This window comes from Burkholderia savannae, assembly GCF_001524445.2.
Lineage (GTDB): Bacteria > Pseudomonadota > Gammaproteobacteria > Burkholderiales > Burkholderiaceae > Burkholderia > Burkholderia savannae.
This window is the reverse complement of the sequence record NZ_CP013418.1, coordinates 2242256-2299225: the sequence shown is the minus strand read 5'-3', so window position 1 is coordinate 2299225 and position 56970 is coordinate 2242256. Positions and strand designations below refer to the sequence as shown.

The following is a 56970-nucleotide window of genomic DNA, read 5'->3' as shown; positions in this document are numbered from 1 at the left end:
CTCGCAACAGGAAGCACCACTGGCGCTGCAACTTTGATCAATTCTTCCGGGATGAAACCGCGCGCACGGCGGACCCGAAAAATATTGAATCCCGCTCAAAAGACGCCGGCCGCGTCAAATTCACCATTCATCATTTAATGATTTTTTTATATTTGGAATAGCCTAAGTTCCGTGAATCAAACTGAATCGTTAATTTTTGCAATCCGATCGAGCCGGCCGCGCGTTTTCTCGAAAATCATGCTTGTCGCATCGTCGATCGCCGTCGTCTCGGCGTTCGTGTCTCACGCTCGCGCAAGCGACTACAACGTCGCCATCGGAGACGGCTATCAAGGCCTGTCCCGTACGCCGACAGGCCCAGGATTCGGTTTTCTATTCGACGCAACGCGCAGCGGCGGCGCCTATTCAATCGGCCCGGGCCTGAGTTTCGAGGTTCCCCTGGGCGCCGTTTCGCTGACGGCCGCCGGCAAGGCCCTCTATGTCCGATCCGCCGATGGTCGAAGCGGGTTGGCGACTCCCGTCGGCGTCATCGCCCGCATTCGCACCACGCCGTCGCTGTCGCTCGTCGGGCGAGCGTTCTACACGCCTCGCTCGGCTTTCAACGCAGGGCTCGGCGCCTACACACAAGCCTCGGCAGGCGTTCGCTGGGCGTTCAAGCCGATCAATCTCGAGGCGGGATGGCGCTACGAGGAACTCAAGGGGCGCAACGGCGCGCAGAACACCCGTTTGACGAACGGCCCGTACATCGCGGCCGGGTTTTCATTTTGATGGGCACGCCCATCGAACGGATAGGCATGCGAAGCATCCCGCACGCCGGTCCCCGCTGGAAGCGGCATGCTGTTCGTCTTGTCGCCTCGTGTGCGGCGTAGGAAAGAGAGACGCGAGCGGCTCGAACAGTCGTCGACATTCCCGATTGAAGACGCCAACTGCGCTCTATGCTTCGTCGAAGATCGCCATCGGAATCACATCGTTTCCACTCGGAGGAACCGGACATGAAGAAGATTGTCGTTGCAATTTCCCTATCGACATTGTCGATCGTCTATTCGCACGCCGAGGCCGCGTCGATGGCCGTTCCGTGTCGAGCCGACGCGCATCGCGATTTAACCGACACGCTCGCGTGTTACAGACAAACGGTGGAAAGCCAGCCGTTGAACTATACGATGACGAGCATCGTGCAACTGCCCGGGGTCGAACAGCGAACGTACCGGCTTGTTTCGCAATCGTGGTCGCCGGAGCAGCTCGTGCAACCCGACGCGTGGCTGCACGATGTCACGCTGTACATCCCTCAGGACGCGCTGCCGCATCGCGCGCTCGTGGTCGCCAATAACGGTACGCGGCATTCCGGTGCCGGGAAAGAGCCCATCGCGCCAAACGATTTCCTGCCGGACACGCTGACGGATATCGCCAGGAACACGCGCGCGGTAGTCGTTTCGGTGAGCGATGTGCCCAATCAGCTTTTGACCTACACGGACGACGGCAAGCCGAGAGCGGAAGACGATAGCGTGGCGCACAGCTGGACTCTTTTCATGCAGTCGCCGCATACGCGCGCCGCCATGCCGTTACACGTGCCGATGGCGGCGTCCGTCTGGCGCGCGATGTCGCTCGCGGAACGCGAACTGACCGCGCTCGGCATTCGTCGCTTCATCGTCTCGGGCATTTCGAAATGTGCTTGGACCACCTGGCTCGCGCTCATCGGCGACAAACGCATCGATGCGATCGCCCCCTTCGCGATCGATCTGCTCTCGACGCGCGAAGCGCTCGACAACATGTATCGGTCATACGGCGGGAATTGGCCGCTGGCTTTCTATCCGTATTACACCGATGGTATCGACCAAACTCTCGACAGCCGGGCGTTCGGATCGCTGATGCAGATCGAAGATCCGCTGTCGTATCTAGGCACGCGGCACGGCTCGCGCCTGACCGTTCCGAAGTACATCGTCAACGCAAGCGGCGACGATTTTTTCGTGCCGGACAATTCGCGTCTCTATTTCGACAAGCTTCCCGGCACGAAGGCACTGCGCATGGTGCCAAATTCTTCGCACTCCGATATTCGCCGTGCCACGCGCGATTCGCTCATCCCCTTCGTTAAACGCATTCAGCACGGCAAGCCCCTGCCGCAAGTAGATGCGGTGCAGACCGAAATGAACGGTCAAACGATACTTCGGCTGCGCACGTCGGAACGACCCAGGCAGTTGCTGCTGTGGCAAGCGACGAATCCACAGGCGCGCGATTTTCGTTACGCGTGCGGCATCCGCTATACGTCGTCGCCCATCGCGACGGCCAGCGCCCCATCGCAGCAGTTGGTTCTCGCTCGGCCGACAAGCGGATGGCGCGCCTACTTCGTCGAAGCGACATTCGACGACGGATTCATCGCGACGAGCCAGACGTATATTCTCGGCGACGGCTACCCGGACGCGGCTCCTCCGCAAATCGGCGACGGCTGCCGAACGTTACCCGGTCGCGATACACACTCATGATTTCGGAGCCGAGCGGCGCAAGCAGAAGTCGATCGACATCTGCCTGCCGCTGCTCGCCCGGTGCTTCCTGGCGCGCTACCAGCTGTACGACGCGCCTGCGCCCCACGTCGTCGACGCCGCGCTGATGCCCGCCCCCAACCGAACCTTCAGATTCTGTCCGATGCGAGCCGACGCGCCGACTGCAACGGCCTGATATCCGAGATAGCCGCCCGTCCCGACGCCGATTGAAAACGTCTTGCCGGCGTCGACGTCCGGAATCATTGCAAGCGCGGTGGCAGCCGCGATGCCGCTGTACGCGTAACGGGCGACTTCGCGCAGCTGCCGGAAATTGACGGCATCGGTGTCGTGCCATCCATTCGCCACGTTGGTGATGTTGCGCTCACCGCCGTCCGAACCAACCGACACCGAGTTGTCGCGGTCCGCAATCGACCCCTGCCCCAGCGCGACCGAATTCGAGCCCGCCGCCTGCGAGCCGGCGCCTAACGCCATACTGTGCTCACCCGTCGCCGATGCATTGGCTCCGAGTGCGATGCTTTGATTGCCCTGCGCCGAAGCATTCCCGCCGATTGCGACACCTTGATCCCCCGAAGCATTTGCATTCCAGCCGGCCGCGACGCCTTGTGAGCCGATGGCCTGCGCGCCGGCACCCAGTGCGGTGCTTTGCTGACCGGTCGCCGCTGCGTTGGCGCCGTTCGCGGTGCTGTTGCTGCCGGTCGCTTGCGAACCTTGGCCGGTTGCCGTGCTCGATTCGCCCGATGCGGTGGCATCCTGGCCCGTTGCCGTGCTGTTGTCACCCGTCGCTTTCGAGCCTTGACCCGTCGCCGTGCTTGATTCACCCGATGCGGTGGCGTCCTGACCCGTTGCCGTACTGTTGTCACCCGTCGCTTGCGAGCCTTGCCCCGTCGCCGTGCTCGATTCGCCCGACGCCTTGGCATCCTGACCCGTTGCCGTACTGTTACCACCCGTCGCTTGCGAGCCCTGACCCGTTGCCGTGCTTGATTCACCCGACGCGGTGGCGTCCTGGCCCGTTGCCGTACTGTTGTCACCCGTCGCTTGCGAGCCTTGACCCGTCGCCGTGCTTGATTCGCCCGACGCCTTGGCGTCCTGACCCGTTGCCGTACTGCTGTCGCCCGTCGCTTGCGAGCCTTGACCCGTCGCCGTGCTCGATTCACCCGACGCGGTGGCGTCCTGACCCGTTGCCGTACTGTTGTCGCCCGTCGCTTGCGAGCCTTGACCCGTCGCCGTGCTTGATTCGCCCGACGCGGTCGCATCCTGGCCCGCTGCCGTACTGTTGTCACCCGTCGCTTGCGAGCCTTGACCCGTCGCCGTGCTCGATTCGCCCGACGCCTTGGCGTCCTGACCCGTTGCCGTACTGTTATCACCCGTCGCTTGCGAACCTTGGCCCGTTGCCGTGCTCGATTCGCCCGACGCGATGGCGTCCTGACCCGTCGCCGTGCTGTTGTCACCCGTCGCTTGCGAACCTTGACCCGTTGCCGTGCTCGATTCGCCCGACGCGGTCGCATCCTGGCCCGCTGCCGTACTGTTGTCACCCGTCGCTTGCGAGCCTTGGCCGGTCGCCGTGCTCGATTCGCCCGACGCCTTGGCGTCCTGACCCGTTGCCGTACTGTTGTCACCCGTCGCTTGCGAACCTTGGCCCGTTGCCGTGCTCGATTCGCCCGACGCGATGGCGTCCTGACCCGTCGCCGTGCTGTTGTCACCCGTCGCTTGCGAACCTTGACCCGTTGCCGTGCTCGATTCGCCCGACGCGGTGGCGTCCTGGCCCGTTGCCGTACTGTTGTCACCTGTCGCTTGCGAGCCTTGACCCGTCGCCGTGCTGTTACTACCCGATGCGTGCGAGCCTTGACCCGTCGCCGTACTACTACTGCCCGTCGCCTTCGAGCCCTGCCCCGTTGCCGCGCTTTGGCTGCCGGACGCCTGCGCATTGTTACCCAGCGCGGTGCTTTGCGAGCCCGATGCGTTCGACCCCGCCCCTACCTCGACACTCTGCGCGCCCGATCCAGGATGGGTCGACGTCTGTGCGACGCTCGGCGCGGACCATGCAGCGAGAAGAAGCGTGACGAGCGCCGCATGCTGCGTCATGACGGACCGCGAAGGCTTTCGCCTTCCTCGTCGGCTCGCCGTACTATTTCCGCGTCGATCAATCTTGTAGCTCACGATTCAATCCTTTAGTTTTACTGAATTAGTCATAGAGTCGATCTATCCAATTCCCCGTACTGCTTGATCGGGCAATCGAACGATCCGCATGTGCCGAGGCGTCACGAAACCCCGTCGTCATTCCACCGCAGTCGATCCGGCGCGACACATCATTTGCAAATCACGGGCATCGGGTGATGCAGGCGCCGGCGGCAACGAGCGTGGCGCGTGCGAAACGTCCCGTCACTACTGGCGCTTAATGGTTCCCACCATGAGTAAGGCGACTCGCCTCGATAAGTCACGCGGCCATACAATTTGCATAACTAAACTAAATGCAATTTCTCGCACCTCTCGATCGAGTGCCTGTCCATCTCGCAGAAAAAATCGGAACCTCATTCGCACGACACATGACGTACTGCCGACATTCCGACTTCTTCAATCAAACGAGTTAGAGCCGATCGATCGCATCATAACGACAGAAATTCGGCGAAGACATAAGACAAGTTCGGTTTTGGATCAGTGAAATCAGCCTCATTGGCCCCACTATTCATCCGGAATCCGCAACGCAACACGAATCGCGCACTTCTTCTTTTTATCGATTCCCTGCAGACGAGAAATACCCGTTCCCCATCGCGACGAACACCACCTTTCGAACCCGTCCGATCGCCTTACGCTGGAGGACGTGGGACACTTTTCATCCACCGACGGCGCGAGGCCGTTCGACACCTCGAATACAGACGGCCGTTGGCGTTGACCGACGAAACACGAATGGCCGGCATGAGCCCTGCATCATGAATACATCCATCTCGACGAATTCCCCAAAATCGAAATCGCTTGTTCACCGCCTGTCGGCGCGACTGCACGCTCTTATCACGGCACGGAAGTGCGACGACCTTCTCGCTTGGAAGACACGCAACGAATTGGAGCGCCTGCTGCCCCTCGGCACGCCGATGACGCATGTAGGTTGGCATCTCGGCCCGCCCCATCGGACTGTCGAGCATCCGGGAGGCTACGTCACCTGGGTTTTCCGGAGCAATGGGCAGTGGCTTCGCGAACCCGGTCGACTTCTGATGTGGAGCGCTCAAAGCCGCTCGCTGAGATTGACCTTCGATCGCGAGCAGTTCCTTGCCCAAATGCAGCTTGATTGAAGCGTCTGCGTGCGTCTGCGAAATTTCATCGAACAAACCGACGCCCACCCACTCTTCACTCGATAACGAAGCACCCACGCGATTCCGGGCACGGCGGTTTTTCGGACATACCGCGATCCGCGTGACGATCGAGTCCTGATGCATGCGCGGCTCGGCCTAAAACGATTCGCCGCATCAATTTCGTCAAGGAAGAATGCGTCACATCACGGCGCGACGCCGCGGGTTTCTGCCTGGCTTGTCGCCCCGGCGCCGACGCTCGCCGTCGCAATAGATCCACGGCCCGCCATTACCTCGGAGGACTTCGGCATCCATGTCGATACGTCAAACGCACATCTGGATTGTCGGCTTCGTGTTCGCGTTCATGCTTGCGATGTCGGGACCGCTCACGTATACGGTCCAGACGAGCGTCAGCGTCGACAAGAAAATGAATCCCGCACCTGAAGAAACGGCTGCATTCCACGCCAAGTCTGCGGAGACGCCGAGCGTGTCCGATGTCGACCGGACGCATATACATCGCCGCATCGATCCAGCCCGGCCTCCGGCAGATCGCCTTGATGAATTGCCGATGCATCTTGCCAGCATCGGCGACGACGAGCCATTGCCGAGCGGCCCGCTTCCTCCCGGCCCTCTACCCGATACGAGCTTCTCCCCTTTTCCATTTCAGCTGGGCGTCGAAGCGTCGAGCCACGTCGGGCTGCCGATATCAGCGCCGCCCTCGCCGATACAAGCACGTATCGAGGCGCGCACACTCGACGGCACGCCGTCCGATGCAGGCAGGCCGCGACTGAGCGAGTCCGTCGACACGCCGCCCTCCTTTTATGCGGATATGGTCGCGCAAGCGATGGACGAAGCAACGCACGATGCGATCGTGATCGTGAAACCACGCTGGGACGCCACGGCGCCGGCGAGCACGCCCGCAGAATCGCGTGACGCCTCCATCGATACGAATGCGCCGATTTTCTATGCCGACATGTTGACTGCTTCGATGTACTCGTCGATCGCATACGAACGCGCGCCATCGGCGCCGCGCCTATGGACGCGGCAGGCAGTGGACATCGCGTGGACGAACCTGTTCGCCCGCGAACTCCCTGCGACGTCGATGCAAACTGCTGCTGCGCCATACGTCGCCTCATTCGATGCAACGCTGCAAGCGGAGCCGTTCGATCTGGCGCAATGGAACGAGCCGGATGAGGCCCATGCCGATATGCCGCGATTCGAGCTGGATGGGCAAAACGATAGCGCGCCGCCACCCGCACCCACAGATGCGTTGTCTTCCGGCGCTCAATCGACAAAGACGGACTCCACGCCAGACTCGAACATCGAGCCAGCCGAATCGACGCTCGTCACTCACTTCGAATCGGCCGACGAGCACGTCGCGGCTGTCTGCAACCGGCCGCGCGGATTCGATGCGCCGCCCACGGATGCGCAAGCTATCGCCTTCGGTAGCTCCGGAATGGAAATGCTCGTCACGGAGCAGTTTGCGCGATCGGCGCGCACCGCGTACGACAACGCGCGCGAACGTGATCGTGATTGCCCGACCGCGTTCGTCAATCCGATCGCCTTGCCGCAAGCGTCGAATCACGTCGATTCGGACGAGGATTCAAGGCGGTTCACCCTTCTTCGCCGATTCGCGAGCGACCTGTTCCCCGGTGCATTTGCGACATCTGACGAGACGCGCATGCACTGAGAATCGTGCCGCGACGGCGGCATCCCGTCGGCGCAGCAGGATCGACCATCCGCGCGCCGCGACGCCTCATGCCGATGGCCGGCATCGGGCCGGCTCTCGCGGCGACAGAAGATCAAGCGCGCAATCGCAGCGGAATGGCAAGAGCAAAATCAGACCGATCTGATTGATCGGCGCTTCTCATTCACGCAAGATCAATTCCGGGCCACCTTCGGGTTGAGGTGGCCGCGCCAAGGGTAAGCGCTCGCCCTTGGCCGTTTCCATCCGTTTGCCCTCACGTCCGCTGGACGTGAGGGCTTTTTTTCCACGATTCGTTCCCGTCATGCATGGGACGTCACGCATGCGTCGCCATATCGTGCGAGTTGGAGATTTCGCGAACCCTCCATAAAGCATAGGAAGGCGAATAAATTGAACTCGTCCGATTTCCATGTCTCTCATTTTCGTGCAGAGTAAAACTCCGTGCACCACCTGGTCACGGCACACTCGTTGTCTCTAGCTTTCCCCGCGTCTCCGCAAGGGACGCGGGGCTTTTTCTTCGGTCATGCGGCCACGCCAGTCGTTCTGCGCACCATATCGACATCTCGCATGGCATCGCGGTCATTCGGTGTATGGATAATCCGTCTCCGCTACCTTCCGTCGGCACGACAATCATTTCCTTCATGCACCGCGCAGGCCGCACGCGGTCATGGCCTTCCGCTTTTTGCAGATGCGTCGAGCGCGCGAAATGAAATCGCCCGCCTTTTCCGGTGTGAGAGCGACCGAAGTCCGAATCGCGATTGAACGTCGCGCCACGCGCCAAATGCAATCCGCCGATACGCGGCGCATGCGGCGGCAACGCCCACCAGTCGCACGTCGACGCGCCGAATGGTCGATTCGCCGCGAACCGACGCGACACATGCGTGCTTCACCGCACGCCTTGCATCAAACTCGTCGCCGACAACCACTCGCCGCCGGGTCGACGGCTCCCGAGCGGCATTTCTCCCGAACGCTACCCGTCATCTGCTTCACGATTTTTCGCGTCATCTGCTGCTTGAGACGAAAAGCCGCGCGAATTAACCTCGGCTGATCGAAACAGAGGATTTGCCCGGCATCGGCTGCGCGTCGAATCAAGCGACGGCCAAGCGATCCATGACGCGTCGCGTGAAATCTCGTTCACGCCGCCGTGCCCGGCGGCTGGCCGAACACCACTCGCTTCGTCTTCACAAGACGCAACGCATCGTTCAGACCGATGACATGCGCGGCACGATGTTCAGTTGCCCATGGCAAGCGCGTCGGATATCGCGGTCGCGGCATGTCGTCGTCAGTTGGCGCGACGGCCTCGCCTGCCGGATTTTCGAGAACGAGACAAGGACACGATGAGCGAAATCTCCACGAACGTGACGGACGTCCACGACGCCGCGCATCACATACCGACCGGCTGGCGCCGCTGGCTGTTCGCGACGAATCACAAGGACATCGGCACGCTGTATCTGCTGTTTTCGGTCATCAACCTGATGATCGGCGGCGTGATGGCGCTCATGATCCGCGCGGAGCTGTTCGAACCCGGCCTGCAGCTGATGCGGCCGGAATTCTTCAATCAGCTGACGACGGAGCACGGATTCATCATGATCTTCGGCGCGATCATGCCCGCGTTCGTCGGCCTCGCGAACTGGATGATCCCGCTGCAGATCGGCGCGTCCGACATGGCATTCGCGCGAATGAACAATTTCAGCTTCTGGCTGCTGCCGGTGTCGAGCGCGCTCCTGATCGGCTCGTTCTTCGTGCCGGGCGGCGCGCCGGCCGCCGGCTGGACGATGTACGCGCCGCTCTCCACGCAGATGGGCCCGGGCATGGACTTGTCGATCTTCGCGATTCACATCGCCGGCGCGTCGTCGATCATGGGGGCGATCAACATCGTCGTGACCGTGGTCAACATGCGCGCGCCCGGCCTCACGCTGATGAAGATGCCGATGTTCGCGTGGACGTGGATCATCACGTCGTTCCTGCTGATCGCGATCATGCCGGTGCTCGCGGGCGCGGTGACGATGGTGCTGTTCGACCGGCATTTCGGCACGTCGTTCTTCAATGCGTCGGGCGGCGGCGATCCGGTTCTGTATCAGCACATCTTCTGGTACTTCGGCCATCCCGAGGTCTACGTGATGATCCTGCCCGGCTTCGGAATGATCTCGCAGGTGATTCCCGCGTTCGCGCGCAAGCCGCTCTTCGGCTATGCGTCGATGGTGTACGCGACCGCATCGATCGGCATCCTGTCGTTCATGGTCTGGGCGCACCACATGTTCGTGACCGGCATGCCGGTCGCCGGGCAATTGTTCTTCATGTATGCGACGATGACGATCGCGGTGCCGACGGGCGTGAAGGTGTTCAACTGGGTCGCGACGATGTGGCGCGGCTCGCTGACGTTCGAAACGCCGATGCTGTTCTCGATCGGATTCATCTTCGTATTCCTGATCGGCGGCCTGACCGGCGTCACGCTCGCGATGGCGCCGTTGAACGTCGCGCTGCACGGCACCTATTACATCATCGCGCACTTCCATTACGTGATGGTCGCCGCGTCGCTGTTCAGCATCTACGCGGGCTGGTATTTCTGGGTGCCGAAGTGGACCGGCTACTTCTACGACGAGCGGCGCGGCAAGATTCACTTCTGGGGATCGATGATCTCGTTCAACGTGACGTTCTTCCCGATGCACTTCCTCGGCCTCGCGGGCATGCCGCGCCGCTATGCGGACTATCCCGCGCAATTCACCGACTTCAACCAGATCGCGACGATCGGCGCATTCGCGTTCGGGCTGATGCAGGTGTACTTCCTGTTCTGGGTCGCGCTGCCGACGTACATGGGCAAGACGCGCCGCTGCACCGACGCGAAGCCGTGGGACGGCGCGCAAGGTCTCGAATGGACGCTGCCGAGCCCGGCGCCCTACCATTCGTTCGAAACGCCGCCCGTGGTGAAATGACCACCCGCTCATCGGCGTGGCGGCATCCGCGCGGCGATGCGAGCGCGCGGCGCGATCGGTCCGATCGCGGCCCTGCTCCGTGCTCCGACGCATTCGCGCATCCGCGACGCACGCCGCTCGAAGCCGAGCGCCGCCACGTCTGGATGCTGCGGCGCAACTGCGCGCTATCGCCGCGCCAGTCCTTGCTGTCGATCGGGCTCCTGGCCGCGCTCACGCTGGCGGTCGCGACGCCGTTCGCGATCTCCGGCGCATGGGCGGTGTTCGCGTGCGCGATCGCCGAGATCGTCGTGATCGGCGGCTGCTTCCTGCTGTATGCGCGCCATGCGGTCGATTACGATTGCATCGCGCTGACCGAGCACCGTCTCGAAGTGATTCAACGCTGCGGCGCCGAACTTCGACGTTACGAATCGAATCCGCTGTGGGCGACCGTGGAGCTCGACAACGAACGCGATCCCCGGATACGGATTCGGTACAGAGGCGAGGCGGCCTCCGTCGGACAGCACGTCACGCTCGCGCAACGGCGGTGCGTCGTGCGGGAGGTGAATCTGGCGCTTGCAGAGATGAAGCGGCGCATGCCGCGTGTCGACGCCGCGCGCCCTGAACGGCCGCCGCGCGATCCGGCTTGATTCGACGATCGCGCGGCTCGCAATGGCGAGTTCGACAATCGAATCAGTCCGTGTTCACCTGCAACGCTGCCGCGTACGCCGCTCAAAGCGGGTGCGCGGCGCCTGCCTGTTGCAGCAGCGACACGGCGACCGGATCGGGCATGCCGTTGGGGTCGATCGCGCCCGCACCCGCGAGCGCGCCGAGATCACCGTCGACGCCCGCTTGTCCGACGAAAAACGGCGTCGTCAGGAACGCCGGCGTCGCGAACGCAACCTCATAGCGCTGCTGGAGATTCGCGACGACTGCCGTTTGCGCGGCCAGCACGTCCGTCTGATTCTCCAGCACCTGCTGGAAGCGCGAGTTGTTCGGCAGATCCCCGATCAGGCGGGCCGTATTCGTGCCGAGCTGCGCAGCGAGGTAGACGAGCAGCAACTCGGTTTCGGGCGTCGTATTGAACGTCCCGCCGGCATAGGCGAGCGAGTGCAGGCTCGTGCCTCCGGAGGTCACGGTGATAGTGCAAGGAAGCGTCGCATCGAACGTGATGCTGTAGTGGCCGCCGCCGTCCGACAGCGTGGCGGCCGAGCCCTGCGTGCAGTCGACGTTGACCGCCGCGCTCGCGAGCGCCCGGCCGGTGGCGGCGGTGCCGGACAGCGTGACGGTCTGCACGCCGTTATTGTTGAAACACCCGTCGAAACCGAAACATGCCTCGCCGCCGCACGCGTGGAGCGTTGCAAGCGATGCGACGCAAAGTGCGCCCAGCGCCGGGCGAATGACGCGCGCGTTGTGAATGTTCATGGCCGCTGCAGTCGCTAGAAGGAGGAAAAGTCGACCGGTTTCGCGCCGGGAAGCGAGCGCTACGTCCAATTCTAGGTCCTGGGTCGAGAAAGCGCTCGCCGCGCCGATCTCGATCGTGACCGTATTTTGCGCTCGCTCCACGAGGCGCCCGTGCGGCCGGGCAATCGCAATGGCCGTGCTAGATTTGCCACGCGCGGCGCCAACGCGCCGCGACGCCGGATTCGTACTCCACGTTCGCCGTCGCATCGCGCGGAGCGGCCGCCGTATCGGCGATTTCCGTACGATGCGACGGCCGCAAGCAACCGCCGAAACGGCGAGCTCGGGTTCAACGGCAACGTATCGACGCCGCGTGCGCCTTTTCCGAGAACCAACGACTGCCGTAGGCTGTCGCAATAGCGTGGCGAGCCGTGGTTCTCCAGCGTCGGTCGACAAGACGCAAGTCGTACCTGACGTGCTCCGCGGGGCCGCTCCGGACAAGATGTCCTTGGCCGACTACATCGCTGGAATAGCCGCCTTTTGAACGGATGCGCGCCGCCGTCGATCAACTGTTCGGAGAGTTCGCCTCTTGCAGGACGGATTCGATTCGTCGCGGCTCGCGGCGGCAAGCCGAATTGCCCGACGCCATCGCACCCTTTTTCCGCTACAGTTTCCGCTACAGTAAAAGCACCGGCCTCGAATACGGCCACGACGCAGTGACGCTTTCATCAAGCACATGGAGCCATGATGAACCCTCCACAAGCCTATACCGCCGACGCGCCCACACGCCCGGAAGTCGACTCGCTCGCCGGAGCCACCGTCATCGAGTTCGGTGCGAACTGGTGCGGCATCTGCACGGGCGCACAGCCCGCGATTCGCGATGCGTTCTTGCCGCACCCCGATGTCCGCCACCTGAAAATCGAAGACGGCCCCGGCCGCCCGCTCGGCCGCTCGTTCGGCATCAAGCTCTGGCCGACGCTGGTGTTCCTGCGCGATGGCGTGGAGGTCGCGCGCGTCGTTCGCCCGGTCAGCGCCGAGCAAATCGAATCCCACGGCTTCGCCGCGCTGGAATGAGCCCACCGGCACCCAATCATCATGCAACAGTCGATTCAACACATCGCCGTCGAGGCGCGCGGGCGCGGCCTCGTCGAGTTCACGCCGCAGGCGCGCGCGTTCGTCGATCAGCAGTCGATCCGCACCGGCCTGCTCACCGTGTTCTGCCGGCACACGTCCGCTTCGCTGCTGATCCAGGAGAATGCGGACCCGTCGGTGCAGCGCGACCTGGAACGCTACTTCGCCGAACTCGCCCCCGAGGACGATTCGCGCTACGAACACGCAACCGAAGGCCCGGACGACATGCCCGCGCATCTACGCGCGGCGCTGACTCAGGTGCAGCTGTCGATTCCCGTCGAGCACGGGCGCATGGTGCTCGGCACGTGGCAAGGCATCTATCTGTTCGAGCATCGCCGCGACATCGTGCTGCATCTGATCGGCGAATGAACGTGCGTGCCGTGCGGCATCGCGGAAGCACCGCCGCGCATCGCGAAGCCGGCCGCGCGCGGTTGGGTGCGGCAACCTGCTGACTCCGGGCGCATGTCGGGGATGCATCGGCATCCGCTTGCCATCGAGACGCGGCCGGACACGCCGACCTTCAGGCCGAGGCCGGCTTTCCGCCGGGCCGGCCCTCAACAGGTTCGCGGCGACAGCCCAGCCGGCTCTTGCGCGGCAAGCGCCGTGAAGTCGGGGTCACGCGCCGAATGACGGCCAAATCTCGGCGCCGCTCACGGGCGACGAACCAACCCTGATCGACCCGTGAGTGGCGCGCCCGGCGCGGACCGACACATAAAAGTGCCGGCTTGCCTTGTCACGCAGACAGCGTCGGCAGCCGCGCCGCGTCGACAATCTCACCGGCGAAGTCGCGATGAATTCAGTTCGGCGCACGGTTCGCGCAGGCAAGGCCCGCGGCGCTGGTCGGCGGCCGGCCCGATCGGCCCGAGTTCACGTCACATTGCCCCTTGCAACGACGCGATCAGCGGGCACGACACGTTGCCCTCGTTCACATGGCAGGCCCCCACCAATTGCGCCAGGACCGCCTCCATGCGTGCGAGATCCGCGATTTTCGCCCGGATGTCGTCGAGCTTGCGCTCGGCCAGGCGGCTCGCTTCCGCGCAATACGGGCCGTCGTCGAGCTTCAGCAGTTCGGCCACCTCGTCCAGGCTGAACCCGAGCCGCTGGGCCGACTTCACGAACCGAACCCGCGCGACGTCGGCCGCGCCATAGCGGCGAATGCGGCCGTATGGCTTGTCGGGTTCATTCAGCAGCCCTTTGCGCTGGTAGAACCGGATCGTTTCGACGCTGACATCCGCCGCCGCGGCGAAAGCGCCGATCGTCAGATTCCCCGTTTCAGTCCCCATGCCCGTTGACTCCGTACTTAAGTACGGAACTAACCTTACACCATCGGAAGACAATTCGAATAAGAGTAGTCGCATGCCTCGGTCGCGGTCGCAGTCGCGGTCGCAGTCGCGGGGGCGCCGGCGTCCGGCGCAATCGCGGTCCTGCTCGCGTCGACGAGTGGCCTCGGCCCGCCGGCATCCGCGGCGCTGAACGTTCCAGGCGCGTGGCGCGACCGATGGGCCGCGATGATGTCGCATCGCCCGCTATTCGTCGACATGGCGCCGCATGTGTTGTCCCTCGCTTCGCGATGGATCTTCCGTGCGGCCCAGGCCCGCCGGTCTCCAGTCGAGCGACGTGTGCGCATCGCCGCGCGCGAAAGGCGGCGAAAGGCGACGAAACGTGCCGGCGATGAGAAAACCTCGATGGATCGTCGGTCCCGGCCGCGCCCATCGACACTCCGTCCCGGTCCGCGACGAAAGCCGTCATGCTGCCCGCGCCTCACGGAACATGGGCGGCATGCCCGAGCGTCATCGATCCCGCGCGCTTCGGCGCATCGTCTCGCCGACGGCACGCCGCGAAACTGGGAGCCTCGAGATTTCGGACCGACGTGGCTGATTGAAGCGGCGCGAACGTCCTTGCCCCTGATCGCAAGAAGAAGGAGGGTACGCATGATCCCAATGAAAAACGCGCTGCGCGTGGCCGTGATCGGCAGCGGCGCCGCCGCGACGGCCGCGGCGCTGAAGGCCGTCGAGCGCGGCGCTCGCGTGACGCTCGTCGAGCGCGGCACGATCGGCGGCACTTGCGTCAACGTGGGCTGCGTGCCGTCGAAAATCCTGATCCGCGCGGCACATATCGCGCAGTTGCGCCGCGAAAGCCCGTTCGACAGCGGCATCCTTCCAGGATCTCCGGCCATTCTGCGCGATCGGCTGCTGGCTCAGCAGCAGGCGCGCGTCGACGAACTGCGGCGCGCAAAATACGAGACCATTCTCGACGGTCATCCGGATATCACGGTGCTGCAAGGCGAAGCCCGATTCCTCGATGGAAACCGCCTGGCGGTCAGGCTGAATGCAGGCGGCGAGCGCGAAGTGCCGTTCGACCGCTGTCTGATCGCAACGGGCGCGCGCCCCGCGATTCCGGCCGTTCCCGGTCTGGCCGGCACGCCATACTGGACCTCGACGGATGCGCTCGCGAGCGACGCCATTCCGGCGCGGCTCGCTGTCATCGGCTCGTCGACGGCGGCCGTCGAACTTGCGCAAGCCTTCGCCCGGCTGGGCAGTCGCGTGTCGATCCTCGCGCGCCACACGCTGTTCTTTCGCGAAGATCCTGCGATCGGGCAAGCGTTGACGAATGCATTCCGCGCCGAAGGAATCGACGTGCGCGAGCACACGCATGTCGATCGCGTCGGCCATGCCAACGGCGAATTCGTGCTCGGCACGGAAAACGGCGAGCTGCGGGCCGACCGGTTGCTGATCGCAACCGGCCGCACGCCGAATACCGAAGAACTCGCGCCGGCAGCGGCCGGCATCGCCGTCGACGCACAAGGAGCCGTCGTGGTCGACGAGCGCATGCGCACTGGTGTCCCGCATATCTACGCGGCCGGCGATTGCACCAGCCAGCCGCGCTTTGTCTATGTCGCGGCGGCAGCCGGCACACGGGCGGCGATCAACATGACGGGAGGCGATGCGGCGCTCGATCTGGACATCTTGCCGGCTGCCGCGTTTACGGACCCGCAAGTGGCGACCGTCGGCTACGACGAAGCGCGCGCTCGCCGAGCCGGCATCGCGACCGACAGCCGCACGCTCTCGCTCGAGCACGTGCCGCGCGCGTTGGTCAACTTCGACACGCGCGGCTTCATCAAGCTCGTCGCCGAGGCCCGTACCGGCAGGCTGCTCGGCATGCAGGCGGTCGCGCCCGAAGCGGGCGAACTCATTCAGGCCGCGGCGCTCGTCATCCGGTCGCGGATGACCGTGCGGGAACTGGCCGATCAGCTGTTCCCCTACCTGACGATGGTGGAGGCCCTGAAGCTCGCGGCCCAGGCCTTCGCCAAGGACGTGGCGCGACTCTCGTGCTGCGCCGGATGACCGGGAGGCAATCGTGAATATTGATCGCTATGCGACTGACCTTATCGATCGCTTGACGCAGGCCGATCGGCCCGAAGGCTTCGGCCAGCTATTCGTCGCGCTCTTGCGCGAGCTGGCGAAGGGAAGTCCCGTATCGCCCGCCGCGCTTGCCGCGGCGCTCGCATGGCCTCGCGAGCGCGTCGCGGCGATGCTGGGTCACGCCGTCGATATGGAATGGGACGATGACGGCAACGTAGTCGGGTACGGGCTCACGCTGCGACAAACAGCGCACGCGCTCGATGTCGGCGGCCGGCGCCTGTACACGTGGTGCGCATTCGATGCGTTTTTTTTTCCCGATGTTGATCGGCCAAACGGCGCACGTCGTCTCGCGCTGTGCCGCAACCGGCGAGCCCGTCACACTGACCGTCGCCGCGAAGCAGGGTGGCTTGCTAAATGTCGAGCCGGCCGGCGCGGCCGTGTCGCTCGTGTCGCCGTGCGGCAGCGGCCCAATCCGAGCGGCGTTCTGCTGCCAGGTGCATTTCTTCGCCTCCGCCGAGATCGGACGAGCGTGGGCATCAACGCAACCGGGCGTCGACATCGTCGATGCTCGCATGGCATTCAACGTGGGATACGCGTGCGCGCAACACTTGCTGCAAGCCGTGCGAGGGCGGCAGCCCGGCGGCGGATGCCATGAGGCGTTCGAACGATCGTGAGTCGCGCGCCGGGCTGTGCGTACGGCTGCCTTGCCGCTCTGTTTGCGTCGCCCGCGGGAGCACCGTGACGTGAGACGGCGTCGGCGCGCAGATTCGTTCGACGTGAATGGAATAGGGCGAAGCTCGCGTCCGCCGCGGAAACCCCGTCTTCAGGCGGCAATGCCATCCGATCATCATCGGATGGGATAGTCCGCACCTGTAATGACCCGCCCCGTACTGGCAACCATTCCGCAAACTGTATCGGTACTGTACTGCCATCGTCCACTAAACTCGCTTCGTCATCCTTGCTTTGTCCCGGACGAAGAGAGCACCACCATGAACTACCTCACCGTCAGTGCGCTGCCCGCCGGCATGCTGTTCGCGCTCGTCACCTCGATCACCCCCGGCCCGAACAACACGATGCTGCTCGCGTCCGGCGTCAACTTCGGCTTTCGCCGCACGCTGCCGCACATGTTCGGCATCAGCGTGGGCGTCGCGATTCTGATGCTGTCGGTCGGCTTCGGCCTCGGCGAAGCGTTCAAGCGAATCCCCGTGCTCTATGCGCTCCTCGAAACCGCCAGCATCGTCTACCTGCTGTATCTCGCATGGCGCATCGGCACGTCAGGCGAAGTGCGCGCTCACCACGGCAAGTCGCGCCCGATGACGTTCGTCGAGGCGATCGCGTTCCAATGGGTCAATCCGAAAGCATGGATGATGGTGCTGACCGCCGCGACGACGATCCAGCTCTCCGCGGACTACGGCCGCAACGCCGTCTGGATGGCGCTCGTGTTCGTCTGCGTCGGCCTGCCGAGCATCAGCATCTGGGCCGCGTTCGGTCAGGGGCTGCGCGGCTTCCTGTCGAATCCGCGCTGGCTGCGCGCGTTCAACATCACGATGGCCGCGCTGCTCGTTCTGTCGCTTTATCCGATGCTCGCCAAGGTGGCCGGCCACTGAAGCCACTGAAACGCCTCGCCCGTTGTGATCCGATCCGGTAAAGCGTACGCTTTCCTTCCGGACGTCGGTTCGCTGCCCCGCGAACCCGTCCCGGCCGGGAGAACGCAGATGAAGCCACTGCTGAAAGCAGGCGATCGGATCGAAGGCCTGCATTGGGTCGCGGAGTATCGCCATCGCGTGCACCTGATTCGCGTGCTGCGCGAGCGCGTCGAAGTGGGCACTTACGGCGCGCCGTCCGCGCTGTTCGGCGACGAGGAAGAGATGGGCGCATCGACGCCCGCCGATCACCGCAGCCGCGAAGCTGCATTGCGCGCGTACCTTCGCCACTTCGCGAAGGTCCACGACGCCGAGGAATGACGGGGCGCGAACACGCCGCCCCGTCGATCTTCGCAGCGGCTCGCGCCGATCATGCCGAACGCGCCGGCGCGTCCGGCTCTACGTCGCGCAGCGCCGCTGCGCGCTTGACCATCAGCGCACCCGCCGCGATCAGCGCCGGCACGGCGAGCATCGAAAAAATCGTGCCGAATCCGAGCTGCGCCTGCAGCAGCAAGCCTCCCGAAAACGCTCCCAGAATCCCGCCGAAGCGCCCGACGCCTAGCATCCACGCTACGCCCGTCGCGCGTCCGCTCGTCGGATAGAACGCCGCCGCGAGCGCCGGCAGCGACGATTGCGCGCCGTTCATGCAAACGCCCGCGACGAACACGACGGTCGCCAGCAGCGCGAGATGCCCGGCCTGCAATCCGATCATCCATACGAACAGCGCCGTCAGCGCATACGTGAACGCGATCACGCGATGCGGCTCGAAGCGGTCCATCAGCCAGCCGGTCGCAATCGCGCCGATGCCGCCGCCGAGCGGAAACAGTGCGGTGACGAGCGCCGCGTCGCGCACGGTGAAGCCGGTGTCGCGAATCAGCGTCGGCAGCCAGCTCGTCAACAGGTAGTAGACGAGCAGCCCCATGAAGTAAGTGAGCCACAGCATCGCGGTGCCCGCGCGATAGCGCGGCGACAACACGACGGCCGCCCCCGAACGCCGCTGCTCGCCGCGTTCGTCGGGCAGCACGAAGCGCACGCCGTCGAACGTCGTGCCGGGCGCGATCCTGCGCAGCACCGCGGCGATCCGCTCGTGCGGCGCGCCGCGCAACACCATGAAGCGGATCGACTCCGGCAGCGCGATCAGCAGCGCGCCGAGCAGGAGCGGCGCAACGCCGCCGACGACGAACACGCTGCGCCAGCCGTGATCCGGAATCAGCGCGGCGGCGACGAGGCCGCCCGCCGACGAGCCGAGCGTGAAGCCGCAGAACATCGTGTTGACGAGGAACGAGCGTTTCGCGTGCGGCGCGTACTCGGCCATCAGCGTCGTCGCGTTCGGCATCGCGGCGCCGAGTCCGAGCCCCGTCAACAGCCGCAGCACCGCAAGCTCCGTCACCGATTGCGTGAATGCGCAGCCGATGCTGAAGAGTCCGAACAGCACGACCGAGCCGACCAGCACGCGCTTGCGGCCGATCCGGTCGGCGAGCGGCCCCGCCGTGAGCGCGCCGAGCGCGAGGCCGACGAGCGCCGCGCTCATCACCGGGCCGAGCGCGGCCTTCGCCACGTGCCATTCCTGGCCGAGGGCGGGCGCGACGAAGCCGATCGCGGCGGTGTCGAAGCCGTCCGCCGCGACGATCAAAAAGCACAGGATCAGAATCAGCCACTGATAGGGCGAAAAGCGCCGTTCGTCGATGAACTGCTGCACATCGAGCTGGCGCGCGAGGTGGGTCATTGCTGTCTCCGTTGGGTTTGTAATCGACGCGTTCGCGTCCCGCGCCGATGCGATGCCGGCGCATGTCGTCGCGCACGGGCGGCGGCCGTTCGGCGCGCCGCCCGTGCGGTGTGTCGTTTCTTGCTCGTGTCTCTTGTGCCTCTCGCGTCTCTTTTGTCGCTAGCGTCTCGCTTGTCTCTTGCACCGCGCGGCGTCAGGCCGCGTCGTCTTCGCTGAAGATGCGCTGCGCGAGGTGAAATGCCGAATTCGCTGCAGGCACGCCGCAGTAGATGGCGGTCTGCAGCAACACTTCCTTGATCTCGTCGCGCGTCACGCCGTTGTTCTTCGCTGCGCGCAGATGCAGCGCGAGCTCTTCGCCGCGATTGAGCGCAACCATCATCGCAATCGTCAGCAGGCTGCGCGTGTGGCGCGGCAGGCCTTCGCGCGTCCAGATCTCGCCCCATGCATAGCGCGTGATCAGGTTCTGGAACTCTTCGGTCAGCTCGGTGCGATTCGCGAGCGAGCGCTCGACGTGCGCATCGCCGAGCACCGCGCGGCGCACCTTCATGCCCGCTTCGTAACGTTGGTCGTCATTCATCTCGATGCCCTCGCGTCACGCCGTCAGGAAATCGGTCAGCGTGCGATTGAAGCCGTCCGCGCATTCGATGTTCGAGATGTGCGCGCAGTCGAATTCGACGTGCTCCGCCCCCGCGACCGCGGCGGCGAGCGCGCGGCCCTGGTCGGGCGGCGTCGACATGTCGTGCGCGCCCGTCACGACGAGCGTCGGCACGCGAATGCCCTTCACTTCGTCGCGCAGATCGGCGGCGTTCAGCGCGTCGCAATTCGCCGCGTAGCCTTCCTTGTCCGTGTGATTAAACGTGTCGCGAATCACATCGATGAGGCGCGGCTCGCGCTCGAAGAACGCGGCCGTGAACCAGCGCGGCAGCACCGCGTCGGCGAGCGCCACCATTCCTTCGGCGCGCGCCTGTTGCGCGCGCGGCCCCCACACTTGCGGCGAGCCGATTTTCGCGGACGTATTCGACAGCACCGCGCGATCGATGCGGCTCGCATGGCGCGCGGCGAGCGCCGCGCCCGTGAGGCCGCCCATCGAGATTCCGCAGAAATGCGCGCGCTCGATCCCGACGTGGTCGAGCAGGCCGATCACGTCGCCCGTCAGTTGCTCGATCGAATACGAGCCGGCCGGTGCGTCGGAGTGACCGTGACCGCGCGTGTCGTAGCGCAGCAGGTTGAAGTGCGCCGTCAGCGGGCCGATCTGCGGCGCCCACATCGACAGGTCCGCACCAAGCGAATTCGAGAACACGAGCCACGGTGCGCCGGCGCGCGTCGCGCGGTCGATCCGGTAATGCAGCCGCACTCCGTTGACTGATGCGAAAGGCATGGGAATCTCTCCTTAGTGGCGGCTCGCATGGAGCGCGAGCACGGCGTCGACGTAGGCATGCGCCTCGCCGACGTAATGAGCGGGATCGAGCAACTGGCGCAGCGCGTCGGGCGCGATGTGCGCCGCGACGTCCGGATCGGCGGCGAGCACGTCGTGCAGCGGGCGGCCGCTGCGCACGGCTTCCTTCGATGCGCGCTCGACGAGATGATGCGCGTCGAGCCGGCCGATCTTGTCGCCGAGCGCGAGCATCACCGCTTCGCCGAGCACGAGGCCGTGCGTCGCGTCGAGATTCGCGGCGAGACGCGCGACGTCGACGTTCAGGCCGGCGACGATCTGCGCGACCTGCGCGAGCGCGCCGCCCGCGAGCCGCGCGAGTTCGGGCAGCGCGTCCCATTCGGCCTGCCAGCCGCCGAGCGCACGCTCGTGCTCCTGAACCATGCCGGCGAACACGGTGGAGACGAGCCCCGGCGCGCGCACGGCCGCGGTCAGCACGGCCGCGCAGCCGACCGGGTTGCGCTTGTGCGGCATCGTCGACGAACCGCCCTTGCCGGCCGCGGCAGGCTCGGCGAGTTCGCCGATCTCGGTCTGCATCGACAGCGAAACGTCGCGCGCGATCTTGCCGAGCGTGCCGATCAGCATCCCGAAGCAAGCCGCCGTCTCGGCGATCCGGTCGCGCTGCGTGTGCCACGGCACGGCCGGCAGCGCGAGCCGCAAGTCGTCCGCGAGCGCGCGCGCAACCGCCGGCGCCGCGTCGCGCAGGCTCGCGAGCGTGCCCGCCGCCCCGCCGAACTGCAGCGCGAGCGTGCGCTCGCGCAACGCGGCGATACGCTCGCGATGACGAAGCAGCGCGTCGAGCCATTGCGCGAACTTCAATCCGAGCGTGATCGGCAGCGCCTGCTGCAGCCACGTGCGGCCGATCATCGGCGTCGCGCGATGCGCGGCGGCGAGCGTCGCGAGCGTCGCGCACGTGTCGCGCAGCAGCGGCTCGAGCCAGTCGAACGTGTCGCGCAGCTGCAGCACCGTCGCCGTGTCGATGATGTCCTGGCTCGTCGCGCCCCAGTGCACGAATTTCGCCGCTTCGGCGTCGCGCGCCTTCACGCGCGCGGTCAACTGCCTGACGAGCGGAATCGCGAGATTGCCGCCGAGCGCCGCGTCGCGCATCAGCGCCTGCGCGTCGAGCGCGTCGGCCGTGCACGTCGCCTCGATCGGCTGCACCGCGCTCGCCGGAATCACGCCGTGCGCGGCGAGCGCGCGGGCAAGCGCCGCTTCGACGTCGAGCATGCGCTGCAACGTCGCGCGCGGCGACCAGATCTGATTCAGCGATTCGCTCGCACAGATGAGGGAGGTCAGGCGGGCGCTGTCTTCGAGCATGGGATCGATCGGAAGAAAACGGATTGCGCTTATTGTCCACCGAAGCGCCGAACGGCGCGCGCTCGTCCGTTCGGCCAACCTCGGCGACACGCCAGGCGGCCGGGCGGGACGAACGCGTGCGGCGCCGCGCGCCGCCGCGTTATGCGGCGGCCTTCTGCGTCGCGTCGACGAGCGGCACGCCCGTGAGCTTCTGCAGCTCGTCGAACGAGATGCCGGCGAAGATCTCGCGCACGGCGAGCCCGTCGCTCGTCACGTCGAGCACCGCGAGATCGGTGTAAATGCGATCGACGCAGCGCACGCCCGTCACCGGATACGAGCATTGCGCGACGATCTTGCTTTCGCCCTGCTTCGTCAGGTGCTCCATCATCACGAACACCTGCTTCGCGCCGATCGCGAGATCCATCGCGCCGCCGACCGCGGGAATCGCATCGGGCGCGCCCGTATGCCAGTTCGCGAGATCGCCTTTCGCGGATACCTGGAACGCGCCGAGCACGCAATAGTCGAGATGGCCGCCGCGCATCATCGCGAACGAATCCGCGTGATGAAAGTACGCGCCGCCCGTGAGCAGCGTCACGTGCTGCTTGCCGGCGTTGATCAGTTCGTCGTCCTCTTCGCCCGCCGCGGGGGCCGGGCCCATGCCGAGCAGGCCGTTCTCGCTGTGCAGGAAGATTTCCTTGCGCGGATCGAGATGGTTCGCGACGAGCGTCGGCACGCCGATGCCGAGGTTCACGTACGCGCCTTCGGGAATGTCTTGCGCGACGCGCTTGGCCATGTCGTCGCGGGTCAGTCGTTTCATCGTGCTCTCCTCGGGGATTCAGGCGGCGCTCGCGGCGCGCTCGGCGGCCAGCTCGGCCGCATGCGCGGCCTGCGGCACTTCGACGATGCGCTGCACGAAGATGCCGGGCGTCACGACGTGCTCGGGATTCAGCGCGCCGAGCGGCACGACTTGCGACACCTGCACGATCGACGTTTTCGCGGCCATCGCCATCACCGGGCCGAAGTTGCGCGCGGTCTTCCGATAGACGAGATTGCCCCAGCGGTCGCCCTTGTACGCCTTCACGAGCGCGAAATCCGCGTGAATCGGCGTTTCGAACACGTAATGCTTGCCGTCGATCACGCGCGTTTCCTTGCCTTCGGCAAGCTTCGTGCCGTAGCCGGTCGGCGAGAAAAATCCGCCGATGCCGGCGCCCGCCGCGCGAATCCGCTCGGCGAGATTGCCTTGCGGCACCAGCTCGAGCTCGATCTCGCCCGCGCGATACAGCGCATCGAACACTTGCGAATCGGCCTGGCGCGGGAACGAGCAGATGATCTTGCGCACGCGCTTCGCCTTCAGCAGCGCGGCGAGGCCCGTCTCGCCGTTGCCGGCGTTGTTGTTGACGATCGTCAGCTCGCGCGCGCCGTGCGCGATCAGCGCGTCGATCAGCTCGGCGGGCATCCCGGCCGTGCCGAAGCCGCCGATCATGATCGTCGCGCCGTCGTGGACGTCGGCCACCGCCGACTGGAGGGAATCGAAAATCTTGTTGACCATGTCTCTTCCTGTGCGAATCCGCGCGCGCCGCCCGCTGCGGCACGCGTTCGCGCATGGCTGCGCGCTTCGCCAGGCGATCCGATTTGTTCGAATTACGAACTCAGATTCGATTAGCGAACGGTGTGCCGATCATAGAGGCGCGCGCGCAGAATTGTCAAGACGACGGCGCGCGGGCCTGCCTTGCGCGATTTCCGCGCGATGCGCTCACGCGGCGGCGGCCGCGCCGAAGGAAGGCGTGGTGCGCGACGCGTCGTCGAACGGCAAGCCGACGTAGTTTTCCGCGAGCGACTGCGCGGCCGCGCGCGAACGCGTGACGTACTCGAGCTCGGCGCGCCTGAGCCGATTGACGAACGGCGAATCGTCGGCGCACGGATGCAGCATGTTCGTCATGCAATACGAAAAATGCTCGGCGCGCCATACCCGTTCCAGACAGGTTGACGAGTACGCGTCGAGCAAGTCGTCGCGGCCGTCGCGGTAGCGCGCGCCGAGCGCGCGCGACAGCGCCCGGACGTCGGCGACCGCGAGGTTCATCCCCTTCGCGCCCGTCGGCGGCACGATGTGCGCGGCATCGCCCGCCAGGAACAGCCGCCCGTACTGCATCGTCTCGGACACGAAGCTGCGCATCGGCGTCACGCTCTTCTGCGTGATGCGGCCTTCGCTCGGCATCCAGCCGCTGTCGTTCTCGAAGCGCGTGCGCAGCTCTCCCCAGATCCGCTCGTCCGGCCATTCGGCCAGGTTCTCGTCGGGCCGGCATTGCAGGTACAGTCGGGTGACGGTCGGCGAGCGCATCGAGAACAGCGCGAAGCCGCGCGCATGATGTGCATAGACGAGCTCGTCGAGCGACGGCGCCGCCTCGGCGAGGATGCCGAGCCAAGCGTACGGATACACGCGCTCGAACGTGCGCAGCCGCTCGGCGGGAATCGTCCGGCGGGCGATGCCGTGAAAGCCGTCGCAGCCGGCGACGTAGTCGCAGTCGATGCGCTCGGTGCGCCCGTCCGCATGCGAGAACGTCACCGACGGCCGCCCGGTCGCCACGTCGTGCAGCGCGACGTCGCGCACGTCGAAATGGGTCGGCTGGCCGTGCTCGAGCGCGGCCGCGATCAGATCGCGCACGACCTCGTGCTGGCTGTAGACGGTGATCGCCCGGCCGGGTGTCAGGTCACCGAAGTCGATCCGGTGGCGGCGGCCGCCGAACAGCAGCTCGACGCCATGGTGAACGAGGCCCTCGCGCCGCATCCGCGCGCCCAGACCGGCTTCGTTCAGCGTGTCGACGGTGCCTTGCTCGAGCACGCCGGCGCGGATGCGGTTCTCGCAGTATTCGCGCGAACGCGTTTCGAGCACGACGGATTCGACGCCTTGCAGGCGAAGCAGATGGGAAAGAAGCAACCCGGACGGACCGGCGCCGATGATCGCGACTTGCGTGCGCATTGTTCGTCTCCTGTGTCGACCGGAGTCAGCGCTTCGGCGCTTGCACCGGCTGCATGAAATGTGAACATTGATTCGAATGGCGAACCGATTGTCGGCGCTATCCCGACTATGCGGCAACGCAATTCAGGAGATAAGTTGTATACGGATTTTCAATAGTAGCGACGCGATGCCCGAACTCGATCTGAACCTCATTCCGTACCTGGTCGCGCTCCACGAGACGCGCAACGTGAGCCGCGCAGGCGAGCTGCTCGGCGTCAGCCAGCCGCGCGTGAGCGCCGCGCTCGGGCGGTTGCGCGAGCACTTCGGCGATCCGCTCTTCGTGCGGACGTCGCGCGGCATGGAGCCTACGCCGCGCGCGCTCGCGCTGATCCCCGCCGCGCGCGACGCGCTCGCGAGCATCGAGCGCGGGCTCGTCGCGCCGCACGACTTCGATCCGGCGAAGAGCGCGCGCACGTTCGCGATCGCGTTGTCCGACGTCGGCGAGATCGTGTTCCTGCCGAGGCTGCTGCAAGCGCTGGCGGAACGCGCGCCGCAGGCGAACCTGCGTTCGGTTTCGCTGCCGCACGCGGAGGTCGGGCACGCGCTCGAGGACGGCCGCGTCGATCTCGCGATCGGCTACTTTCCGGATCTCGGCGGCACCAACTTCTTTCAGCAGCGGCTCTTCACGCACCGCTTCATCTGCCTGCTGCGGCGCGGCCATCCGCTTGCGGAGCGGCCGCTCACGCTCGAGCAGTTTCTCGCGTGCGGCCACGCGGTCGTGCACGCGGAGGGCCGCAGCCAGGAAGTGCTCGAGCGGCATCTGGCGAAGCGGCGGCTCGCGCGCCGGGCAGTGCTCGAAACGCCGCACTTCATGAGCCTGCCGTTCATCCTGAGCCGCACCGACCTGATCGCGACGGTCCCGCACGCGATCGGCTACGCGTACGCGACCGAGCACGCATCGATCACGCTCGTCGAGCCGCCGCTGCCGTTGCCGCGCTTCGACCTGAAGCAGCATTGGCATCGCAAGTTCCACAACGATCCGAGCATCGCGTGGCTGCGCGGCGTCGTCGCCGGGCTATTCAACGACGCGCTCGACGAATGGCCGAAATGACCGAAATGACCGCGCAGAGCCGCGCGTGCGGCAGCGCACGCCCGTCGTTCGCAAAAGCGAACCACAGCGCACGCACGCAGCGAAAGCATGAAACAATGATCGACCGGCCGCAGCATCGGCGGTCTTCACGGAGTTCAGAGGATATGGCTAAAGGAAAGACCGCGAGCAAGCGCGCGGCCCCGACCGTACGCAAGGCGGCGGCCAACAAGACGAACGAAACGGCGAGCAAGCAGACGGCCCGCAACGCGGCTCGCAAGCCCGCGACGCTTCCCCCGGCCACGCCCCGGCCGAGCCGCGACGAAGCCGAAGCGGCCGTTCGCGTGCTGCTTCGCTGGGCAGGCGACGATCCGGCGCGCGAGGGCCTCGCCGACACGCCGGCGCGCGTCGTGCGCGCGTACGAGGAATTTTTCTCCGGCTACGCGCTCGAACCGCGCGACATCCTCGCGCGCACGTTCAGCGAAGTCGACGGCTACGACGAGATGATCGTGCTGAAGGACATCCGCTTCGAAAGCTATTGCGAGCACCATATGGTGCCGATCATCGGCCGCGCGCATGTCGCGTATCTGCCGAACCATCGCGTCGTCGGCATCTCGAAGCTCGCGCGGCTCGTCGACGCATTCGCGAAACGCCTGCAGATCCAGGAAAAGATGACCGTGCAGATCGCCGACACGCTGTTCGACGTGCTGCAGCCGAAGGGCGTCGGCGTGATCCTCGAGGCCGCGCACCAGTGCATCTCGACGCGCGGCATCCACAAGCCCGGCGTCGAGATGGTGACGTCGCGCATGCTCGGCACGTTCCGCACCGATCCGACTACGCGCCGCGAATTCCTGTCGATCGTCGCGAATCCTTCCTCGGTCAACCTGACGAATACGTAATGCAGTCGAGCTTGAATCCAGCCACCGCACCCGTCGTGCTCGTGACGGGCGCCGCTCGCCGCGCGGGCCGCGCCTTCGCGCTGCGCTTCGCCGCGCGCGGTTATCGCGTCGCCGTGCACTACGACCGCTCGGCCGATGCCGCGCAGGCCGTCGCGCGCGAAATCGAATCGTCGGGCGGCGAGGCCGTCGCGCTGCAGGCGGACCTCGCGCACGCGGATGCGATCGCGTGTCTCGTCGATGCGGTCTACGCGCGCTTTGGCCGTCTCGACGTGCTCGTGAACAACGCGTCGGTGTTCTGGCAGGACCATCTGCCGAGCTTCGAACTCGCTGCGTTCGACAACGCGTGGGCGATCAACTGCCGCGCGCCGATCCTGCTCACGCGCGCGTACTACGAGCGCGCGAAGGCGGCGGGCGCGCAGGGCGTCGTGATCAACGTCGTCGATCAGAAGATCAAGGAAAACTTCCATCGCGACCATTTCAGCTACACGGTCGCGAAAGCGGCGCTCGGCAATCTCACGCAGATGCTCGCGCTGTCGGCGAGCCCGGTGCTGCGCGTGAACGCCGTGTTTCCGGGATTGATGCTGCCGAGCGACGACCAGACGCAGGCCGACTTCGAGCACGCGAGCCGCGCATCGACGCCGCTCGCGCGGATCGCCGGGCCGGACGACGTCGCGGACGCGATCCTGCTGCTAACCGGGCCGGCCTACAACGGCGCCGATTTCGTCGTCGACGCGGGACAGAACCTGATCCGTGTCGATCAGGACGTGCTGTACAAGCATCGTTCGCCGGCCGGTGAGCATTGATCCGGCAAGGGCGACTGCGGCAACCGGTTGCCGACGAGCCGCAAGCCGCAAGCCGCAAGCCGCAAGCCGCAAGCCGCAAGCCGCAAGCCGCAATCAGCGTGAGCGAGCGCGGCGGTGCCGTCAAGCGGCAACCGCGCCATCCGCTCAATCCTTCTCGATCTGCTCCTTGTCGCTCTCGCGGATCTTCCCTTGCGCGACGCTGCTGCCGGGCGGCACGCTGTGCGTGAGCCACACGTTGCCGCCGATCACCGAACCCTTGCCGATCGTCACGCGGCCGAGGATCGTCGCGCCCGCATAGATCACGACGTCGTCCTCGACGACCGGATGCCGCGCGTTGCCCTTGACGAGCACCCCGTCGCCGTCGGCGGGGAAGCTCTTCGCGCCGAGCGTGACCGCCTGATAGAGCCGCACCCGCTCGCCGATGATCGCTGTCTCGCCGATCACGACACCCGTGCCATGGTCGATGAAGAAGCTCGGGCCGATTTGCGCGCCCGGATGGATGTCGATGCCCGTCGCCGAATGCGCGATCTCGTTGATGAACCGCGCGAGCAGCGGCACGCCGAGCTGATACAGCGCGTGCGCGAGCCGGTGGTGCATCATCGCGAGCACGCCCGGATAGCAGAGCAGGATCTCGGTGATGTGCTGCGCGGCCGGATCGCCGGCGTACGCGGCCTGAATGTCGCTGACGAGCAGCGCGCGGATGCCGGGCAGTTGCGTGCCTAGCTCGCGCGCGATTCCGAACGCGCGTTCGGCGAGCGCGGCGGGCGGCGTGTCAGCGTGCTCGGGGAGGAACGGCAGCGCGCGGCGGATCTGTTCGGCGAGCAGGCGCAGCGTGCTTTCGAGCGTGTGGCCGACGTAGTAGTCGACGGTCTCGTCGGTCAGATCGGGCGCGCCGTAATGCGTCGGGAACATCGACGCGCGCAGGCCCGAGACGATCGTGCAGATCGCGTCGCGCGAAGGCAGTTCGCGAATGCCGCGCGGATGGCGCGTCCGGTGCAGCTTCTCGCGCGATTCGCGCAGCTCGGCGACGATGTGTTCGAGGTCCCAGTTTCGGGCGGATTTCGACATGGGCAAAAACGTACGGCCGCGCTTCGGCGCACGGCCGTCCAATAAAAGTGACGGGTTCCGCAAGATTACCGCGTTTTTGCCGCGTCAGCGGCGTGCACGCCGCCGCGCGCTTCGCCGCGCCGTCCTAAATCGTGAGACTGCTCGCGTCGATCCACCGGACGGCCCAATCGCGCGCATGCGCGATCGCCGCGTCTTCGTCGTTGAAATGCAGATCGGAGGGAAAGAAACGATTCGCGACCAGCTCGCCGTCGCTCGATCGGGAGATGACGACGTAAGGCTGAAACGAGCCGTCGCTTGAGCGCGCCGGCGCACAGTTCAGCAGGTACCCGCGATGCGTGAATGCCGTAGTCGTAGAGTGCATAAGTCCGCCCACCTTAAGTCCCCTTTACCTTCTTCTTCGCTACCCGTCCGTTAAGGATGCCGCGGCGCCCGATGCGGGCGAAAGCGGGTGCGCCAAATGTCGCGCACCGCTTTGTCGGAAAAGAATCATACTCTGTAGAAAACGCGTCTTCTAGCTGAAATAATTATTTGGAAAGCGTGACACGCGGCGCGACGGCGGCGCTCGCACGCGCGTCCTTTTCCGTCTTGCCCGGAACGGGTCTTGCAAGATCCGGGCGTCGCGCCGCGAGGATGATCGCGATGAATCCGTTCGAACGCAGGGCGCCCGCCGACGCCGGCCGCGCGCATCCGCGCAGCGTCGAGCTGTACAACGACGCGACGCACGACAGCACCGTCGACACCGACGGCAAGAACCGCGAGGCCGCCCGCATTGCAAGCGGCGGGCCGATTTCTCCTGACCAGATCACGACGAGCAACGCGTCGCTCGTCAATGCGATGCCCGAGACGCCCGACGGCTTCGCCGGCTTCGACAGCCGGCCCGCCGGCAATCATCCGCAGTTTGCGCTGCGCTCGGGCTATACCGTCGTCGACAAGGGGTTCGACGCCGCCGCGTCGCGCGATGCGCGCGCGGCCGACGAGTTTGCGCCGCCTTATCATCCGCCGCGCCGGCCGGGTCGCATCGTCGAGTTCGCGCCGATTCCGCGTTGATGTCGGTGTTGATGTCGACGTGCATGTCGGCGTTGTCGTTGCGTGCGTGCCGGCGCGTGCTGATGCGTGCCGCTGTTGCGTGCCGCCGATGCGGCATCGGCTCGCAAGCCGGGCGATCGTCACCGCCGCAGGACGGGCGCGCCGTTCGGCCGCGTTCGCATTCGTATGCCAAGAGACCAGCTCGACTGCGCATTCAATCGGGCCGATCGTTTGATTCGGGCGTTTGAATGTGCGCGCAGGCGCGACGCATAGCGTTTTCGCCGGTCGGCGCATGCCGAATCTTTTCGAGATAAGCCGACGCGCACGCAACGGAGTTGCGCTCGCGCGACTTGCAATGCGTAACGAACGGTAAACGTCGCCGATCGCCGCTGCCGCATCGCTTCACCACGCTTCACGAAACGCATGTGCTTCACCGCGAAACGCACATGCGCGCCCTCAGTTGCCGCGCGCGTCGATGCGGCGTCATCGGTTTTCGCGGCATCGGCGAAATCGGTACCGGTACCAGCGTCGATATCGATGTGCGGTTGCCCCGGAAAGCGGTGATAGCGTCGATCCGGATTTCGACAACGGCCGCCGCGCCGCCGGCTGCCGCGCTCGAGCCGACCTGCACGCGGTGCGCGTCGGCGCGGCGCAACCTACGGCGTTGCGACGCGACGCAACGCAACGCATGCGCAACGCCCGAACGCAGGAGGCCGAACCGCGCTGCCCCGCGACGCGAGCCACGCGCATCGCGACGCGCCCGCGCTCAACCGCCCGCCACCCCTTGCGCGTTCACGTACAGCGAATACAAGCCATGGCTCGCCGCCATGAACAGCCGGTTCCTGTGCCGTCCGCCGAAGCAGACGTTCGCGCAACGCTCGGGCAACGCGATGTGCCCGATCGCGTCGCCTTCCGGCGTGAACACGCGCACGCCGTCGAGCTCGTCGGCGCCCATCCCCCAGCCGCACCACAGGTTGCCGTGCGCGTCGACGCGAAAACCGTCGGGCGTCCCCTCCCCCGCATCGATCAGCACGCGTTCGTTGCGCACCGATTTGCCGTCGCTCGCAACATCGTAAGCGCGGATCGTGCGCGGCCGGCCCTTCGATTCGACGACGTAGAGTATCGATTCGTCCGGCGAAAATGCGAGGCCGTTCGGCCCCGGCACGCCGTCGACGACGGCTTCGAGCTCTCTCGTGTGCGGATCGATCCGATAAACGCGCTCGGGCAATTCCGGCTCCTGCTTCTCGCCTTCGTAAAAGCTCTGGATGCCGAAGTCCGGATCGCTGAACCAGATCGAGCCGTCGGACTTCACGATCACGTCGTTCGGCGAATTCAGGCGCCTGCCTTCGAAGCGTTCGGCGAGCACCGTGATCGAGCCGTCGTACTCGGTGCGCGTGACGCGGCGCGTCAGGTGCTCGCAGGTGACGAGCCGCCCCGCGCGATCGCGCGTGTTGCCGTTCGCGTTGTTCGACGGCTGGCGGAACACGCCGACCGCGCCGCTCTGCTCGTCCCAGCGCAGGAGCCGATTGTTCGGGATGTCGCTCCACAGCAAGTAACGCCCGTCGCCGAACCACACCGGCCCCTCGGCCCAGCGCGCGCCCTGAAACAGGCATTCGACGGACGCCGACCGGATGCGCAGCGCGTCGAAACGCGGATCGAGCACGCGCACGGCCGGATCGGGATAGCGCCTGGATTCGATTTCGCGCATCGCGTTCACTCCCTGCCGAGCTGGCCGTCGCGCAAGCGCCAGAGGCCGAGCGGATTCGCGTCGGCGAGCGCGGCCGGCAGCAGCGCCGCGGGCAGGTCCTGATAGCAGACGGGCCGCAGGAAGCGCTCGATCGCGAGCGCGCCGACCGACGTGCTGCGCGAATCCGAGGTCGCCGGGAACGGCCCGCCGTGCACCATCGCGTGCGCAACCTCGACGCCCGTCGGATACCCGTTCGCAACGATGCGGCCCGCCCTGCGCTCGAGCGTCGGCAACAGTTTGCGCGCCAGCTCGACATCGTCGTCTTCGAGATGCAGCGTCGCGCTCAACTGCCCTTCGATGTGCTCGGCGAGCGCGATCATCTCGCCGACGTCGCGACACACGACGACAAGCGACGTCGGCCCGAAGATCTCGGCTTCGAGCCGCGGGTCCTGGGCGAACTGCGTTTGCGTCGTCGTGAACAGCGCGGGCAGCGCGGCGTTGCGCGCGTCGCTGCGCACGCCCTGCGCGACTTCGCTCACGCCCGTCGCCGCACGGCGCGCGGCGACCGCGCTCTCGTACGACGACGCGATGCCCGAGGTCAGCATCGTCTGCGCGCCCTTTTGCGCGAGCGCCTGCGCGGCCGCGTCGACGAACGCCTTCAGGTCCGGCCCGTCGAGCGCGACGACGAGTCCGGGATTCGTGCAGAACTGTCCGACGCCGAGCGTCAGCGATTCGACGAAGCCTTGCGCGATCGTCGCGCCGCGCGCGCGCAACGCGCCGGGCAGCACGAAGAACGGATTGACGCTGCTCATTTCCGCGAAGACCGGAATCGGCTCGCGCCGCCGGGCGGCGACGCCCATCAGCGCGATGCCGCCTCCGCGCGAGCCGGTGAAGCCGACCGCCTTGATCGCCGGATGCGCGACGAGCGCCTCGCCGATCGCGTTGCCCGCGCCGACGACGAGCGAGAACACGCCTTCGTGCAGACCGCAATCGGCGACCGCCTGCCGGATCGCGCGCCCGACGAGCTCCGACGTGCCCAGATGCGCGGGATGCGCCTTCGCGACGACCGGGCAGCCGGCCGCGAACGCCGACGCGGTGTCGCCGCCCGCTACCGAGAACGCGAGCGGAAAATTGCTCGCGCCGAACACGGCGACGGGGCCGACCGGAATCTTCTGCAAGCGCAGATCGGCGCGCGGCAGCGGCTTGCGCTCGGGCTGCGCGGAATCGAGCGTCGCGCTCAGCCAGCGGCCTTCGCGCACCACCGACGCGAAGAACCGCAACTGGCCGACCGTGCGCGCGCGCTCGCCTTCGAGACGCGCGACGGGCAGCGCCGATTCCGCATGCGCGCGTTCGATCAACTGATCGCCGAGCCCGACGATGCGCTCGGCAACCGTTTCGAGAAAGCGCGCGCGCGTCTCGAGCGGCGCCTGGCGAAAGGAATCGAATGCGGCGCTCGCAAGGCGGCACGCGCGATCGACTTCGGCCGCGCCGCCCGCGCCGAACGCCGGCTCGAGCTCGACGTCGTGCGTCGGATCGAATGCGCGCATCGTGCCTTCGGTGCCGCGCACCGCGGTCGCGCCAATCAACATCTCCCCAGTGATCTGCATGCTTCCTCCGGATTGAAAAATCTGCCGAGGGCGGCGGGCGGCGCGATGCCGCGCGCGCCGCCCGCAGGCGAATCGGGTAAATCGGGTGAATCGGACGAGTCAGTGCGATCGGGCGGCTCGACGGGCCGCGCCGATCGGGTACACGCGAATCGCATTATCGTGCCAGACGGCGCGGCGCGCCGCTTCGCTCGAATCGGCGCGCGGACAGGCGGAGCGGGCTGGGCCGGCGGCGAACGAGTCCGGCATGCGAACGCGGGATAGGCCGCGCGCAACGATAAGGCGCGGCACGCCGCCATCGCGGCGAACAAGCGATGCAGCAGGTTCCCGGGGCCGACGTGGCGCGACGGATACGATCCGTTCACATGACGCGAACGGCATCTGCCACGGCGAATCGCGGACATGAGCGCATGCCGCGGAATACACGCGCGTTTTCGGAAATCAACGCTTTCCGGGATTCTCGGCGAACGAGAAGCCGGCCCGAACGAACGCCGACGATCGACGCTCGTCCGCCAAGCGCCGGCGTGAATCGATTTGCGGATACGTCCTGCGCCGGCGGCGCGCCGCCCATCGGCTGCGCGAGCGATAGCGACGGCGACGGCGACGGCGACGACATCCGCGCCGCCGCCGGCATCGCCCGCACCGGCCGGCGATCGGCCCGCTTCGCCGCGGCCGCCGCCCTACCAGCTCGGATTGTTCCTCCCGACTCTGCGCCCGGTACTCGGCCGCGCAAACTTGTAAGGCAGCTCCTGCCGATCGAGATATGCCTGAATCGTCGGCCACTGGGCGTCCGCGAGCAGCATCTCGCAGACATGCGGCACATCGGGCGAAGCGCCGCCCACGCCGATCAGGTCCGGCAGCGCGTACCGGTTGGCGTCTTCGGTCAACACCTCGAGTGCGACATACGGCATGTGTCCTCCTTTTCCGGTTGGACGAAACCGAACGAAACGGGCGGCGGGCGGGCGCGGCGGCCGCGCCCTTGCGCATGCGGCCTCGGCGCTCGCACGCGGCCTTCGTCGATCGTCGTAAGAAATGTCGGGAACGCTCTCGCCCGACGCGTTTCAAACCAGCATCGATTCGCGCCGCTCGGCGAACGTGCCCGGGGCTCGGCCAAGTCTATTACGGCGCCGCGACACGCGACGCGAACCGATCCGGCCGATACGCCGATCGCGCGCAAAAAATCCGCCGCGACCGACGGAATCCTGAAAAGTCCGGCGCCGCGTTTACTTCGCCGCGCCGGATCGCTGCGCATCGAGTTCGCTGCGCCCTGGTCAGTAATCGTTTACTTTGTAAAAAGACGTCGTCAAACCCAACCGGCCGAACGGCCGATCTTTTCTCAACCGCACCACGGAGACATCATGTATCAGCGCATTCTTGTCGCAGTCGACGGCAGCGAAACGGCACGCCACGCATTCGACGCGGCGCTCGGCATCGCCAGGACGAGCGGCGCGGAGCTGCAGCCCTTCTACGTCGTGGAGAACGCCGCGATCTACTACAACGTGCCCGGCTACGATCCGTCGATCCTGCGCACGCAACTGCTTCAGCAGGGCAACGATCTGGCGAAGGAATTCGCGCAGAAGATGCACGAAGCCGGCGTGAAGGGCGCGCTGAAGATCGGCGAGGCGACGTCGCTCGCCGACGTGCCGTCGCTCATCGTCGAAGGCGCGAAAGCGTTCGGCGCGGACTTGCTCGTGCTCGGCACGCATGGCCGCCGCGGTTTCAAGCGGCTCGTGCTCGGCAGCGTCGCCGAACAGTGCGTGCGGCACTCGGCGCTGCCCGTGCTGCTGATCCCGGCCGCCGCGCATCCGGAAGATCGGGAACACTGATCGAACGCAACGGCTGCGATGTTTCGCCGCAACCACGCGTTGCGGCCGAACAAGGAAATCGCACGGGGAGTCGCGGCGTTTTGTCGCTAAACAGGCTTAGCCCACGATGGGACAATGGCTTTACCGATTCAACCTCAGAGTCATCCATCATGCTTACGCCCGTCGCCCGACCCGCCGCCGCCGCGGCTCCCGTCCATGCCACCAGCACGTGGGCGCCGCGCCAGGCCGCACACTGCTCGACGTGCGCGATGCGCCACCTCTGCATGCCCCAGGGGCTCGCGCCCGAAGCGCTCGCGCGCCTCGAATCCGTGATCTGCAGCGCCCGCCCGGTTCGACGCGGCGAGACGCTGTTCCGCGAAGGCGACTCGTTCGACAACCTGTACGCGGTCCGCTCGGGATCGCTGAAAACCATCGCGACGCGCCATGACGGCCGCGAACAGGTCACCGGCCTGCACCTCGCGGGCGAAGCCCTCGGCCTCGACGGCATCTGCGACGACGCGCATCCGCGCACCGCGGTCGCGCTCGAGGACAGCTCGGTCTGCGTGATCCCGTACAGCGCGCTGAAGACGCTGTGCTCGGAAGCCGGCACGATGCAGTTGCGCATGCACAAGCTGATGAGCGAGCAGATCGTTCGCGAAACGTCGCAGACGATGGTGCTCGGCTCGCTGAACGCCGAGGAGCGCGTCGCGGCGTTCCTGCTCGACGTGTCGTCGCGCTACATGAAGCGCGGCTATTCGCCGAACGAATTCAACCTGCGGATGACGCGCGAGGACATCGGCAGCTATCTCGGCATGACGCTCGAGACGGTCAGCCGCACGCTGTCGAAGTTCCACAAGCGCGGCCTGATCGAGATGCAGGGCCGGACGGTGCGCATCGTCGATTTCGACGGCCTGCATCGCCTGTAATCCCGCGCCCGCCGTCGCGCCTTTCCTCGCGCCGAATCAATCCAGAAACTGCGCGGCGCTCGCCTTGAGCGCCGCGCTAAACTCGTCCAGCCAGCCGATCGACAATCGCCAGCTCTGCCAGTAGAGCTCGACGTCGATGCTTCTTCCCTCCGACAAATCGACGAGCTCGCCCGCGGCGATCTGACGCTCGACCATCCGCTCCGGACACATGCCCCAGCCGAGCCCCGCCTCGCACGCGCGCAGGTAGCCCGCGACGTGCGGAATCCAGTGCTGCGGCGGATCGAGATCCACGCGCGTCACGCGCCGGATGAAGCGCGCCTGCAGGCTGTCCTTCGGATTGAACATCACGCACGGCGCGTGCCGCAGCGCGTCGCGGTTGACGCCGTTGCCGAAATAGCGCGCGTGGAACGCGGGCGAGCACACCGCGTGATAGCGCATCCGGCCGAGGCGCGTCGAACGGCAGCCCTGGATCGGCTCGGCGAGCGCCGTCACCGCGCCCTGCACGCTGCCGTCGCGAATCCGCTCGGCGGTGTAGTCCTGATCGTCGATCACGAGATCGAGCAGCGTGCCGCTCTCCGCGCAAAACGGGCCGACCGCATCGACGAACCAGGTCGCGACGCTGTCGTCGTTGACGGCGACGCGCAGCGTCGGCCACGGCCCCGTTGCCGCGCCGGCGAATCCGGGCACGTGCGCCGACAATTCGGCTTCGAGCATGCGCACGCGCTCGGTGTGGCGGCACAGCAGCGCGCCCGACGTCGTCGCGACGCACGGCTGCCCGCGCTTGACGAGCACGCTGCCCACTCGCTCCTCCAGCAGCTTCACGCGCTGCGACACCGCGGAAGGCGACACATTGAGCGCTTTCGCCGCCCGCTCGAACGAGCCGTGGCGGATCACTTCGGCGAGCGCATCGAGCAACGCGTAGTCGATCATCAGTTTTCCTTAATCCGCATTAGATTATTTAGCTTTTCTAATTCCGGCGATCACCGCAGACTAGCGCCTCTCGTTCCATTAGTCCATCGCCTGAATCAGCAACGAACATGAACTGGATCGCTTTTTCCCACGGCGCGATGCTGTGCGCATCGCTCATCGTCACCATCGGCGCGCAGAACGCGTTCATCCTCCGGCAAGGAATCATGCGCTCGCACGTCGGCAAGATCGTGCTGCTCTGCACGCTGTCGGACATGCTCCTGATCGGCGCGGGCGTCGGCGGCGCATCGGTGCTCGTCGAGCGTTATCCGACCTTCGTTCACGCGGTGCTGTACGTCGGCCTCGCGTATCTTGCGTGGTTCGGCCTGAGCGCGCTGCGCCGCGCGTTCAAGCCCGGGCACGGGACGCTCGACGCAACGGGCGCGGCCGTCGCGCCGCCCGCGCAGCGCGCATGGCCGATCGTGCTGATGACGCTCGCGTTCACGTGGCTCAATCCGCACGTCTATCTCGACACGTTCCTCTTGATCGGCACGGCGGGCGCGCGCGAACCGGAAGGCGCGCGCAGCGCGTTCGCGATCGGCGCGATGGCGGTCAGCGCGATCTGGTTCGTCGCGCTCGGCTACGGCGCGCGATTGCTCGCGCCGTGGTTCAAGCGGGCGCTCGCATGGCGCGTGCTCGACGGCGCGATCGGCGGCATGGTGCTGTTTCTCGCCGCGGTGCAATTGAGGTGACGGCGCGGCTGCGCGCGCCGGGTCGCGCAATGCGCAGCGAGCGGCGCTCGCGCGCGAACGAAGCCGTGCGTGCCGTATTGGCCGCGCACGCGCCTCGTATCGGCTGAATATCGGCTGAATATCGGCTGAATCGAGAACTTCGACGCGCCAGGGCGTGACTTGCGCCGCGGCGCGCATCCGTCAGGCATGCGATGTCTCGCGCCGAATGCAATACACGACATGCCGGCGCAGCGAATGTCCTTCGGGAAGCGCGGGATGGTCGAAATCGCGCGAGGCCGCGCGCTGCATGCCGATCCAGGTCATGACGCGTTGCGATCGAAGATTCGTGGCGGCTGCCCATGCGAATGCTTCGGCCAGCCGATGATCGCCGAACGCATCCGCGAGCGCCGCGCGGGCGGCCTCCGTCATGTATCCGCGCCCCCACGCAAGGCGCGCTTGCCGCCACGCGATTTCCACGCACGGCGCCATCGGATGCCCGCCCTCGAGCACGCGACGAAGCCCGCAAAGGCCGATCAACGCACCGTCGGCCCGCGTTTCGACGGCCCACGGGCCGAAGCCGTACGCATCGAAATGCGCGTCGAAGCGGCCGATGTCGTCGCGCGCGTCGGCGAGCGTCATCGGCGCGCGCCGCCCGAGCCACGCGATGACTTCGGCGTCCGAATTCAACGCCGCCCACGCGCGCGCATCGTCATCGCGCCAACGGCGCAGAATCAGACGGTTCGTCTCGATATTCGCCGGTTGACTCATCCTTCGATCCGAATCGGGCGGCGGCCGCGCGATCGGCGGCGGCGCGGCACGCTCGATGAGCGATGCAGCCCGGCGCGTTCGCGACCGAAAGATCGCGACGTCGCAGGCCGAGCGGCGGCGCATGCGGCCGAATCGCATGCGACGCGGCATTGTGCCGAATTCCGACGATCGAATCGCGATCGCGGCGGCAGTGTGAGAATCGACACGGCACGACACGACACGGCACGCAGCGCCGCGAGCCGTCGCATTCCGCCATGCCGCACGCATCATGTGCGACGTAACGGCGGATGCGACCGTGCAGCCCGCCGTGCCCCGGCGCGCTCAGCGCTTGCGGATCAGCACGTCGGGCGTGAGCTCGCCGCAGCCGTTCACCCCCAGCATCGCCATGTTGCGGTCCACTTCCTCGCGCAGCAGGCGGATCGCATGCGCGACGCCGGCCTCGCCCGCCACGGCCGCCGCATAGTTGAACGGCCGCCCGACGAACACCATGCGCGCGCCCAGCGCCAGCGCCTTCAGCACGTCCGATCCCCGGCGAAAGCCGCTGTCGATCATCACCGGGTAATCGTCGCCGACGGCCTGCACGACGTCGCGCAAGATCCGCAGCGGCGACGCTGCGCCATCGAGCTGCCGGCCGCCATGGTTCGACAGGATCACGCCGTCGGCGCCCGCGTCGCGCGCGATCAGCGCATCCTCGACGCTGAGAATGCCCTTGATCACCAGGTCGCCCTGCCATTGCTCGCGGATTTGCCGCACGTGCGCCCAACTGAGGTGATCGCGCGCGGAGAAATCGCGCAGCACGTTGGCGGAAAGGATCGGCGCGCCGCGCGTCGCAAAGGAATTCTCGAAGTGCGGCATTCCGTGCGCGAGCAGCGTGCGCGCGAACGTGCGCAGCAGCCAGCGCGGCCGCGTCAGCCCGTCCCAGAGCAGGCGCGCGCCGGGGCGCAGCGGCGTCGAAAAGCCCGTGCGCACGTTGTTTTCGCGATTCGCGGACACGGGAATGTCGACGGTGACCACGAGCGTTCGGTAGCCTGCGCGCGCCACGCGTTCGAGCAGTGCGCGAATGCGCTCGGCGTCTCCCGGAAGGTACGCCTGGAACCACGTACCCGGCGCGGCGGCGGCCACATCCTCCAGCGGAATCAGCGACGAGCCGCTCATGATCGACGCAATCCCCGCGCGCTGCGCGGCGCGCGCCAGCACGACGTCGCCGCGATAGGCCGACAGCGCGCAGATGCCCATCGGCGCAATGCCGAACGGCGACGCATAGCGCCGCCCGAACAATTCCACCGCCTGCTGCCGCCGGGAAACGTCGCACAGCACGCGCGTGACGAAACCGTATTCGTCGAACACGTCGCGGTTGTCGTCGCGGGTGCGGTTGTCTTCCGCCGCGCCGCTGACGTAGCCGAAGATCGGGCGCGGCAGCGCGCGGCGCGCCTTGGCCTCGAAGTCTTGCAGGCTCAGCACGTCGTGCAGGACGCGCGGCGGCTTGCCGGTGCTGGCCGCAGGCCGGCCGTCTTCCGCGATGGGAGAGGTAAGGGTGCTCATCTATGGGCTTTCCTGATGCGACGCTGCCATTCTATGCAGCCGATGTATCGATAAAAAGCGATAATCTTCAAACGAAATCGTTCGATAAAAGCGAAGAACCATGGCAACTCCGACGCTCAAGCAACTGGACGCCTTCTATTGGGCGGCGACCTGCGCCAATTTCTCGACGGCGGCGCAGCGGCTTCACCTGTCGATCTCTTCGTTGTCCAAGCGGATCAACGAACTGGAGCAGGCCGTGGGACGCACGCTGTTCGACCGCAGCGGCCACCGCGCCGTGCTGACCGAGGACGGCGAAACGCTGCTGCCGGCCGCCGTTCGCGTTCTGGAAGCCGTCGCGGCGTTGCAGGACGCGTTCGCGGAAGACAAGGGATTGACGGGCCGCCTGCGCTTCGGCGTCGGCGAGCTGTCGGCGCTGACCTGGCTGCCTCGCTTCGTCGCGGCCGTTCAGAAACTGCATCCGCAGTTGATCCTCGAGCCGTATGTCGACGTCGGCGCGGCGCTCGAAGAGAAAGTGGATGCGGGAGAACTCGATTTCGCGGTGGTCGCGGGCCGTTCGTCGCGCGGCAGCATCCTGTCGCAGCCGGTGGCGGAAGCGCGGTTCGCGTGGATGGCCGCGGAGAAATTGGTCGACGGCGAACGCACGTTGACGCCCGAGCTGATCGCGCGCCATGCGCTCGTCATTCTGCCTTCCGGCTCGGGCGTCACGCGCATCCTCGACGAATGGCTGCTCGCCTGCGGCATCGACCATCCGCGACGCATCACCTGCAACAACTGGAGCGCGGTGGCGGGCATGCTGCGCGAAGGCGTCGGCATCGGCTTCCTGCCCGCCGATTGGGCCGATGCGCGAACGGGCGGCGGCCTCGTGCAATTGACGAGCGAGCCGCCGCTGTCGCCGCTCAACTATGCGTTCCAGTGGCGGCGCGGCGACATGCGCGGGCTGATTCCGTCGATGCTGGCGCTGGTGCGGCGGCATGCGGATTTTCGCTGAGCGGGCGCACGGCGGCTCGCGTCAGGAAATCTCGCGCCCTTTCGTCTCGGGCAGCAGCAGCGCCGCCATCAGCACGATCACATAGGCGCCGCCCGCGAACATGCCGATGGCCGTGCCGAGGCCGCCCGTTTTCGCGAGATAGCCGACCAGGCTCGGAAACAGCGCGCCGATGCCGCGTCCGAAGTTGTACGCGAACCCTTGCCCGTTCGCGCGCACCGCGGACGGGAAAAGCTCGGTCAGATACGCGCCCATGCCGCTGAAGATCCCCGACGCCGAGAAGCCGAGCGGAAATCCGAGGAGCAGCATTTGCTGGTTCGACAGGTGAAGCTGCGTATAGACGAACACGCACGCGCCCGACAGCACGGAGAACACGAGAAGATTCGCGCGGCGGCCGAGACGGTCGGTCAGATGGGCGCCCGTCAGGTATCCGGCGAACGAGCCCGCGATGATGACGAGCAGATAGCCGCCGGTGCCGATCACCGACAGGTGGCGCTCCGTCTTCAGGAACGTCGGCAGCCATGTCGTGACCGCGTAGTAGCCGCCCTGGACGCCCGTGCAGAGCAGCGCGCTCAGGGCCGTCGTCCGGACGAGAGCGGGAGAAAAGATCGCCCAGGCCGGCATCGGATTCGCGCTTGCCGCTTCGCGCTTGCGCGTGCGCTGGAACAGCTCCGGCTCCGGCACCTTCCTGCGGATGAACACGACGAGCAGCGCCGGCGCGACGCCCGCCCAGAACAGCGCGCGCCACGCGTAATTTTCCGGCAGCATGGAAAACGACAGCGTGTACAGGATCGCCGCGACCGCCCAGCCGATCGCCCAGCCGCTTTGCACCGTGCCGACCGCGCGACCGCGATATTCGGTGCGCACGATCTCGCCCATCAGCACCGAGCCGACCGCCCATTCGCCGCCGAAGCCGAGCCCCTGAAGCGCCCGCAACACAACAATCTGCTCGAAGTTTTGTGCAAAGCCGATCAGCACCGTGCACGCGGAAAACCACAGGATCGTGAACTGCAGAATGCGGACGCGGCCGAAGCGGTCGGCGAGGATGCCGGCCAGCCAGCCGCCGATCGCCGAGAACAGCAGCGTGATCGTCGCCAGCATGCCGGCCTGGGCCTTGTCGATGTGAAATACGTCGATCAACGTCGCGATGACGAACGTGAACACCATGAAATCGAGCGCATCGAGCGCCCAGCCGCCGAACGCGGCGACGAACGTCCGCTTCTCGACCACTGTCATCCGTGCGAACCAGCGTTCTTCGCCGGCCGCCGACACCTGGCTGTTGCCGTTCATGTGTTGTCTCCTCCTCATTGGCGATTGGCGCATGAAAAGCGCCCGGTGGCCTCACGGCCCCATTGCCTCACTGAATCATTGGCCCGTCGGCCCACTGCCCCATTTGCTCCACTGCCCCATTGCCCCATTTGCTCCATGGCTCCATTGGCTCCATGGCTCCATGCCCCCGTTATCGGGCGCTCTTACGCGAAGCCGTACAGACGGGCCGGATTGCTCACCAGAATCTTGTGGCGGGCGGTCTCGTCGGGCGCCCAATCGGCAACGAGATTGAGCAGGCCGCCGGTGTTCGGCATGCGCTCCGGCGCGAGCGACACATGCGGCCAGTCGCTGCCCCACACCATGCGCTCGGGCGCATCGTCGATCAGCGTTCGCGCGAAAGGCGCCGCGTCGTCGAAGGTCGGGAATCGCTCGCTGATGCGATACGCGCCGGAGAGCTTGACCCAGTAACCGTGCTCGGTCACCAGATGGCGCAACGCGACGAAGCCCCGCGCCGACAGACCGTCGGCCACGGGCGTATGGCCCATGTGATCGATGACGCCCGTCACCGGCAGCTTCATCATGCGCGGCATGAGTTCGGGCAGCGCCTTGACGTCCATGAGGAATTGCAGATGCCAGCCGAGATCCTTCACGCGATGCGCGAGCGTCTCCATCGCCGCGAAGCCGATGCCGCCGCCGAACAGCACGTTGATGCGCAGGCCGCGCACGCCGGCCGCATGCATCGCCTCCAGTTCGCGGTCGGACACGTCGGGCGCGACCACCGCGACGCCGCGCAATCGCCGCGGATGCCGGCCGAGCACCTCGAGCATGTAGCGGTTGTCGGTGCCGTACACGCTGATCTGCACCAGCACCCCGTACGTCATCCCGGTTGCGTCGAGCATCGCGAGATACTTCTCTTCCGGCGCGGGCGGCGGCGTGTAGCTGCGATCGCCGACCATCCGGTAGGCGGGGTCGGCCGAGACGACATGCGCATGCGTGTCGACCGCGCCGCGCGGCATTGCAAAGCGCGGCGGCTCGATATCCGGCAGCGGCGCCGCGCACGCAGATGCGGTGGAAAAGCGGGAAAGTCCGGTCATCGCTACGTCCTCGTTGCGTGAGAAAAACCCTGCGCAAGCTGGGCGGAACCCGTCGCGCGTGCGCGTCGGCTGGCCGAGTCGCCGGGCGCGCCCGTTGCCCGCCGCGCCGCTTCACGGTCGCCGACTCGGGTGAGCCCGCCGCGATCGCCCTCGCGGCGCATCGAAACCGCGTGATGCGCGAGCGGCGAAATCCGGTGCGGACATTCGTCGCGCTCGCGCCTTCACATGCGCCGCGGCCCGATTCAGTCCTGATCGATGCGCGACACCTGCTTGGGATCGGGCATCCACAGATAACACAGCAGCGACGCCAGCACGCACGCGGACACATACCAGAAGAACCAGGTTTCGTGCCCGATGCTCTTGGTCCACAGCGCGATGTATTCGGCGGTCCCGCCGAACAGCGACACCGTGATCGCGTAAGGCAAGCCCACGCCCAGCGCGCGAATCCCGACCGGAAAAAGCTCGGCCTTGGCGACCGCGCTGACGGACGAATACAGGCTGACGATGAAGAGCGCGGCCGAGATCAGCATGAGCGCGCCGCCCATGGTCGAGACCGTCGTCAGCGCGTTGAAGATCGGCACCGTGCACACCGAGCCGAGCACGCCGAAGGCGATCAGCAGCGGACGGCGGCCGACCCGATCCGACAGGCTGCCGAACACCGGTTGCATCAGCACGAACGCGATCAGGCTGATGACGGACACCATCGACGCGTCCGCCTTGCTCATCCCCGCGCTGTTGACCAGGAATTTCTGCATGTACGTGGTGTACGCGTAGAACGCGACCGTGCCGCCGAGCGTCAGGCCCGCGACGATCAGGCATTCGCGCTTGTGCCTGAACAGCTCCGCGACCGGCGTGCGGCTGCGCTTGCCCAGCCGATGCTGTTCGAACGATTCCGTTTCTTCCATGTTGCGGCGCAGGAAGATCGCGACGCCCGCCGCCAGAGATCCGATCAGGAACGGAATGCGCCAGCCCCAGCTTTCCAGTTGCGCGGCGCTCAGAAAAAACTGCTGCAGCGCGACAAGCACCGCCATCGCAAGCAGCTGGCCGAGCGACAGCGTCGCGAACAGGAAGCTCGAATAGAAGCCGCGGTTCGTCTTGTCGGCCATTTCGCTCAGGTAAGTGGCCGAGCTCGCGTATTCGCCGCCGAGGCTCAACCCCTGCAGCAGCCGCGCGAGAACCAGCAGAACCGGGGCCGCGATGCCGATAGTGGCATAGCCGGGCGTCAAGCCGATGATCAGCGAACCCACGCACATCGCGAGCACCGAGATCAGCAGCGCGGCCTTGCGCCCCTTGCGATCCGCGTACAGGCCGACCAGCCAGCCGCCGATCGGCCGCATGACGAAACCGACCGCGAAGATGGCCGCCGTGTTGAGGAGCTGCACGGTCTGGCTGCCGGCCGGGAAGAAGACCTTGGCGAAGTACAGCGAAAACGCCGAATACACGTACCAGTCGTAGTACTCGATCAGGTTGCCGACCGAGCCGCTGAAGATGGAGCGAAGGCGGGCGAAGGTCCCGGCCGGCCGGGCATAGGGGGCAGTTGCAAGGGGGCGGGCTTGCGACACGTGATGTCTCCGGTTTCGATTGTCATCTCGATTGCGCGTGCGAATGCCGGCGGCGGGCGACGGCGCGCAATCGGGTACGGCAAGGGTAAGAGGAGCAAGCCGACGCAGAAAGCGAAATAATCGGAACAAGTTTGTTCGCTTTTGTGGAAAGTCTTGTGCGAGGCGGAGGCCGGTGCGCGTGGCCGGCTTCGCGCTGCGCGTTCTCGACGGGGCGGGTCGAGATCGGCGCGGGTTCATCGCGCCGCCAGCGTTTGGCCGTCTCGCGCTCCGCGAGCCGCCGGCTCTTCATGCAGCGCCGGGAGAATCGTCGATGCGCGATCCGCGATCCGACGCATCCATGCTCATGCTCATGCGAAGCCGCGCGTCGCCCCGAGCGATGCGCGGCGCGCGGCAACGTCGGCACATGGCGCGGCCGGGGAGCGGCCGGGTTGCCGTCGAGCATCGCAAAAGCCCGGACAGGGCCCCCGCGACTCGATCGAGCGCCGTTCCGGCGGCGGCGCACGCCGTCAGTCGCTTCCGTCGCCCGCCGCGCGAGACCGGTAGCGCAGCAGATGATCGGTGCCGGATTCGGACAACCAGACCTCTCCCCGACGGCCCATCATCTGGCGCACGTTCGCGTGCGGCCGCGGCAGCGTCAACACGTCGAAACGCTCGGCGCGCGGGTCGAAGCGCACCAGCGCGTTCGCGCTCCATTCGCTGAGCCAGACGATGTCGCGGTCGTCGACGAATATCGCGTACGCATGCGGATGCTCACCGGGCAGCCGCCATTCCCGCCATCGGTGCGTCGCGGGATCGAACACGCCCACTTTTCCGGCGTTCCACTCGCTGATCCACACGCGCCCCGTCGAATCGGCCCACGCGCGGCGCGCGCCCTGATTCGGCGTGGGCGGCTCGATCACCTGCGCCGCGCCGCTCGCCGGATCGATGCGGCCGAGATAGTTGCCGGCCAGCGACGCGAAATACACGCTGCCGTCAGGCGTCGCGCAGATGCCGTACGGCCCGGCCCCGCGCGGCGCATCGAACACGCGCATGCGGGCGCTCGCCGGATCGAGCTCGCCGTAGATGCCGCTTTGCCCGGTAAACCACAGATGCCCGCGCGTGTCGAAGACGGCCGTGTTCAGATTGGCGTTCGCCCGCTCCTTCGGCAACGGAAAGCGCGTGACGGCGAGCGTCTTCGAGTCGACGCGGACGATCGCGTTCAGGCCGCCGTCCGTGATCCATGCCGCCCGATCCGGGCCGACGATCACGCCGTGCGGCGCGGCTCCCTCGCCGAGCGGAACCCAGTCGGACTTGCCGCCGCGCGGATCGAGGCGGCCCACCGCGCCGCGCGCCTGCGCGGTGTACCACACGGCGCCGTCGGGCGCGGGCGCGACATCGTGCGGCGCGCTGCCGGCCGGGACGGCGTACGAATCGAACGACGGCGGCTGCGCCCGCGCCGCCCCCACGGCGAGCATCGCGCTCGCCAGGCACGCCGCGAGCGACGCGGCCGGCCCGCTGCCGAGCACCCTGCGCGCCGCCGCGACGAAACGCTCTCTCGCAATCCTCGGCATGTTCGCCTCCCTGCCCGATGAACGGGTATCAAAGCGCGCCGGCGGTTCGATCGCCGCCCCTTTATCGACGCTGGACGGCGACGCGCCTCAGTCGGAAAACGCGCCGTGCCGCCCCTGCCCGGCGCCGAAGCGCGCGGCGCCGGCCACGCCTTCCGCCAGCACGACCGGGACGCCCCTCGCCCCTTCCCGGCGCAGCGCTTGCGCGAGCGGCAAATCCCACTGCTCGTAGGCGGAACGCCGGTCCGCCAACATGCATTGCCGGGGAAATTGCGCGATCTGCCGGGCAAGGCGCGTCGCGTGAGCCAGCCCTTCGCCGTTCGGCACGACATAGTTGGCGAGCCCCATCTCCCTGGCTTCCGACGCATCGACGGGACGTCCGGTCAGAATCATGTCCATCGCACGCCCCATGCCGACGACGCGAGGCAATCTGACCGTGCCGCCGTCGATCAGCGGGATACCCCAACGCCGGCAAAAAACGCCGAAGACGGCGCCCTCCTCCGCGACGCGAATGTCGGCCAGCAGCGCGAGCTCCAGCCCGCCCGCGACCGCGTAGCCGGACACCGCCGCGACGAGCGGCTTCGACAGCGCCATGCGGCTCGGCCCCATCGGCCCCGGCCCGCCGCCCGTTGCGTCGAGCGCGTTGCGCCGCGCGGGATCGCCGGCGGCCTTCAGGTCGGCGCCCGCGCAGAAGTTGCCGCCCGCGCCAGTCAGAACGGCCACCGCAAGTGCGGCGTCGGCCTCGAACCGGGCGAACGCGTCGCTCAGCTGCGAAGCGGTCGGGCCGTCGACGGCGTTGCGGCGCTCCGGCCGGTTGAGGGTGATCGTGCACACCGCGCCATCCGTTGCGAAAAGGACTTCGTCCATCGTCTCCCTCCCGGAGAGCAGACACCACCATTCGTTATACGTCAGATGGCGTCGAGCGAAACGAATTCGGCGCGAGCGTCGCGAAGGGGCGTCGATATCGGAGGGCGGCCGGGGCGGCGCGAATGGGCGTGACGTCGATCGGACTCGACGCCGATGCCGGCGCCTACGCCGCCACCAGCGCCAATGTCGATATCGACATCGACGAAACGGTCGAAGCCGGGCGTCGCGGCGCTGCCGGCGTCCGGGCCGACGCGCCGCGCATCGAACGCAGGCCGGCGTCCATCGATCGTCGCGCGCAACGGATGATCGACATCGATGTCGACGAACGACGGCAACCATGGCCGTTCACCGGCGATCGGCAACGTCGCCGGCGCGAGTCCGCCCGACGCGGCGGCCGCCGATGCCGGGCACGCGCATCGTTCCGTCGCCGATCGGACCGATCGGACCGATCTGACCGATCGGCCGCCCGCGCCGTCCAACGCCCATCACGCGAAATCGCGTGCGCGTTCCGGACGGCGCTCCCTCGCGATGCCTGAAAGCGAAGCCGGCCTGACGCAGCGCCATCCGTGCCGGCGACGAGCCGCCGTCGAAACGCGAAACAGGCGCGCCGAGAAGCAAAGCAAGCGGTCGGGCCGAGCATCGAGGTTCGATGCGGCAGCGGCAAGGTTTCCGTCCGTTTCGACCTAGAATCCGTTATTGATGCGTTGACGATTCATGTGCGCAATCCGGCGTCGAATCGGCCGGCGGCGTGCGGCATCCGTCGCGGCGCGAACGCGCGGGCGGCGCGCCTCACGTCAGGCCGCACCGAACGCCAGTTGGACATAGGCGGCCAAGCCGACCCTCGGCGGCATTTCGTCGGGAATGCAGATAAATCGCGCGGCGGCGGCAACGAAACATTCGTTGCCTCGGCCCGCGCATTCGAGCGATGTCCGCGGCAATCCCGCCGCCGCGCTTCGCGGCGACGAACGGCCGGCGACGGCGGCCACGCCGGCCGTTGCGGCCTGCGCGCAACGGCACGGCGATCCGCGAGAAATCGACGCAGCGACACGGACAAGACGATCGTAACGAGCTCAGCGGCTCGACGCCGGGCGATCACCCGAGGAGACGAATCATGCTGATTGGCGTGCCGAAGGAAATCAAGGTCTACGAATATCGCGTCGGCCTCACGCCGGCGGGCGCGCGCGAGCTTGCGCTGCACGGCCATCAGGTGCTTGTGCAGCGCAGCGCGGGCGCGGCGATCGGCCTGCGGGACGAGGATTACGCGGCGGCCGGCGCGATGCTCGCCGACGACGCGGCCGACGTCTATGCGCGCGCCGACATGATCGTCAAGGTCAAGGAGCCGCAGCCGGCCGAATGCGCGATGCTGCGGCGCGGGCAAATCCTGTACGCCTACCTGCATCTCGCGCCCGATCCCGCGCAGGCCGCCGCGCTCGTGAAGTCGCGCGCGGTCTGCATCGCGTACGAAACCGTCACCGCGCCCGGCGGCGGCCTGCCGCTGCTCGCGCCGATGAGCGAGGTGGCCGGACGCATGTCGATTCAGGTCGCCGCAGCGCACCTCGAAAGCCCCGGCGGCGGGATGGGCCTGCTGATGGCGGGCGTGCCCGGCGTGCCGGCCGCGCACGTCGTCGTGCTCGGCGCGGGCGTCGCCGGCACTTGCGCGCTGCAGATGGCGGTCGGGCTCGGCGCGCGCGTGACCGTGCTCGACACCAGCGTCGATCGCCTGCGCCAGCTCGACCTGATCTTCGGCAACCGAATCGCGACGCTCCATTCGAACGCGCATGCGATCGACGATGCGGTGCGCAACGCGGACGTCGTGATCGGCGCGGTGCTGGTGCCCGGTGCGTCCGCGCCGCGGCTCGTCACGCGCGAGATGGTCTCGAAGATGCGCGCCGGCGCGGTCGTCGTCGACATCGCGATCGATCAGGGCGGCTGCTTCGAAACGTCCCGCGCGACGACGCACGCGCAGCCCACCTACGTCGTCGACGGCGTCGTTCATTACTGCGTCGCGAACATGCCCGGCGCGGTCGCGCGCACGTCGACGTTCGCGCTCGGCAACGCGACGATTCGCCATGCGATCGCGCTCGCGAACAAAGGCTGGAAGCGCGCGCTCGCCGATGATCCGTATCTGCGCGCCGGACTGAACGTCTGCGACGGCCACGTCACGCACGAAGCGGTCGCCCGCGCGCTCGGCCGCGCCTATATGCATGCGGACGAAATGCTCGACTGACTCGTCGCGCAGCGGTCCGAACGAATGAGATGCCCGACGACGGCCGCCGCCGCCGTTCGCGCGGCCTCGCACTCGGCTCGACCGCCGATTCGGCGCGCCGCCCGAGCACGCACACGACGCGCATCGCACGGTCCCGGCCGATGCCCTGCCCCGAGGCAAGCGCCTTGCTCGCGAACGCCGCGTTCGAGCGGGCATCGCCCGCCCGCCGCTCTTCGCGCGCATTCGTCCCGCGTCGCAAGCGTTGCGGCGCACGGCAGGCCGCACGACGCGGATTGCGACCGACGATGCAGCCCGTCTGCGGGCAACGCGCCGAACCCACCCGATGCGCGCGCACGCGCGGCCGTGGCGGCCGATTGACGCACGTCAATCGGCGCTTTGTCGGAATGCATACCCTGAAACCGTGAGCGGCATCGCGGGATGCGCGCGCATTCACGGATCGGAGGCCATCATGCGGACCGGACATCATTTCTTTCCCGAACTCCGGCATGCGACGGTGCCGACCTATTTCGTCTCCTACCTGTTCCCGCTGCTTCTCGCGGGCTACGAAGCGTACCGCGTCGCATACTGGGTCAGCCGGCACGGCTGGCATTTCAGCGAGCTGTCGCAGGCGGGCTACGAATTCACGCTGATGCTGATCGTGTTCGCGCTGCAAGTCGTCCTCGACGGGCTGTTCTTCATCATCGCGTGGATCGGCCGGCATCCGGACGTCGAGCATCGGCTATCGAATCTCACGCTCGGCATCATCTGCTCGGCGCTCGTGCTCGCGTTCGACGTCGTGCTGCAGGTTGCGTTCTGAATCGCCGGCGCGTGGCGCACGCGCCGCGCTTGCCGTATCGCCACCGATCGGGTGCGCAGAACTTGCGCGCTTGATCGGCTCGCCGCATGGCGCCGTGCCGGCGCAATCGACGATCGCCGTGACGAATCTCGGCGGCGGGGTCGGCACGGAAGCGCCCGGCGTCGTCCGTCGCTCGTCGCGCGCACGCGCGGGACCCGGGCGCATCGTCACGACGCGAAGCATATCGATCGGGCTCGATTCGCTTGCCTGCCTCCATCCGCCGGGTCGGTCGGGCAAGTGCAAGCACGCCGGCCGCCTCCGGCGAAACCGTGCGCGGCCGAACCCATGCAATGCAATTCGCCGATTCTCGCCGCGCATGTCCGACACGTGTTCGAGTGTCGGCGAATCCTCTCGCCGATGTCGGATATTTCCGACATCTCGCGCACTCATCGGACAACGATCTCCGACCAGGATGATTGAGACGCGCCGCCGCGCCGCCAATACTGAAACCGTGACAGCAAGCGAAGCGTTCGGCGCTCACGCGGCGTCGGGCTGACGTTCCGGCCGCCGCGTCGGCCGCGACGAACGGCTTCGCGATCGTCAGGAGCGCGCGATGAGCCAGCACATTCGACCGAAATCCGCAGGCGGCGCGGCCGAACTCGGTCTTCCGAGCGGCGCGCATCTGGTGACGAAACGCGTCGGCTATGCGCACCACGGCATCTATATCGGAAACGGCGACGTGGTTCACTACGCCGGCCTTTCCGGCAAACTCCGCGGCGGCCCCGTCGAGATCGTGTCGATCGAGCAATTCGCGGCGGGCTTCGGCGTCGAAGTCGTGTCGCATCCATCGGCGGCCTATGCCGGCCCGGATGTCGTCGATCGTGCGACGTCGCGCCTCGGGGAGCGCGATTACCGGCTGCTCTCCAACAATTGCGAGCACTTCTGTTTGTGGTGCGTGTTCGGGCAAAGCCGAAGCGAACAGGTCGACGCGTGCATTCGCAATCCCGCGCGCGCGCTGGCCGTGCTCTTCCTGATGATCGCTTGCCGGCTCGCACATGGATGGCGCGCCGCCGCGGACGGCCTCGCCGCCGAAGCCCGCGTGGCCGCGGCGCACGCTTGACGAAGAGCGGCGAAAGCGGCCTCGACGGCGCGCGCCGCGCATCGACATCATTCGCCGTCGACTTCCGGTGAAAGTCGCCTCAAGTCCGGATCGCCGTCGCGTGTCGCGCACATCGCGTGTACAGGAAGGCAGGAATCAACTGCCGCATCGGTCGCTTGACGCGCGAGTCGCGCGCCGATTTCGCTGCTCTTTCGGCATGCGCGGAATGCGCCGGCCATGCGCTCCTGCAACTGCGTCGTCACGCCGCCAGCGGCGGCATCACCCCTATCGGGCGGCGTGATTCAACGTGTTCGCCGGCGGCGGCTCCGAGATCTGCATCGTGCATCAGGCCGCGTGTACGCGCGGATTCAAGACGCGTCTTGCCCATCGGTACCGCTGCACCGCAATTCAAATTGCGTTCGATCCTTGCCGCGAATCCACGTTGGCTCACGCCCTGCTCCCGACCATGTCGCTCCACTGACGGGGTCATAATATCTGGCCCGAATCTTTCGCCTGCCACGTTGCCCGTCAGCGGAAAATATGTCGTCCGGGGAAAAACCAAACTCGCCGACACAAGACCTTATCTCCGCGAGAACAGCCTCTCTAGCCGCCGCTCGCTCCTCGGCCAAACGTGCCTCGAGCTCGATTTTCAGCTCTTTAAATCGTTGATACGCGTTCATTTCGTCACACTCTGATTTTTCAAACCCCGCCTTGTTTTCCATAACCCGATGACAATCCATCTCCCACGAGATTTCATCTCGGCGGCAAGATAATTGGTTCGCGTCATACGGTGGCGAGATGTCGCATGTCGTCAAACGCAGCGCCAAACTCGCACCATTTGCCCGGCGGTGCGCTCGCATGCCGCGCCTTCCCGGTTCGAAGCAAGATGGATGGTCGAGATGAAGCCCGGAAGAGTTTTGCCGATTGCGGTCGTACGGCGCGTAGCCGCCGCCTGACGATCGCGACCTGGACGACGTGAACCCAGCCTAGGTTATTCAAATGTAAGAAATTCGAGAATCGAAGTATTTCGAAAAAGTCGGTTCGCTTGCCCGAAGATTGACGGTATGCGTTCCTCATGACGAAGGCTCCGCGCGACCGGGCTGCACGCCCCAAGGAACGCTCAAAAAAGGTACGCAGCAACTGTCAACTTCGTTCGCTCGCTGCGCCCGACGCATCGTGATTCGGCACGTTGGGGGGGCCGCGCCGTGTGGCGCGGCGAGCTCCATGCGAAACGGTAGCGCGGCGATCGAGAAAAGCGCGACGGCACCAACCCTCGGCTTGCCGAGCGCGAACATCACCATCGCGACGCAGGTCGATAGCGACAGGGCGTCAATCGCCTCGGCATGCGCGGAAATGACGCTCGGATTCATCGCGCCGAGTCTCTTGTGCATTCAGGTGGCGGAAGCGCCGGGCGGCTCGCCCGTGCAGGACGGCCGCCGCATGACCGCGCGCGATCAGGGAATGGTCGCGGGTTCCAGTTCGAGGTCGACCACCCGTCGCTGCATGTCCTCGAATTCCGGGTCCGGCTCCGTCGATGCGATCGCGTTCGGAGCTTTCGCGCGCCGTGTCGCGTCGGGCCGAACGCCGATCACGCGCGCCGGTGTGGCAATCGCATCGTCGATGCGGGCAAGCAGATAGGAAAAGAACGGATTCGACGAAATCCTGAACATGGAATCGAGGCTGATCGTCAACACGCCCCGCTCGCCGCGCGGCACGAGCGCACCGAGCGAAACGCCGTATCGCGGGTTGTCCGCATTCGCCGGTTGCGAGCCGTAAAGCGCGTCATCGGGCGGAAACGGCAGCGCCACGTGCGACAGCGAGAAAATCTGCGGCGGATAGGGGAGCCCCAGATCACGGAAGTGCGTGCCCGCATCTCCCGCATCTCCCATATCGCCCGGCTCGACGGTGCGCTCGACCACGCCCCCATGCGCCGCCTCCGGTTTGTCCGCGGCGTTGCCGATCGTCGTGAGCCGGTAGTTCACCGGCAACGTCGGCAGTATCCTGGACAGTTCCCGTGTCGATGCCGGATCGATCAGCGCGCCGAATTTCGCGCGCCGATTGACGTCGAACACCACCAGTTCGCTGCCGTTGTCGGGAAGCATCGCATAGAGCCGCCTGACAATCGCCCGGGTGCTGACCGTGAAATCAAGCACCGACTGGAAAGTCAGTACGGGAGGAAGTCCGTCCAGCCTGCCCGCGCGCGCGAGGCGCGCGATCTGTTGCTGCAGCGCGCTGGTGAGGCGATGCGACTGGCGCGCCCCGTTGACCGGAAACGAGTTGTACTTGAACGGATTGAACTCCGGCACGATGCCGAGCCACGCGGCCCTCTCAAATGGCGGCAGCAGCGCGGGAAGCGCCGCGAGACCGGCAAACCTCGCATAGCGAGTGATGCCGACCATCGGCGAAACCAGGATGATGCGCGCGGGACGGGCAAGACGACTGTCCTCGAGGCTGTCGAGCGCATATTTCATCGCCAGCGCGCCGCCATTGGAAAAGCCGACGAGATGAATCGGGTTGCCGGGGCCGGCGCGGCGCTGCGCCTCGCGCACGGCAAGCCGAGTCGCCGCCATCCACGTTTCCCAATCGACGTTCGACAGGCCCGCGGGAACCGTGCCGTGACCCGGAAGCCGGATGCCCACCGCCACGAAACCGCGCTCGACATAATGCCGCGCGATGTGGCGCAGGCTATATGGCGAATCCGTCAGGCCGTGCAGCAACACGACCGCGCCGACAGGCTTGCCGGCCGGCAGCATTTCGTAAGAACGGTTCCAATCGTGCTCGAAGTGCGGCGGATAGATCGGACTGCCTTCGAAATAACGATTCGAAGGCACGCGCGCCTCCGGCGGCAAGCGCTCGCTCACTTGCGTTTTGACTTGTTCGAACAGAGCGTCCTCGCGACGCAAATAGCCGTCCCAACCGCTCCGGTCGAGTTGCTCGACGTCGAGTTCGTCCGGCACGAAGGTATGCCAGGGTTCGAGCGCGGGCCCGTTGCGAACATCGTAGGCGCGCAGCGCGAGGAGCAGGGCGGCCAGCAGGGCGAGAGCAAGCAGCACGAAGCGCGCGGCTCGAGCCATTCGGAATCGACGCATCATGTTCGATGAATGGGACATAGGCTTCGCAGAGCGAATTGATGCATGAATCACGGTCCAATTACGGAATCGGATCGTGCGCGCACCCGGCGCTTCGCACCCGGACAATGCGAAAGCCGAGCTGGAGTCGGTCCCAAATTGTAATGTTCGGTACAGGCGAATACAAATCCGATCCTCCCTGGCGAACCTTGCCGTCAAGCCTGCCGCTCATTGCACGGCCGTACCGCTTCGCGCCCGGATGGGCGGATGGGCGGATGCCATGCGTTCTCGTCTTGTCCGGCATGACGGGGAAACGAGGGATGACCGGTTCTTCTCCGAAAGCAGCCCAAATGCGAAAGAAGCTCACGCGGCGGCGATGTGATTACGCGCGCTCCGTCGCGTCGAAAACGCGGCCTGGCTATCGCCGCCGCGGCTATCCGACCACGTCGCCGGATAGCGCGGTGAAGGGCGTGGAGGCTACATGTAGCTGATGGTGTAAGTCGCCGTGGCGTTGGCGGGGCCGGGCGTGATGGTGTCGGCGGTTTGGTAATAGCGCGCCGAAAACGGAAGCTGGATTCGTCCGTCCGATTGCCATCGCGAGGTGACGTCCCAGGCAGAACCGAACTGCACGGCCGTCTGAGAGCCGGAATCGCCTTTCAGCACCTGCACGCCGACGCCGGTCGCCGCGCCCGCCTGCGCCGACAGCGCCAGCACACCGGCGCTGTCATAGCCTGATGCGGTCTGGCCGTCCAACGTCAGCGCGACCGAAAACGCGCCAGTATTGCCCTGCTTGCAGTCGAGCTCCAGCATGAAATCCCGCGACGGCGATGTCGAACCGATGCCGGAGCCGAGGCCCGAGCGGCCATTGGCCGCGAACGTGCCGAGATTGACGACGGGATTGGCGTCTCCGACAACCGAGCACGTGCTCTTGGTAAACACCACGACATCTTGCAGTCCTCTGATGAAGTACATCGCGTTGCCGCCCTGGGCCAGCAAGTTCTGGTTCGGGTCCGCCACGCTGAGCACGTGCACGTAGTTGCTCGGCAGCTTGGTGTCGGAGCTCGTGGGCGTCTCCCCGATCTTCACGAGTTCGATGTCCACCGTGAACGGCACCGAAACGCTCTTGACCGCCGAGTCGACCAGCACGTCGGTCTTCCAGTTGGCCGCGGAATTGCCGCGGTCGCCGTTGTAGGTCACGTAGATCGCGAGGCCGCTGCCGATCCTGTTGCTGGTGGTCAGATCGGGACGACGCACGTACGCGTACTCGCTCGTCAACGGATACGTGACGTTCAGCATGCATTGAGCCGTACGGCTGACGCCGTGGGCGCTCATCAGCACGGTGCCGATCGGCGCGTCTTCCGGCACCAGGATTTTCTGGGTCAAATCGAGCAGCACGACGCTTTCGCCGCTGCCTACCGAACAGTTCTGCGTCGCGTGCGCCGCGCCGGCGCAGAGCAGGCTCAGCGCCACCCACGGCAGCAGGCGCCGCATCGACGTGCGCCCAAGCTTCAGTGTGTATTCCTTGATCACAATCGTCCTTTCATCATCGTGAGAAAACGCCATGCGCGCGGCAATCTCCGCCGCGGGAGCGCACGGTCAACCCGATGTCCGCGTCGCCGCGCGCGGGTGCATCGATGCGGCCTGATCGGCGTCCGTCGAGAACGGCTGACACACCGCGTCGAAACGCTGCAGATGTTTCAGCGGACCGGTCTTGCCGTCGGGCGCGTCGGGCGCCTGCTCGGGCAATGCAAGCGTGCAGGCATTGCGGTCTCGCTCGCCCCATCTGACGACGAGCTTCTCGAGCCCGTCGGCGAGGCGCGCGTACAACCGCCCGCTCTGACCGACGGTGCCGACCACGTTGCCGTCCGGATCGGCCACGGACGCGCCGAACGGCAGCACGCTGCCGCCAGGCAGCGTTCCCCGGATCAGGACCGGCCGGCCGACCACGGTGCCGTAGCGAACCTTGACGATCGCGCCGTTCCGGGGCGCAACCTGCTGCCGCGTCGTGAGCAGTTCGACGTCGTCGGGCAGCCCATTGGGATCGATGGACACTTCGTTGAGCCGGTACGGATTCAGGTACGGCACCACCGCATGGCCGTTGCGATCGAGCACGATGGCCGAATACCCGAGCACGCGCGCGCCGGCCGCCGCGGGCGCTTCCACGATCGCGATCGACTGCGCGTTGTACGGCGAGGCCGTGACGCCGCCGCCATCGGCAACGAGCATGCCGCTCGCGCCGGCGGACATCGCGCGGTAGCGATCGGCCACATCGAAGCTGCCCTGCAATGCGC

The 56970-nt window shown here is 66.5% G+C and carries 53 protein-coding genes and 2 pseudogenes (2 of these 55 only partly in view); 26 read left to right on the top strand and 29 right to left on the bottom strand.

All coding sequences use genetic code 11. The features are described 5' to 3' along the window. The 3 genes from WS78_RS36660 to WS78_RS31220 all read left to right on the top strand — a co-directional run. Positions 1-161, top strand: partial view of a hypothetical protein gene (locus WS78_RS36660; RefSeq protein ID WP_156437374.1) — the 3' portion only. Its footprint begins 175 nt before the window's first position; the window shows 161 of its 336 coding nt (coding positions 176-336); its start codon lies beyond the left edge, outside the window; it ends in the stop codon at positions 159-161. A gap of 10 nt (positions 162-171) precedes the next feature. Next, the gene (locus tag WS78_RS31225; protein ID WP_226377266.1) at positions 172-765 is read left to right on the top strand and encodes a YfaZ family outer membrane protein; all 594 of its coding nucleotides are present in this window, start codon (positions 172-174) and stop codon (positions 763-765) included. A gap of 224 nt (positions 766-989) precedes the next feature. After that, on the top strand, positions 990-2474 hold the full coding sequence (locus tag WS78_RS31220) for a PhoPQ-activated pathogenicity-related family protein (RefSeq protein WP_059576875.1): 1485 nt from the start codon (positions 990-992) through the stop codon (positions 2472-2474). 75 nt (positions 2475-2549) lie between these two features. On the opposite strand, the gene WS78_RS31215 is transcribed toward WS78_RS31220, so the two are convergent. After that, complete coding sequence (locus WS78_RS31215; protein WP_059576878.1) at positions 2550-4574, bottom strand: YadA family autotransporter adhesin; 2025 nt, start codon at positions 4572-4574, stop codon at positions 2550-2552. Positions 4575-5419: 845 nt separating this feature from the next. Between WS78_RS31215 and WS78_RS36655 the strand changes: the two genes are divergently transcribed. From WS78_RS36655 to WS78_RS31190, 4 genes are all read left to right on the top strand, one after another. Then, positions 5420-5776 carry a hypothetical protein gene (locus WS78_RS36655; RefSeq protein ID WP_156437375.1) on the top strand — a complete coding sequence of 119 codons (357 nt, stop codon included), beginning with the start codon at positions 5420-5422 and terminating at the stop codon, positions 5774-5776. Positions 5777-6086: 310 nt separating this feature from the next. Beyond that, on the top strand, positions 6087-7463 hold the full coding sequence (locus WS78_RS31205; RefSeq protein WP_226377265.1) for a hypothetical protein: 1377 nt from the start codon (positions 6087-6089) through the stop codon (positions 7461-7463). Positions 7464-8815: 1352 nt separating this feature from the next. Then, positions 8816-10411: a cytochrome c oxidase subunit I gene (gene ctaD / locus WS78_RS31195; RefSeq protein ID WP_038747552.1), complete on the top strand. Its 1596-nt coding sequence runs from the start codon at positions 8816-8818 to the stop codon at positions 10409-10411. Continuing rightward, on the top strand, positions 10408-11037 hold the full coding sequence (locus WS78_RS31190) for a DUF2244 domain-containing protein (protein ID WP_052145061.1): 630 nt from the start codon (positions 10408-10410) through the stop codon (positions 11035-11037). Before ctaD ends, WS78_RS31190 begins: the two co-directional genes overlap by 4 nt. Positions 11038-11119: 82 nt before the next feature. Here the strand turns inward: WS78_RS31190 and WS78_RS31185 are convergent, their stop codons facing one another. After that, a complete protein-coding gene (locus WS78_RS31185; RefSeq protein WP_059576880.1) occupies positions 11120-11812 on the bottom strand; it encodes a hypothetical protein in 693 nt (230 codons plus the stop codon). Positions 11813-12535: 723 nt separating this feature from the next. On the opposite strand from WS78_RS31185, the gene WS78_RS31180 reads away from it, so the two are divergent. Both WS78_RS31180 and WS78_RS31175 read left to right on the top strand, forming a co-directional pair. Then, positions 12536-12862: a thioredoxin family protein gene (locus WS78_RS31180; RefSeq protein WP_038747585.1), complete on the top strand. Its 327-nt coding sequence runs from the start codon at positions 12536-12538 to the stop codon at positions 12860-12862. A 21-nt stretch (positions 12863-12883) separates the two neighbouring features. Then, positions 12884-13288 (top strand): secondary thiamine-phosphate synthase enzyme YjbQ, encoded by a 405-nt coding sequence (locus WS78_RS31175; protein WP_059576883.1) that lies wholly within the window; start codon positions 12884-12886, stop codon positions 13286-13288. A 503-nt stretch (positions 13289-13791) separates the two neighbouring features. On the opposite strand, the gene merR is transcribed toward WS78_RS31175, so the two are convergent. Beyond that, the gene (merR, locus tag WS78_RS31170) at positions 13792-14202 is read right to left on the bottom strand and encodes an Hg(II)-responsive transcriptional regulator (RefSeq protein ID WP_059576885.1); all 411 of its coding nucleotides are present in this window, start codon (positions 14200-14202) and stop codon (positions 13792-13794) included. Positions 14203-14871: 669 nt separating this feature from the next. Between merR and merA the strand changes: the two are divergent. The 5 genes and pseudogenes from merA to WS78_RS31145 form a co-directional block, all read left to right on the top strand. After that, positions 14872-16263: pseudogene (merA, locus tag WS78_RS31160) on the top strand (mercury(II) reductase); the annotation flags it as partial. A 13-nt stretch (positions 16264-16276) separates the two neighbouring features. After that, a pseudogene (locus WS78_RS38425) lies at positions 16277-16450 on the top strand (organomercurial lyase MerB); the annotation flags it as partial. 91 nt (positions 16451-16541) lie between these two features. Further along, positions 16542-16955 (top strand): organomercurial lyase, encoded by a 414-nt coding sequence (gene merB, locus WS78_RS38420; RefSeq protein ID WP_394335890.1) that lies wholly within the window; start codon positions 16542-16544, stop codon positions 16953-16955. A gap of 315 nt (positions 16956-17270) precedes the next feature. Further along, positions 17271-17888: a LysE family translocator gene (locus tag WS78_RS31150; protein ID WP_038747538.1), complete on the top strand. Its 618-nt coding sequence runs from the start codon at positions 17271-17273 to the stop codon at positions 17886-17888. Positions 17889-17996: 108 nt separating this feature from the next. Next, entirely contained in the window at positions 17997-18245 is a 249-nt protein-coding gene (locus tag WS78_RS31145; protein ID WP_059576888.1) for a hypothetical protein, read from the top strand. Between the two features lie 49 nt (positions 18246-18294). On the opposite strand, the gene WS78_RS31140 is transcribed toward WS78_RS31145, so the two are convergent. The 7 genes from WS78_RS31140 to WS78_RS31110 form a co-directional block, all read right to left on the bottom strand. Further along, the gene (locus tag WS78_RS31140; RefSeq protein WP_038747535.1) at positions 18295-19650 is read right to left on the bottom strand and encodes an MFS transporter; all 1356 of its coding nucleotides are present in this window, start codon (positions 19648-19650) and stop codon (positions 18295-18297) included. Between the two features lie 193 nt (positions 19651-19843). Then, a complete protein-coding gene (gene pcaC / locus WS78_RS31135) occupies positions 19844-20227 on the bottom strand; it encodes a 4-carboxymuconolactone decarboxylase (RefSeq protein ID WP_038747531.1) in 384 nt (127 codons plus the stop codon). Between the two features lie 15 nt (positions 20228-20242). Next, a complete protein-coding gene (gene pcaD / locus WS78_RS31130; protein WP_059576891.1) occupies positions 20243-21028 on the bottom strand; it encodes a 3-oxoadipate enol-lactonase in 786 nt (261 codons plus the stop codon). A 12-nt stretch (positions 21029-21040) separates the two neighbouring features. Next, positions 21041-22399, bottom strand: a complete 1359-nt coding sequence (locus tag WS78_RS31125) for a 3-carboxy-cis,cis-muconate cycloisomerase (protein WP_059576893.1) — start codon at positions 22397-22399, stop codon at positions 21041-21043. Positions 22400-22538: 139 nt separating this feature from the next. Then, the gene (locus tag WS78_RS31120) at positions 22539-23195 is read right to left on the bottom strand and encodes a CoA transferase subunit B (RefSeq protein WP_038747523.1); all 657 of its coding nucleotides are present in this window, start codon (positions 23193-23195) and stop codon (positions 22539-22541) included. Between the two features lie 18 nt (positions 23196-23213). Continuing rightward, positions 23214-23927 (bottom strand): 3-oxoacid CoA-transferase subunit A, encoded by a 714-nt coding sequence (locus tag WS78_RS31115; protein ID WP_059576896.1) that lies wholly within the window; start codon positions 23925-23927, stop codon positions 23214-23216. Between the two features lie 204 nt (positions 23928-24131). After that, a complete protein-coding gene (locus WS78_RS31110; RefSeq protein ID WP_059576900.1) occupies positions 24132-25355 on the bottom strand; it encodes a 4-hydroxybenzoate 3-monooxygenase in 1224 nt (407 codons plus the stop codon). Positions 25356-25521: 166 nt separating this feature from the next. On the opposite strand from WS78_RS31110, the gene WS78_RS31105 reads away from it, so the two are divergent. The 3 genes from WS78_RS31105 (at position 25522) to WS78_RS31095 (ending at position 28123) form a co-directional block, all read left to right on the top strand. Beyond that, entirely contained in the window at positions 25522-26445 is a 924-nt protein-coding gene (locus tag WS78_RS31105; RefSeq protein ID WP_038747514.1) for a LysR family transcriptional regulator, read from the top strand. 143 nt (positions 26446-26588) lie between these two features. Then, complete coding sequence (folE, locus tag WS78_RS31100; RefSeq protein WP_081989521.1) at positions 26589-27320, top strand: GTP cyclohydrolase I FolE; 732 nt, start codon at positions 26589-26591, stop codon at positions 27318-27320. Further along, positions 27320-28123: an SDR family oxidoreductase gene (locus tag WS78_RS31095; protein ID WP_059576906.1), complete on the top strand. Its 804-nt coding sequence runs from the start codon at positions 27320-27322 to the stop codon at positions 28121-28123. The genes folE and WS78_RS31095 overlap by 1 nt, the downstream gene beginning before the upstream one ends. A 144-nt stretch (positions 28124-28267) precedes the next feature. Here WS78_RS31095 and epsC read toward each other — a convergent pair whose 3' ends face one another. Together epsC and WS78_RS31085 are read right to left on the bottom strand one after the other, a co-directional pair. Beyond that, positions 28268-29191 carry a serine O-acetyltransferase EpsC gene (gene epsC / locus WS78_RS31090; protein WP_038747507.1) on the bottom strand — a complete coding sequence of 308 codons (924 nt, stop codon included), beginning with the start codon at positions 29189-29191 and terminating at the stop codon, positions 28268-28270. Positions 29192-29315: 124 nt separating this feature from the next. Beyond that, positions 29316-29552: an HlyU family transcriptional regulator gene (locus tag WS78_RS31085; protein WP_038747504.1), complete on the bottom strand. Its 237-nt coding sequence runs from the start codon at positions 29550-29552 to the stop codon at positions 29316-29318. Positions 29553-29821: 269 nt separating this feature from the next. On the opposite strand from WS78_RS31085, the gene WS78_RS31075 reads away from it, so the two are divergent. Next, a complete protein-coding gene (locus tag WS78_RS31075; protein ID WP_059576909.1) occupies positions 29822-30238 on the top strand; it encodes a DUF3005 domain-containing protein in 417 nt (138 codons plus the stop codon). Positions 30239-30983: 745 nt separating this feature from the next. On the opposite strand, the gene WS78_RS31065 is transcribed toward WS78_RS31075, so the two are convergent. The 3 genes from WS78_RS31065 to WS78_RS31050 form a co-directional block, all read right to left on the bottom strand. Continuing rightward, positions 30984-31925, bottom strand: a complete 942-nt coding sequence (locus tag WS78_RS31065) for an SMP-30/gluconolactonase/LRE family protein (protein WP_038747578.1) — start codon at positions 31923-31925, stop codon at positions 30984-30986. A 5-nt stretch (positions 31926-31930) separates the two neighbouring features. Further along, the gene (locus WS78_RS31060) at positions 31931-33511 is read right to left on the bottom strand and encodes an aldehyde dehydrogenase (NADP(+)) (protein ID WP_059576916.1); all 1581 of its coding nucleotides are present in this window, start codon (positions 33509-33511) and stop codon (positions 31931-31933) included. Positions 33512-34188: 677 nt separating this feature from the next. Further along, positions 34189-34419 carry a hypothetical protein gene (locus tag WS78_RS31050; protein ID WP_038747491.1) on the bottom strand — a complete coding sequence of 77 codons (231 nt, stop codon included), beginning with the start codon at positions 34417-34419 and terminating at the stop codon, positions 34189-34191. 447 nt (positions 34420-34866) lie between these two features. Here WS78_RS31050 and WS78_RS31045 point away from each other — a divergent pair, with 447 nt between their 5' ends. Next, entirely contained in the window at positions 34867-35334 is a 468-nt protein-coding gene (locus tag WS78_RS31045) for a universal stress protein (RefSeq protein ID WP_059576921.1), read from the top strand. Between the two features lie 149 nt (positions 35335-35483). Continuing rightward, positions 35484-36239 carry a fumarate/nitrate reduction transcriptional regulator Fnr gene (gene fnr / locus WS78_RS31040; protein WP_038747485.1) on the top strand — a complete coding sequence of 252 codons (756 nt, stop codon included), beginning with the start codon at positions 35484-35486 and terminating at the stop codon, positions 36237-36239. 36 nt (positions 36240-36275) lie between these two features. Here the strand turns inward: fnr and WS78_RS31035 are convergent, their stop codons facing one another. Beyond that, the gene (locus WS78_RS31035) at positions 36276-37169 is read right to left on the bottom strand and encodes a LysR family transcriptional regulator ArgP (RefSeq protein ID WP_059576924.1); all 894 of its coding nucleotides are present in this window, start codon (positions 37167-37169) and stop codon (positions 36276-36278) included. A gap of 107 nt (positions 37170-37276) precedes the next feature. On the opposite strand from WS78_RS31035, the gene WS78_RS31030 reads away from it, so the two are divergent. Continuing rightward, positions 37277-37897, top strand: a complete 621-nt coding sequence (locus tag WS78_RS31030; RefSeq protein WP_038747481.1) for a LysE/ArgO family amino acid transporter — start codon at positions 37277-37279, stop codon at positions 37895-37897. A gap of 180 nt (positions 37898-38077) precedes the next feature. On the opposite strand, the gene WS78_RS31025 is transcribed toward WS78_RS31030, so the two are convergent. Together WS78_RS31025 and WS78_RS31020 are read right to left on the bottom strand one after the other, a co-directional pair. Beyond that, a complete protein-coding gene (locus tag WS78_RS31025) occupies positions 38078-38644 on the bottom strand; it encodes a GNAT family N-acetyltransferase (RefSeq protein ID WP_059577041.1) in 567 nt (188 codons plus the stop codon). Positions 38645-38965: 321 nt separating this feature from the next. Beyond that, positions 38966-40186, bottom strand: coding sequence for an alpha-hydroxy acid oxidase (locus WS78_RS31020; protein ID WP_038747473.1), 1221 nt, complete (start codon positions 40184-40186; stop codon positions 38966-38968). A 100-nt stretch (positions 40187-40286) separates the two neighbouring features. Between WS78_RS31020 and WS78_RS31015 the strand changes: the two genes are divergently transcribed. Beyond that, on the top strand, positions 40287-41174 hold the full coding sequence (locus WS78_RS31015; protein ID WP_038747470.1) for a LysR family transcriptional regulator: 888 nt from the start codon (positions 40287-40289) through the stop codon (positions 41172-41174). Between the two features lie 21 nt (positions 41175-41195). On the opposite strand, the gene WS78_RS31010 is transcribed toward WS78_RS31015, so the two are convergent. From WS78_RS31010 to WS78_RS30985, 6 genes are all read right to left on the bottom strand, one after another. Next, on the bottom strand, positions 41196-42461 hold the full coding sequence (locus tag WS78_RS31010; protein ID WP_052145060.1) for an MFS transporter: 1266 nt from the start codon (positions 42459-42461) through the stop codon (positions 41196-41198). Between the two features lie 182 nt (positions 42462-42643). Beyond that, positions 42644-43534, bottom strand: a complete 891-nt coding sequence (locus WS78_RS31005) for an amidohydrolase family protein (protein WP_059576927.1) — start codon at positions 43532-43534, stop codon at positions 42644-42646. 242 nt (positions 43535-43776) lie between these two features. Further along, positions 43777-45096, bottom strand: a complete 1320-nt coding sequence (locus tag WS78_RS31000; protein ID WP_059576930.1) for an MFS transporter — start codon at positions 45094-45096, stop codon at positions 43777-43779. A gap of 506 nt (positions 45097-45602) precedes the next feature. Beyond that, positions 45603-46646: a Vgb family protein gene (locus WS78_RS30995; RefSeq protein WP_059576933.1), complete on the bottom strand. Its 1044-nt coding sequence runs from the start codon at positions 46644-46646 to the stop codon at positions 45603-45605. Positions 46647-46733: 87 nt separating this feature from the next. Beyond that, the gene (locus WS78_RS30990) at positions 46734-47510 is read right to left on the bottom strand and encodes a crotonase/enoyl-CoA hydratase family protein (protein ID WP_038747457.1); all 777 of its coding nucleotides are present in this window, start codon (positions 47508-47510) and stop codon (positions 46734-46736) included. A 41-nt stretch (positions 47511-47551) separates the two neighbouring features. Then, complete coding sequence (locus WS78_RS30985) at positions 47552-47845, bottom strand: hypothetical protein (protein ID WP_059576936.1); 294 nt, start codon at positions 47843-47845, stop codon at positions 47552-47554. Between WS78_RS30985 and WS78_RS36650 the strand changes: the two genes are divergently transcribed. The 4 genes from WS78_RS36650 (at position 47826) to WS78_RS30965 (ending at position 51632) form a co-directional block, all read left to right on the top strand. Then, on the top strand, positions 47826-48197 hold the full coding sequence (locus WS78_RS36650) for a hypothetical protein (protein ID WP_156437376.1): 372 nt from the start codon (positions 47826-47828) through the stop codon (positions 48195-48197). The genes WS78_RS30985 and WS78_RS36650 overlap by 20 nt on opposite strands. 424 nt (positions 48198-48621) lie before the next feature. Beyond that, a complete protein-coding gene (gene ald, locus WS78_RS30975) occupies positions 48622-49737 on the top strand; it encodes an alanine dehydrogenase (protein ID WP_059577044.1) in 1116 nt (371 codons plus the stop codon). A 448-nt stretch (positions 49738-50185) separates the two neighbouring features. After that, positions 50186-50533 (top strand): hypothetical protein, encoded by a 348-nt coding sequence (locus WS78_RS30970; RefSeq protein WP_038747449.1) that lies wholly within the window; start codon positions 50186-50188, stop codon positions 50531-50533. A 592-nt stretch (positions 50534-51125) separates the two neighbouring features. After that, the gene (locus tag WS78_RS30965) at positions 51126-51632 is read left to right on the top strand and encodes a lecithin retinol acyltransferase family protein (protein ID WP_059576942.1); all 507 of its coding nucleotides are present in this window, start codon (positions 51126-51128) and stop codon (positions 51630-51632) included. A gap of 347 nt (positions 51633-51979) precedes the next feature. Here WS78_RS30965 and WS78_RS30960 read toward each other — a convergent pair whose 3' ends face one another. From WS78_RS30960 to WS78_RS30945, 5 genes are all read right to left on the bottom strand, one after another. Continuing rightward, positions 51980-52291, bottom strand: a complete 312-nt coding sequence (locus WS78_RS30960) for an H-NS histone family protein (RefSeq protein WP_038747569.1) — start codon at positions 52289-52291, stop codon at positions 51980-51982. Positions 52292-52684: 393 nt separating this feature from the next. After that, positions 52685-53002, bottom strand: a complete 318-nt coding sequence (locus tag WS78_RS36645) for a hypothetical protein (RefSeq protein WP_152611690.1) — start codon at positions 53000-53002, stop codon at positions 52685-52687. Positions 53003-53065: 63 nt separating this feature from the next. Further along, positions 53066-54685, bottom strand: coding sequence for an alpha/beta hydrolase (locus WS78_RS30955; RefSeq protein WP_226377263.1), 1620 nt, complete (start codon positions 54683-54685; stop codon positions 53066-53068). 471 nt (positions 54686-55156) lie between these two features. Then, positions 55157-56242, bottom strand: a complete 1086-nt coding sequence (locus WS78_RS30950; protein ID WP_081989519.1) for a fimbrial protein — start codon at positions 56240-56242, stop codon at positions 55157-55159. A gap of 33 nt (positions 56243-56275) precedes the next feature. Continuing rightward, positions 56276-56970 carry the 3' end of a fimbria/pilus outer membrane usher protein gene (locus WS78_RS30945; protein ID WP_226377329.1) on the bottom strand. Its footprint extends 1906 nt past the window's final position, so 695 of the gene's 2601 nt are visible here — the last part of the coding sequence; its start codon lies off the right edge, out of view — the gene reads right to left on this strand; it ends in the stop codon at positions 56276-56278.

Coding starts and splice junctions, on each gene's coding strand:
- WS78_RS31220 (WP_059576875.1), top strand. CDS start 990: ATGAAGAAGATTGTCGTTGCAATTTCCCTATCGACATTGTCGATCGTC.
- WS78_RS31215 (WP_059576878.1), bottom strand. CDS start 4,574: ATGACGCAGCATGCGGCGCTCGTCACGCTTCTTCTCGCTGCATGGTCC.
- WS78_RS36655 (WP_156437375.1), top strand. CDS start 5,420: ATGAATACATCCATCTCGACGAATTCCCCAAAATCGAAATCGCTTGTT.
- WS78_RS31205 (WP_226377265.1), top strand. CDS start 6,087: ATGTCGATACGTCAAACGCACATCTGGATTGTCGGCTTCGTGTTCGCG.
- ctaD (WP_038747552.1), top strand. CDS start 8,816: ATGAGCGAAATCTCCACGAACGTGACGGACGTCCACGACGCCGCGCAT.
- WS78_RS31190 (WP_052145061.1), top strand. CDS start 10,408: ATGACCACCCGCTCATCGGCGTGGCGGCATCCGCGCGGCGATGCGAGC.
- WS78_RS31185 (WP_059576880.1), bottom strand. CDS start 11,812: ATGAACATTCACAACGCGCGCGTCATTCGCCCGGCGCTGGGCGCACTT.
- WS78_RS31180 (WP_038747585.1), top strand. CDS start 12,536: ATGAACCCTCCACAAGCCTATACCGCCGACGCGCCCACACGCCCGGAA.
- WS78_RS31175 (WP_059576883.1), top strand. CDS start 12,884: ATGCAACAGTCGATTCAACACATCGCCGTCGAGGCGCGCGGGCGCGGC.
- merR (WP_059576885.1), bottom strand. CDS start 14,202: ATGGGGACTGAAACGGGGAATCTGACGATCGGCGCTTTCGCCGCGGCG.
- merB (WP_394335890.1), top strand. CDS start 16,542: ATGTCGGCGGCCGGCGCCTGTACACGTGGTGCGCATTCGATGCGTTTT.
- WS78_RS31150 (WP_038747538.1), top strand. CDS start 17,271: ATGAACTACCTCACCGTCAGTGCGCTGCCCGCCGGCATGCTGTTCGCG.
- WS78_RS31145 (WP_059576888.1), top strand. CDS start 17,997: ATGAAGCCACTGCTGAAAGCAGGCGATCGGATCGAAGGCCTGCATTGG.
- WS78_RS31140 (WP_038747535.1), bottom strand. CDS start 19,650: ATGACCCACCTCGCGCGCCAGCTCGATGTGCAGCAGTTCATCGACGAA.
- pcaC (WP_038747531.1), bottom strand. CDS start 20,227: ATGAATGACGACCAACGTTACGAAGCGGGCATGAAGGTGCGCCGCGCG.
- pcaD (WP_059576891.1), bottom strand. CDS start 21,028: ATGCCTTTCGCATCAGTCAACGGAGTGCGGCTGCATTACCGGATCGAC.
- WS78_RS31125 (WP_059576893.1), bottom strand. CDS start 22,399: ATGCTCGAAGACAGCGCCCGCCTGACCTCCCTCATCTGTGCGAGCGAA.
- WS78_RS31120 (WP_038747523.1), bottom strand. CDS start 23,195: ATGAAACGACTGACCCGCGACGACATGGCCAAGCGCGTCGCGCAAGAC.
- WS78_RS31115 (WP_059576896.1), bottom strand. CDS start 23,927: ATGGTCAACAAGATTTTCGATTCCCTCCAGTCGGCGGTGGCCGACGTC.
- WS78_RS31110 (WP_059576900.1), bottom strand. CDS start 25,355: ATGCGCACGCAAGTCGCGATCATCGGCGCCGGTCCGTCCGGGTTGCTT.
- WS78_RS31105 (WP_038747514.1), top strand. CDS start 25,522: ATGCCCGAACTCGATCTGAACCTCATTCCGTACCTGGTCGCGCTCCAC.
- folE (WP_081989521.1), top strand. CDS start 26,589: ATGGCTAAAGGAAAGACCGCGAGCAAGCGCGCGGCCCCGACCGTACGC.
- WS78_RS31095 (WP_059576906.1), top strand. CDS start 27,320: ATGCAGTCGAGCTTGAATCCAGCCACCGCACCCGTCGTGCTCGTGACG.
- epsC (WP_038747507.1), bottom strand. CDS start 29,191: ATGTCGAAATCCGCCCGAAACTGGGACCTCGAACACATCGTCGCCGAG.
- WS78_RS31085 (WP_038747504.1), bottom strand. CDS start 29,552: ATGCACTCTACGACTACGGCATTCACGCATCGCGGGTACCTGCTGAAC.
- WS78_RS31075 (WP_059576909.1), top strand. CDS start 29,822: ATGATCGCGATGAATCCGTTCGAACGCAGGGCGCCCGCCGACGCCGGC.
- WS78_RS31065 (WP_038747578.1), bottom strand. CDS start 31,925: ATGCGCGAAATCGAATCCAGGCGCTATCCCGATCCGGCCGTGCGCGTG.
- WS78_RS31060 (WP_059576916.1), bottom strand. CDS start 33,511: ATGCAGATCACTGGGGAGATGTTGATTGGCGCGACCGCGGTGCGCGGC.
- WS78_RS31050 (WP_038747491.1), bottom strand. CDS start 34,419: ATGCCGTATGTCGCACTCGAGGTGTTGACCGAAGACGCCAACCGGTAC.
- WS78_RS31045 (WP_059576921.1), top strand. CDS start 34,867: ATGTATCAGCGCATTCTTGTCGCAGTCGACGGCAGCGAAACGGCACGC.
- fnr (WP_038747485.1), top strand. CDS start 35,484: ATGCTTACGCCCGTCGCCCGACCCGCCGCCGCCGCGGCTCCCGTCCAT.
- WS78_RS31035 (WP_059576924.1), bottom strand. CDS start 37,169: ATGATCGACTACGCGTTGCTCGATGCGCTCGCCGAAGTGATCCGCCAC.
- WS78_RS31030 (WP_038747481.1), top strand. CDS start 37,277: ATGAACTGGATCGCTTTTTCCCACGGCGCGATGCTGTGCGCATCGCTC.
- WS78_RS31025 (WP_059577041.1), bottom strand. CDS start 38,644: ATGAGTCAACCGGCGAATATCGAGACGAACCGTCTGATTCTGCGCCGT.
- WS78_RS31020 (WP_038747473.1), bottom strand. CDS start 40,186: ATGAGCACCCTTACCTCTCCCATCGCGGAAGACGGCCGGCCTGCGGCC.
- WS78_RS31015 (WP_038747470.1), top strand. CDS start 40,287: ATGGCAACTCCGACGCTCAAGCAACTGGACGCCTTCTATTGGGCGGCG.
- WS78_RS31010 (WP_052145060.1), bottom strand. CDS start 42,461: ATGAACGGCAACAGCCAGGTGTCGGCGGCCGGCGAAGAACGCTGGTTC.
- WS78_RS31005 (WP_059576927.1), bottom strand. CDS start 43,534: ATGACCGGACTTTCCCGCTTTTCCACCGCATCTGCGTGCGCGGCGCCG.
- WS78_RS30995 (WP_059576933.1), bottom strand. CDS start 46,646: ATGCCGAGGATTGCGAGAGAGCGTTTCGTCGCGGCGGCGCGCAGGGTG.
- WS78_RS30990 (WP_038747457.1), bottom strand. CDS start 47,510: ATGGACGAAGTCCTTTTCGCAACGGATGGCGCGGTGTGCACGATCACC.
- WS78_RS36650 (WP_156437376.1), top strand. CDS start 47,826: ATGTCGACGAACGACGGCAACCATGGCCGTTCACCGGCGATCGGCAAC.
- ald (WP_059577044.1), top strand. CDS start 48,622: ATGCTGATTGGCGTGCCGAAGGAAATCAAGGTCTACGAATATCGCGTC.
- WS78_RS30970 (WP_038747449.1), top strand. CDS start 50,186: ATGCGGACCGGACATCATTTCTTTCCCGAACTCCGGCATGCGACGGTG.
- WS78_RS30965 (WP_059576942.1), top strand. CDS start 51,126: ATGAGCCAGCACATTCGACCGAAATCCGCAGGCGGCGCGGCCGAACTC.
- WS78_RS30960 (WP_038747569.1), bottom strand. CDS start 52,291: ATGAACGCGTATCAACGATTTAAAGAGCTGAAAATCGAGCTCGAGGCA.
- WS78_RS36645 (WP_152611690.1), bottom strand. CDS start 53,002: ATGCACAAGAGACTCGGCGCGATGAATCCGAGCGTCATTTCCGCGCAT.
- WS78_RS30955 (WP_226377263.1), bottom strand. CDS start 54,685: ATGGCTCGAGCCGCGCGCTTCGTGCTGCTTGCTCTCGCCCTGCTGGCC.
- WS78_RS30950 (WP_081989519.1), bottom strand. CDS start 56,242: ATGGCGTTTTCTCACGATGATGAAAGGACGATTGTGATCAAGGAATAC.